We start from the raw sequence: 57671 nt of genomic DNA on the forward strand, positions 1-57671 counted from the left end.
CGCCGCTGCGTGGTGAGCGCCCTCGAGCGCCACTTCACAGCGTTCGTGCAGAGCCCGCGAAAGCTGGGCGAGGCAGCCCCGACGCTGCGCAGCGTCTACCGCTACAGCATCAAACCGACCCTGGGCAGCACGCTGAGCGACTGGCTGGCGCTGGACAGCGAAACGCTGCTGCAGGTGGACACCAAAGGCGATATCGAACTGCAACGCACCGAAACGCAGTACATCGACAATGTGAGTGACCCGTTTTTGTTCGGGCGTATCAAACGGGAGTCACAGACCCTCAACGGTCAAACGTCCCATACCGACTACAGCTACGAGAGCAGCACTCACAAGCGCGGCAACGAAAAAGTTCAGAAAACCACCAAAACGCTGTCGACCGCCTTCACCCACCAGGAAGCCAACGCGACCAAAACCGTCACGCTGGAACACTCACTGCTCAGCGGGCTGCCGTTGCTCGATCAGGACGAGAAAGATATCGAAATCAACTACCGTTACGATGCCCTGGGCAGAATCGTCGAAGAGATCGTGTCCCCCGGCACCGACTATACAGCCCGCCGTCTTTACACTTACAAACTGTGCAGCCAGCCAGGTGACAAGGCCTCGCAGTCGGCAGTGGACGTCAATGACGTCACCGTGTTCACGGAGCTGGACGGACTGGGTCGGGCGATTGCCGAGTACCATCAGAACATTTATCAAAAGACCCCCGACGCCTTGAAAGTTCAGGCGTGGAAGTACAACGCTTACGGCCAGCTCGAACGGGAGACATCTTGGGATCACTGGCAGCCTGAGGAAGGTCAGCCGCTGCAAGCACTGGAACTGACATCGGCTTACGCCTACAACGCCTGGGGGGCAGTGAACCGAACCACGCGTCCGGATGGCGTAGTGGACGTCAACGAGTTCGACCCTATCACCTTGAAACGAACCGCCTGGCAAGAAACACAGGCAACCGTTGTCAACTGGAGCGAAACCGTCAGCAACGGCTTCGACAAACCCTTGACCGTCAGGCAACGAGCGGGCGCACAGTATCTGGAGCAGACGTACGCCTACGACGGTCTTGGCCGATGTGTCGAAAGCACCGATGCCATGGACAACACCAGCGGTTTCGCATACGACGCGTGGGGACGGTTACTGCACACTCAACTGCCCGACATGACCGTGGTCAGCAAGACGTATGCCCCGCATACCCGCGAAGCCCTGCCGGTCCGCGTGCAAATCGTGCCGGACAACGAAGCATTGCCCAGCGTGCTGGTCGGGGAACAACTGTTTGATGGCCTCAACCGGCTAAAACAGCTCACGGTGGGTCCTCGCACGAGCCATTACCGCTATACGGCGGGGCAAATGACCGTCAGCGAATGCGAAACGCCCAGCCAACAGCGATTGCAATACACCTATGAGTTGGGCCTGACCGGGCTGCCAAAAACCTCCACCGCGCCCGATGAGACAACAAGTTTCAGCTACGATCCGAAAACGGCCCAGATCACCACGACCCACAGCACACAGGGTCAGCATGACTTCGAGTACGACCTGGCGGGGCACCTGCGCCGCGAAAGCTGGACGGATACCAACCGTCTGGCAGGGCGAAAAACGGACAGTGGCAAGGCCGAGCCGTTCTCGGTGACGTACAACAGCTCGTTGAGCGGACGCCAGATCAGTCGTGTCGATGTGACCGGTCTGAAGACCTTGTACGAACATGACCTGCTGGGCCGCTTGAACAGCATTCATCAGGGCGAACTGCGGGCTGACTTCAATTACTGGCCGACAGGATGGTTGAAGACAACCACCTGCACCGACCTGAACAGTCAGCAGCAGCTGGAAACGGCGCTGGACTACGACGACCTGGGCCGCGAAACCCTCAGAACGCTGAGCGTCGATGGCAAGGCGTTGCGCAGCGTTGAACAGACCTACCAACCTGACAACAAACTCGCCACTCGGCGCCTGTGCGAAGGTGACACCGAGTTGCACGCAGAAACCTTCACCTACGACGTCCGTGGCCGCCTCACGGTGTACACCCGCACCCCACCGGTAACGGGGACACTTGGCGACGCGATTATCCAACAACAGTTCACCTTCGACAGCCTGGACAACATCACGGCCCTGGCGACGACCTTTGCCGATGGCCGCATTGAAAAATCCACCTACCACTTCGACCCGGCAGATCCTTGCCAATTGAAGGAGATTCGCTACGACGATCCAGGCAAGTCCCCCATCAGGCTGGAATACGACGCTGACGGAAACCTGACCAAAGATCAGCACGGCCAAGTGCTGCGTTATGACAGCTAGGGTCGGCTGCTGAGCGTGACCGATGGCGCGGGGCAATCGTTGGCGCAGTACCGTTATGACGGACACAACCAATTGATCTCGGTTCTGCACAGGCAGCAGCCTGAGACCCTGCGTTTCTATCAGGACAGCCAGCTGAGCAACAGCCTGCAAGCGGGAGAAGCGATCAGCTACCTGCTTGAAAGCGGCCGGCCGCTGGGGCAGCAGACGCCAGGTGATAGCAGCCAGACACTGCTGTTGATGACCGATGCCACCCGCTCGGTGATTGGCGAGTGCCAACAAAAAACCACGCGACATGTGACCTACGATCCATACGGTGAACAAACCGGCGACGAGCCGCTGCAAAGCCTGATGGCCTTCAACGGCGAGGTGCGAGACGCAATCGGTGGCTGGTACCTGCTGGGCAAAGGGTACCGCGCCTACAACCCGACGCTGATGCGCTTCCACAGCCCTGACTCCCTGAGCCCCTTCGGGGCTGGCGGGGTCAATCCCTATGTGTATTGTCTGAGCGACCCGATCAATGCGGTCGACCCCAGCGGGCATTCGCTGAAAAGCTGGATCGGCGTGGGGCTGGGTGCCATCGGCATCGTGGCCACCCTGGTGACTGCGGGCGGGCTGACCCCCGTTACCGGAGGGGTCATCGCCTGGGGCATTTGGGCCGCAGGTGTCGGTACCGCCGTGGGCGGTGGGGTTACCGGGATAATGGGCGCGATGGAGGAAGACAGTCAACACGCCAGATCGCTGAATAACATCAGCCTCATCAGCTCATCGCTATCGATCGTCTTCAGCATCTTTGCGGCAGCGGCGAACTTCAGCAGGGCCGGGACACTGTACGGGGTTTCGAAAGCGGCGAAAGAAGGGGCGGATGATGCTGCCTTCAGCACTTCAAAAAGCGCGGGCAATGTTGAACTCGAGTGGGATTCTTTAGACTTCTCACCCAGAGCATCTGTCAGCTCCGTCAGCTCTGTCAGCTCTGTCAACTCTGTCAATTCGACCCGTTCCGCTGCAAGTGTATCGGCAGACGAACTCACACAACGTCTGACAGACCTAAGAGGCTATGACTCCATAAGCAAAGCCGACAAGGCCGTACAAACGAGTGCCTCCAGCACGCGAACCGGTTCATCAGCGTCGTTGTCATCGGTGAGAAGCGTTCAGCAGCCCACCAGCGCACCGGGCGCGCCCGTGTCACCGCCGACGCCCCCCACCAACCCGGTAGCCTCCGCGAAGACGGCTCCCTCCACAGCTGCTGGCCAAAACTACACGGCATTCAGGGGGGTTGTACCCCGGGTCGACAACCAAAAAGGACTGATAGACCAAGTCGGGAGTGCCCGCGCCCCAAACGCTCATAAATTCCTTCCACGCTAGTCGGTTCAAGCGCAACACAAGCCCGCCCTCCCTGCGCGCAGGAGGCGGGCTTTCCAAAACACTGTTATGCGGTGATGAGGCGCTGAACAGCCATCACGCTCCTGAACCCGCTTCAACTCAGTAACACCTTGCTACAACCACGCCCGTCGCTTTGAGAGTTCTCTCATATTCCCGCTGCATTCCTCTCCTTAAAGTGCGCCCCCACCAGCGACATGCACGACGGCATTGCTCGTCTGTTGTCAGGCATGAAGTCGCAAGGCTTCAACAGTGTCCTGGTTCATGTGTCGAGCCACACTTTCAAGGAATCATGGTCTCATGAAAAAGTCATTCGCAATCCTGCCCCTGGGGCTGCTCCTGGGTTTTGCAGCGTCCTCAGCCATGGCCAAGGACGGAACCATCAACTTCATTGGCAAAATCGTTACCAACACCTGCCCCATCGACGTCATCGATCCAGGCAGCGGCAATGTCAGCAGCAGTGTGTCGATGGGCGATGTCAACACCGGCTCCCTGGCGGCCGTTGGCGACGAGGCAGGCGGCGGCGCGTTCCAGCTGAAAGTATCCCCTGATGCCACCTGTGTGGTCGGTCCGGGCAAAACCGCCACCGTGACCTTCAACGCTGTTCAAGGCAGCGACCCGAGTGGCGAAAACTTCGCCATCAAGGCCGGTGCGGGCGCCGCAGACGGTGTGGCCATTGCAATCAAGGATGCCAAAGGGCTCCCGGTGAAGAACGGCCTGGAATCCTCGGCTTATCCCATCGATGACACCAATGAAAGCCTGCTGTACTTCACCGCCCTGTACAAACGCATCGGCACGCTGAACCCCGGTCAGGCTGACGCCGACGTCGACTTCACCGTTCACTTCCAGTAACGCCCGGCTTACCAGCTGGCCGCCCCGGTGCATATCCCGCGCCGGGCTGCGGTGACCCCGGTCCATTGATTCAGGCCGAGGGCTGGTATCGACCTCCGGCGCCTTGATGCCTCCTTTTTAAAGACAGCCTCCCATGCCGATGTTTCAAGGGCTCTGCCTGCCCGCCCACCCGTGGCGCAACCTCTGCGCCGCCCTGTGCCTGCTGGCCTACCTTCCTGCCAGCCACGGTGCCCTGACCCTCAGTGGCACACGCGTCATTTTTCAGGGTGACAAGCGCAGTGTGTCACTGACCGTCGCCAACCCCAGCAAGGCGACCTACGCCGTGCAGACATGGATCAACACCGCGGCAGACGATCACCACACGCCCGTGCCCTTCATTGCCTCTCCGCCGTTGTTCCGACTCGGCCCGGGCAAAGAACAGCATGTGCAGATCAGCGCGCTGCCCCATCAATTGCCCAAAGACCGTGAGTCGTTGTTCTTTTTCAACGCTCAGGAAATTCCGCAGACCGACACCAGCGACGGCAACAAGCTGACCATCGCTCTGCGCTCACGCATCAAGTTTCTCTACCGCCCCGTCGAGCTGAGCGAAAACCCGCTGGACGCACTGCAGCGACTCACCTGGTCGGTGGTGGCGACCGACAACGGGCCTCACTTGGTGGTCGATAACCCGACACCTTTCCATATGTCGTTCATCACCCTGCAACTGCAGGACAAAGGACGCACCCACAAGATCGACGACACCACCATGGCCGCGCCCTTCTCGCGCCAGTCTTATCCGCTGGACAGTTTTGCGGCGGGCCCGGACGCGAGCGTCACGTTTTCAGTCATTACCGACTACGGCGGTTTCAGCAAGCCCCTCACGCAATCGCTGAACGCGAACCGTTGACGGTCGCCCTGTTACTTCCGGAAAAGCCCTATGCCTCCCTTCTTCAGACGTCTGCGACAACCCGGCAAGCCGTCACGCCTGCACTGCGTGATGATCATGGGCAGCGGACTGAGCCTGCCGCTCGAGAGCTCTGCTGCCACCGAGCCTCTTGAATTCCAGTCCTCCTTCATGCGTCAGCTCGGTGATGGGCAAGATGGCGCCCTGGCGTTGCGCAGCCTGGCCAACGAAGATGCCCTGGCACCTGGTCGCTATCAGGTGAGCATCAGCGTCAATCAGCAGTTTTTCGATCACCGCGACCTCGACTTCGCTACCGATAACGCTGAGCGGCTCACCCCTTGCCTGTCTCGCCCTCTGCTTGAAGAAATGGGCGTAAAACTCGATGCCTTGGGCGCGGACGAGGCGCTGCAAGAAACCTGTATCGATCTACCGCAAGTGATTCCCGGTGCGACCATCGACTTCGAAGGCAGCCGGCTGAAGCTGAACATATCCATTCCACAGATCGCCATGCGGCGCGATGCTGCCGGTTATGTGGACCCCTCACGCTGGGATCAGGGCATCAACGCGGCGTTCATCAATTACCAGGCGTCCGCCCAGCAAAGTCGCAGCGACTTCAACGGCCGTGCACAAAGTGGCGATCTATACCTCACCAGCGGCGTCAACGTCGGCGGCTGGCGTCTGCGCAGCAACCACTCGCTGCGCCAGGACTCCCGAGGTGCCCGAGACTGGAACAGCGCCTACACCTATGCGCAGCACGACCTGCCGGGCAGGCTGGGACAATTTACCCTTGGCCAGACTTTCACCCCTGGCGATGTGTTTCGCAGCCTGCCGATCCAGGGCGTCAGCCTGCAATCGGACATGGGCATGCTGCCCGACTCCATGCAGGGTTATGCGCCGGTGATTCGGGGGGTCGCACAGACCCGGGCAAAAGTTGAAATCCTTCAAAACGGTTATCCCATCTATTCCACTTACGTGTCACCCGGCCCTTATGAAATCGACGACCTGAATGTGGCCGGAGGCAGTGGTGAACTTGAGATCGTGGTGACCGAAGCCGATGGCCGTATCCAGCGTTTCACGCAACCCTATGCCACGCTGGGTAACCTGCTACGTGAAGGCGTTTGGCGGTACAGTGCCAGCGTGGGCCGCTACAACGATCCCACCGGGCGGCACAATCCCGTGTTCTGGCAAGGCACGGCGGCCAAGGGCCTGGCGGGAGGTGCGACCCTGTACGGTGGACTGTTGGGCAACGCGTTTTACACCGCAAGCAACCTGGGTGTGGGGCAGAGCCTGGGCGCATTTGGCGCGCTCTCCTTCGACGTGACCCGCTCCAGCACCGACCTGGATACCCAAGGCACCGGCAAGGTCCAGGGCAGCAGCTACGCATTGAAGTACGGTAAGTCTTTCGAAACACGGACCAACCTGCGGTTCGCGGGCTATCGCTACTCCACCGAAGGTTACCGCGACTTTGACGAAGCGATTCGCCAGCGTAACCAGGACTCACGCTACCAAGGGCATCGGCGCAGTCGGCTGGAAGCGGCGATCTATCAGAACATTGGCTCGACCAGCGCGCTGAACCTGACCCTGTCCCAGGAAAACTATTGGGGCACGAGCCAGGAACGGCGTCAGTTCCAGTTCGGCTTCAACACGCAACACCATGGCATCAGCTACAACCTGTACGCCTCCAAGTCGCTGACTGATCGTGGCTATGACGATCGTCAGATCGGCCTGAGCATCAGCATGCCGCTGGGCTCGAACCGCCACGGCACTACCGCCACGTTTGACCTGCTGGAAAATGACAAGGCCCTCAGTCAACGTGCGAGCCTGTCGGGCCGGGCCATGGACAACCGTCTGAGCTACCGCGCCGGTATGGCCAACAGCGAAACACAAGACAAGACTGCCTCCCTGAGCGTCGGTTACCAGGCCCCCTTCGGCAGCGTGGGTGGTGGCGTGACCCACGCCAGTCATTACTCGCAGGCATCGGTCAACGCCAGTGGAGCGTTGCTGCTGCACGGGGACGGACTTGAAGCAGGCCCGTACATCGGCGAGACCGCCGCCTTGATCGAAGTGCCGGGCGTCGCCGACGTCGGTGTACTGAACGCAGGTCAGGTCAGAACCAACGAGCGTGGCTATGCCGTTGTTCCTTATATGCGGCCTTACCGAGTCAATCGGGTGGTGCTCAACACCGATGAACTGGGACCGGATGTCGAGATTGAAAACGGTGTCACTCACTTGGTGCCGCGACGCGGCGCCGTAGTCAAAACCACATTCGCTGCACAAGTCGTCAAACGTCTGGTGGCGACGTTCCACGACAGCACAGGTTCCCCCCTGCCCTTCGGCGCTCTGGTCGTCGATGCCGATGGCCAGACGCTGGGCGTCGTCGGGCAAGCCGGCCAGGCGGTTCTCAACGTGGGACAGGGCAACCAACGTCTGGTGGTCAAGTGGGGAGACGCATCAGCACAACAATGCGCGTTCGAAGTCGATGCCCAGAGCCTTCCAGAACAACAAGGCTACCGGCTGCAAACCCTGACCTGTGCACCGACCGATGCCGCTGAGCCGTACCCCTCTCTTTCGGGAGCGACCGAACACGTTCGGCCGTCTCTTTTGGAACTCGACTGAACATGAATACATTCAAACGATCATTGCCGGCCCTTGCCGCGCTGACCTGTTGCATGCCGTTTTCTCTGACTTGGGCCGGTGGTTTTGAAGACGGTTGCTACTGGGATAAAGATAAACCCGGGCCCATGGCGTTCATCGCAGACGTAGGGACGGTTTTCGTCCCCAGAGACGCCGCCGTCGGGGACGTGATCGGCACGCTGGACCGGTTCCTGTGGCTGAAGCAGGGTCCCGGTGGCGTCAACCTGATTTGCCATACCGTGCATGTGCCTGACATCACTGTGAACATTACGAATAACGTACCTGCGTTTTCCGGCAGCCTCCCACCCATTGGCGGCGAAAACAGCGATGGGAAAATCCTGACCACCTCCATTCCAGGGGTCGGCGTGAGGATCAAACTGGGTATCCCGTATCGCGGCCCCGTCGACAACTGGTACCTGGATGGCCCGTCGGTTGTCCCCTTCAGCGGTTACATGGAGAAGAACATGTTCTTCCCCTGGATGCAGGCCTCAATGGACAGTTATATAACGCTGGTGAAAATCGGGGACATCAACCCCGGTCCTCAGCTATTCGACGGACGCGAGCTGGCTCAGGCTGTCATCACCAAGGTGGGGAAAGCCTGGTCCGTGTCGCTCGCCGGCACGGTGATCCAGGCAGAGTGCTCGGTGTCGAACAATCCGGTCAGCGCAGACCCCGTCGATTTGGGCGAATGGCAACAATCTGACTTCACGGGCCCTGGCTACGCGACCCGCGCAACCCCCTTCACGCTCACCTTGAACAGCTGCATTTCCGATCCGGCCAATGGCGTCACCACGGCTCACATTCGTCTGGATGGCGTAAACGGCTCCGCCCCTGTCGGCGATCCACTTAACGGCGTATTCAGCCTGAGCACTGACTCAACCGCAAAGGGCGTCGGCATCCAGATGCTGATGGGCGATGCGAGCACGCCGGTAGGGTTAGGCGTGGAAGTGCCGCTTCAGGCCATCAGTCCTGCCGGGGACACCGTACTCCCGTTCAATGCACGGCTGTATCAGACCGATGCCCAGGTGCAGGCAGGTCAGGCCAAAGGTGCACTGGACTTCACGATCACTTACAAGTGAACGGTCAGCGCACTGAGGTAACGCCACAGGTGCTTGCACTCAAGGCAACGGCACCGTGACGGTGATGGGGCCGCAGTCGTAGGACTGCGGGTCGTCTTTGTAGGTCACCCTGAGGGTGAACTTATACGTCTTTCCGGCTTCCAGGCTCGTCATGTAGGGCACGGGTGGATACAGACCTGCGCAGAATAATGCACCGTCTCGCAGAACCGTGTAATAGGGTTTTGCCTGCGTCGTCGGACGTTGCCAGTAAAGGGTGATGCCCCCCGTTCCTACGGCCAAGACTCTGAACCGAGTCGCATACTTCGAAACCACCGGGAACGACTTCGCCAACGACGGAATGACAAGGTGGGACCGCAGCTCATACCCGTCGTCGTCCAGAATGGCCTGGACGACAGCGAAACCCGCCTCAGGGCGCTCGGGGTACGTATAAATACCGGAGGCGTCGACCGAGCCGTCTCCGGCGAAAAGCGTCCAGTCTGCACCGTCATAAGGCACCAGCTCCCAATCGTCATTGGTCGCCAGCAACATCAATTTGGCCTGAGTCGATGGCCCGGTCCATTCGGGATCGATGATGATTGTCGCCGTATCTGACCGCCACTGGGTCAACACATAAGCAGACGACACAGCACCTGCATGGTGTTTGCTGGTGAACTCCACCCGATCCAGACTCAACGAATGGACCTTGTCGCTCTTACCCGGTGCGAAAACATAGGCGCCCGGCTTGTCCGGTACAGGCGTCAGAGAAGGGGCGATCTCTGGCCAATGCGCAATCAGCCGCGCTTCGACATCGGGCGTATTGAGCGCCCCCGCGAGGATTTCACACCTGCCAGCGGGGCTCACCACCTGGAAAACCGGATCCACCATCAAAGGGGTTTTCAAAACCGTGATCAAGGCGTGCGCCTGGCCGCCGCCCACCGCGTGAGCGGTCACAATGATCTGTCGGCTCACTCCATCTGCGTTTGACATGTCAGGGGCCTGATAGCGCCCCGCAGTAATACTTCCGACGGTTTTCGGATCGTCATTACCGTCGCCATCTCGCAGTGTCCATTGGGCTACCGCGACATTGCAGGTGAGGTTCTCGACGCCATTGGCGCCGAGCACTGAATCCTCTGGGCAAAGGCACGGTGTCTCTGTGTTCGAGTCGATATCACCAAAACACACAAGATCCTGAGGAGCAGCCGCTTCTTTCAAGCGCACGCTATTCGAATCGGCAAAAAGCAATCCACTCAACGCTCCAATGGGGAGGGTCATATCGGGGATAGATTCGAATGTGTCCTTTACTTCACTCTGAATGCCTGCTTGAAAATGAGACTCGACTTGGGCATTGCTTATTGGCGAAGGGGCATGCATATCAGAGCAACTGACGGAGGATGCATATGAAGTTTGCTCAACGACAATAGCCTCGCCGGCGGGGTTCAACCTGACGACGAACTTGCAGGTGACCGCGAGATCAACCAAATAATTACCCGAGTTACTGGTCGTTTCCGAAAAAACCAATGCGGGCTGGGAACAAGGCCAGCTCATTCCAAAACAATACCATGGCCTCTGATGTGTCTCGTCCCATGCCAATACTAACTTTTCACCGTCGATTGACAGTGTGAGCGACGACACTGAAAAACTGTCAAGGCGGTCATACACATTGGTCGTGGAACAAGCGGGTCCGCTCTGCCATCCCGCGCTGTAAGGATCTACAGACACGTGGCTCCATTCACCGCTCGCTTTAGCCGATACCAAAGCATTTTGTGCGGCGGTAACCTGGAAGGTGACCCCCTCGCCGAGGTACGCTCCAATCGACTCACCTAGCCGGGTCAGTAAACTACTCGCCGACAGGATCAGCGTCGCTCCGAATCCATCCTCTGGAATCAAATATCTGAACGCGTCCGGCGTCGGCATCGTCCCCGGCTTGCCACCTCTAAACTTGATGAACATCAGTACGGCACCGTCCCCGAAATTTGCCGCACTTCTGACGTTCGCACCAGGCGCCATTTGCGTCCTGACTTCAAAACTCTCTACCTCGAACACCCCGTCAACCCGGGCAACGCTGCCCAGCGTAAAACGCCGGGCCTGGGGCAGTTCGGCAAAACGCTCCCTGAAAAACACACCGGCCTGGACCTGCCCTGCATCATCGTCAGCGTCGAACAAGCTGGTGGTGAAGTCATAAGCGTCGTTGAGGTCCAGATATAACTCACCCGCGCTCGTGCTCCCGCCATCGGTTTTGTTCAGGGCAATGTTCATGAACAATTCAGGGCTGAAGGCGGGCACGAGCTCCTGAATCTTCTGAACGACGCCACCCTCACCCTCCGTCACCACCTGGCCGGCAACAATGCGCAGGGTAAGCCGTGCTCTGGACTCATCGAGCGAGGACGCTTCAAAGGACAGCTGCGGTGGGCCCAACTGAACGTTGCGCAGGGTTTTGGTGAGCTGACCGGTCTCAATAACGCCCTGCATGGTCGGGAAAGTCGTCGCGTCGGCAAAGCCCGCAATGAATTGCTTCCTGAGTAAAGCATTGGCATCCTTACGGCCATAGGCAATCACCGCATCCCAGCCATACGTCCTTGTACCGCCAGCCAGCCACTGAAGCAGGTCTGCTTTGGTATTGTTCGCCATATCGAACACCCTCTGGTCAGCAATGTGTGCCGCGCAAATCGCGCTCAATCCACAAGCGTTTTGATCAGTTTCGGAAAGTCAGTCGGCGCAACCGCATCGTCAAACCGGACCGTCACATAGACGGTGAAGGACTCATCGACTTTCATGCGTTCCAGCTGGTCGCGGGGCAACGAAATGCCTCTGATGCCCGCCGACACTTCACTGGGGCTCACGGGACGCTCATTCACCATTTCAAAGGTGAAATCCTTATCCGACTGATCCACCGCCTCGACCCAGGCAGACACCTTTTGATCGGGGGCAATGAACACCCACTCATCCAGCGAAAAGTGGCAGCCATTCGGCACAGAAGACAAGGACAACACATTACCGCCAGGGGCTTCGTCGCAACTGATCTGCGAAAAGCGCTCAACCGGCAATACGGCTTTCACAGCCAGGTGAAGATTGGGCGATCGACTGATCGCGCCACTGGAGGGCGCCGTGAGCTGGTAGTAAACCTCCACGGTCTTCAGAAAGTTGGCCGGCACCGCGCTGGCGGGAACCGGAAAGTCGAGGGAGCCCGGCGGATCCGCCACGCTGGTCTCGTACTGCCCTGTGCTGCCAACACCACTCCATACGATTTTTATTTCTTCACTCGGACTGATAACGGCACTGGTCGGCACACGAACCAGAACCCCCTGCGTCGCCTTCAGCGGATCAAGGCTCACGCTCTGGCCTGTGCCAGTTGCCTCCTGGAGCGTGGGCCAAGGCAAGATCCTGGACTGCGCAATCACCAAAAGTTCCACGGGCGTCGCGGAGGGACTGACGTTACCCGCCCGATCAATCACCTCATACCCAGCAAAGCGGCGACCATCACCGTGACTGCGGATCGGAATGCCGCTGATATCGATCATTAACGGCGACCCGATATCCAGCGGTTCAACCGTCTTTTCCCCGGCAATGCCCCACGTCGTTGGGTCATCGCCCCAATAAAACCGTATGACGTCACCCGGCCTGATCGGCACATAGTCCGGAACCTGCGCCGTGAGCCAGTCGCCATGGTCTTTGAGCCACTGCGCAGTGACACCTGCATTGATCACCTCGGGGGGAAATATCAGGGGGTCGATCCGATTCAACAATGGCGGCGTGGTATCGATCGTGATACTCAGCGTAAGAGAATCCGTTGTGACGCCTTGCGCGGTCTTCACTGTGTAACGAAGCCTGGGCTCACCTTCGACCAGAAAACTCACCGGTACGAGGATGAACAGCTCATCCTCCGGCATGTCGGCATCCCAGAATTTGGACTCAACCAGGTCGTTACCCCAGAACAGCGTCAGCTCCCCTCCATCTACCGTGTTGTTCCACTTATCGAACGTGACCCTCAAGGGGCCAGACAAAGCGCTGAGGGGCAGGAGATTCGCTTCACCACCAGGCACGTCCGGCAGCGCAACGGGTACCTTCGGAGCAGCCAGCAGAGCCTGGGGAAGAGGGGTAGCGGTATCGAAGCTGCGTCTAGGCATGGTGCTGGATCCCTGGCGAACACGTCATCGACACGCGGATGAAGCGAACCGCAGGATCCGCAAGCGTCGGGGAAGATTGAACACCCGTCCACCGCCGCTGCCTACTAGCAGAAGTATCAGGTTGAGAGCGTTAGGGAGGTGAAACGCGGGCATAAAAAAAGCCGCACTAGGCGGCTTTTCGATCCCGTTGAAGGCTCATGGCACTTCTCAGGGTTTGTAGCTGGTGCGGACGGAGAGACTCGAACTCTCACACCTTGCGGCGCTGGAACCTAAATCCAGTGTGTCTACCAATTCCACCACATCCGCGTTTTGAAGCGCTTAAAGCAAAGGCGCCAGATTATGCATCTGGCGCCTTCTTCGAATATGGGGTGGACGAAGGGGATCGAACCCTCGACAACGGGAGTCACAATCCCGTGCTCTACCAACTGAGCTACGCCCACCATATTGCGTTGTAACCGACGCATTCAACTTGAATGCTACTTGTGCCAAAGCTGCCGTTAATGGCGCACCCGGCAGGACTCGAACCTGCGACCATCCGCTTAGAAGGCGGATGCTCTATCCAGCTGAGCTACGGGCGCTTATTTAATCTGCGTCTTACGACGGCAAATTAAGAGCTTTCAATCACGCTGAGCCGATCTGAACTCTACCTGACTTAATCAACCTTTCGACCTGATCAACCGCTTCCGGCTTATCCTGTGTGGGGTTGTGCCCGACAAGTGCGACGAATCTTATAGACGGTCCGAAAGGTCGTCAACACTTTTTTCTAAAAAATTCAGTTAATTAAAGGGGTTAGCTTATTAAGCAGACCAACCGCCTTTGCCCTTGCGTCAGGTCATGCGAGAATGCGCGCTCTTTTTCCCTCCCTTCCGATGGTTAATCACGCGTAATGACTGCAAAACTAATAGACGGCAAAGCGATCGCAGCCAACCTGCGCCAGCAGATCGCCCAACGAGTCGCCGAACGTCGCGAGCAAGGGCTGCGCACGCCGGGCCTCGCGGTGATTCTGGTCGGCAGCGACCCCGCCTCTCAGGTTTACGTCTCGCACAAACGCAAAGACTGCGAAGAAGTCGGCTTCATCTCCCGCGCTTACGACCTGCCCAGCGAAACCACCCAGACCGAACTGACCGATCTGATCGACAGCCTCAATGACGATCCGGCCATCGACGGCATCCTGTTGCAACTGCCGCTGCCCGAGCACCTGGAATCCTCCAGCCTGCTGGAGCGCATTCGTCCCGACAAGGACGTCGACGGTTTCCACCCTTATAACGTCGGCCGTCTGGCCCAGCGCATCCCGCTGCTGCGCCCGTGCACCCCCAAAGGCATCATGACCTTGCTGGAAAGCACCGGCGTCGACCTGTACGGCAAGGATGCGGTGGTGGTTGGCGCCTCCAACATTGTCGGGCGTCCGATGGCCATGGAGTTGCTGCTGGCGGGCTGCACCGTCACCGTGACCCATCGCTTCACTCAGGATCTGGCCGGGCATGTCGGCCGTGCCGACCTGGTGGTCGTGGCCGCTGGCAAACCGGGCCTGGTCAAGGGCGAATGGATCAAGGACGGCGCGATCGTCATCGACGTGGGCATTAACCGTCAGGACGATGGAAAACTGGTGGGTGACGTGGTTTACGAGACCGCCCTGCCCCGCGCCGGCTGGATCACGCCGGTTCCGGGCGGTGTAGGCCCGATGACTCGCGCTTGCCTGCTTGAGAACACGCTGTACGCTGCAGAAACCCTGCACGGCTGATTACAAACAGCGCAAACGAAAACGGCACCCGAGGGTGCCGTTTTTTGTTTGCAAGATTGGTCGACACAAAATGTCAGCTGTGGGAGCGAATTCATTCGCGAAAAATGTTCCAGGCGACTCAGGTGTGTCGGCTGTACTGGCCAATCGCGAATGAATTCGCTCCCACAAACTGGATCTTTGATCGTCCCGGGCATCCAAGACGACCACGGACCACCTGTCATTTACTTCTTCGCGGCTTCCCAGCTCTTCAGGAGATCGGAGTACGCGATGGTTTCGCCCTTCGGCTTCTCGTTAGCCAGCTTGCGTTGTGGCGCGAGGAATGCACCGTTGCTCTTCTCAGCCTTGGTGTACCACTCTTCAGCCGAGGTCTCCGGGTTCATCTTCGGCGCACAGCCGCTGGCGTCCTGGACCTTGGAGCGCTCGATGCGGGTCATGATTGCATCCTGATCCTTGGCCAGACCGTCGAGCGCTGCCTGCGCAGATTTCTCGCCGGTGACGGCTTCAGCCACGTGACTCCACCACAGCTGTGCCAGTTTCGGATAATCCGGAACGTTGGTGCCGGTCGGTGACCACTGCACGCGGGCCGGGCTGCGGTAGAACTCCACCAGACCGCCGAGTTTCGGCGCCAGTGCGGTCATCTCCTTGGAGTTGATGTCCGACTCACGAATTGGGGTCAGGCCGACGATGGTTTTCTTCAGCGACACCGATTTCGAGGTCACGAACTGCGCATAGAGCCAGGCCGCCAGACGCTTCTTCTCTTCGGTGGACTTGAGGAAGGTCCACGAACCCACGTCCTGATAGCCCAGCTTCATGCCTTCTTTCCAGTACGGGCCTTTAGGCGAAGGCGCCATCCGCCATTTCGGCGTGCCGTCGGCGTTCATCACCGGCAGGCCCGGCTTGGTCATGTCGGCCGTGAAGGCGGTGTACCAGAAAATCTGCTGAGCGACGTTGCCCTGAGACGGCACCGGACCCGATTCGGAGAACGTCATGCCCGCCGCTTCAGGCGGTGCGTAGGCCTTCAGCCAGTCGATGTATTTCTGTGTGGCGTACACAGCGGCCGGGCCGTTGGTGTCGCCACCGCGGGTGATGCTCGAACCGACCGGATGGCAGTCTTCTACGCGAATGCCCCACTCGTCCACCGGCAGGCCGTTCGGCAAGCCTTTATCACCGCTGCCCGCCATGGAGAACCAGGCATCGGTGAAGCGCCAGCCCAACGACGGGTCTTTCTTGCCGTAGTCCATGTGGCCATAGACTTTCTTGCCGTCGATTTCCTTGACGTCTTCGCTGAAGAACTTGGCGATGTCTTCGTACGCCGACCAGTTCACCGGAACGCCCAGCTCATAGCCGTATTTGGCTTTGAATTTTTCTTTCAGGTCAGGACGCTCGAACCAGTCGGCACGGAACCAGTAGAGGTTGGCAAACTGCTGGTCTGGCAGTTGATACAGTTTGGCCGGGGTGATGACCTTGCCCGAGGCATCTTTGACTTCAGGCGAGGTGGTGAACGAGGTGCCGATGAAGTCCTTGATGTCCAGCGTAGGCGAGGTGACTTTTGCACCTTCGGGGCTGGCCATCAGGTCGGTCAGGGACAGCGCCTTGCCATAACGGAAATGGGTACCGATCAAGTCGGAGTCGTTGACCCAACCGTCATAGATACTTTTGTCGGACTGCATGGCCGTCTGCAGCTTCTCGATGACGTCACCTTCCTGCAGCAGGTCGTGGGTCACTTTGATGCCGGTGATTTCGGTGAAGGCTTTGGCCAGGGTTTTCGATTCATATTCATGGGTGGTCAAGGTTTCGGAAACCACCTTGATGTCCATGCCGCGGAACGGTTCGGCAGCCTTGATGAACCACTCCAGTTCCTTGAGCTGGTCAGCGTCGGACAGGGTCGTCGGCTTGAATTCGCTGGCCGCCCACTTCTTGGCCGCGTCTTCATACTGATCGGCCCATGCCGAAACGCTCAATCCGCTGAGCATCACCATCGTTGCTACCGTCACACTATGTCGCAGCTTGTTTTTCTTATTGAACATAGACACCTCCAGTGTTGATTCTTATGTATTCCTGCTTTGCCTTTGCTTTGTAGGAGCGCGCTTGCCCGCGATGGGGAGTGCCCGTTGACGCATCGTTCGCAGACAGACCGCAATCGCGGGCAAGCGCGCTCCTACACCAGAACGCGTTTCAGACCTTCAACCCCAACGCATTACCACCAACAACCAAACCAGGGACAGCCCTGAGGCAACCCAAATGCTCCAGTCGGTTGCACCAATCACCAGCAGATGAAGGTAGGCGCTTGCGAGAAGACCGATGAACAACCGGTCGCCACGGGTGGTGGCAATCGGCAGAAAACCGCGACGTTCAATGCTCGCCGAGCGCAGCTCCCAGACGGTCATCGCAACCAGGATGGCAGCGATGGACGCAAAGAAAATGGCGGTCGGCAGTGTCCAGGACATCCACTCCATTTTTCGACTCCTCAGACACGACCAAGGGCAAAACCCTTGACCACGTGATTACGAACGAACCAGATCACCAGCATGCCCGGCAGGATGGTCAACACCCCCGCTGCCGCGAGCACACCCCAGTCGATCCCCGAGGCCGACACCGTACGCGTCATGACGGCGGCGATCGGCTTGGCGTTGACCGATGTCAGGGTGCGCGCCAGCAACAGCTCGACCCAGGAAAACATGAAGCAGAAGAACGCTGTCACCCCGATGCCCGAACCAATCAACGGGATGAAAATCTTGCCGAAGAACTTGGGAAAGCTGTAACCGTCGATGTAGGCCGTTTCGTCGATCTCCTTCGGTACACCGGACATGAACCCTTCAAGAATCCACACCGCCAGCGGCACGTTGAACAGGCAGTGCGCCAAGGCGACGGCGATGTGGGTGTCGAACAGGCCGATGGACGAATAGAGCTGAAAGAACGGCAGCAAAAACACCGCCGGTGGCGCCATACGGTTGGTCAGCAACCAGAAGAACAGGTGCTTGTCGCCGAGGAAACGATAGCGTGAAAACGCATAAGCCGCTGGCAAAGCCACACTCAGCGATATCACGGTATTCAGGCAAACGTAGTACAGCGAGTTGATGTAGCCGCTGTACCAGCTTTCATCGGTGAAGATGACTTTGTAGTTCGCCCAGGTGAAATCCTGCGGAAACAGGGTCAGACCGCCAAGGATTTCGGTGTTGGTCTTGAACGACATGTTCACCAGCCAGTAGATCGGCACCAGCAGAAACAGCAGGTAGATCCACAACGGCACAATTTTTTTCCACGGCAGCTTTTCGCGCTTGTTCATGAGCCGCTCCTCAGTTCTTTTCGCCGTGGGTCATCGCGGTGTAGAACACCCACGACACCAACAGAATGATCAGGAAATACACCAGCGAGAATGCCGCCGCCGGCCCCAGGTCGAACTGCCCCAGCGCCATGGTGGTCAGGGTCTGGCTGAGGAAGGTCGTCGAGTTGCCCGGACCGCCCCCGGTGAGCACGAACGGCTCGGTGTAAATCATGAAGCTGTCCATGAACCGCAACATCACCGCGATCAGCAGCACGCTTTTCATTTTCGGCAGCTGGATGTGCCGGAAAATTGCCCAGTTCGAGGCCCGGTCAATACGCGCCGCCTGGTAGTACACATCCGGAATCGCCCGCAGACCCGAGTAGCAGAGCAACGCCACCAGCGAGGTCCAGTGCCAGACGTCGATGATCAGCACCGTCACCCAGGCATCCGACGCATTGGCGGCGTAGTTGTAGCTGATGCCCAGCACGTTATTGAGAAACCAGCCCAACAGGCCGATGTCGCCACGGCCGAAGATCTGCCAGATGGTGCCGACCACGTTAAAAGGGATCAGCAGCGGAATGGTCATGACGATCAGGCACACCGAAGACCAGCGGCCCTTGGTCGGCATGGTCAGGGCGATGGCGATGCCCAGCGGGATTTCGATCAGCAGCACACACGCCGAATAGATGAATTGACGCAGCAGCGAGTCATGCAGGCGCGGGTCCTGCAGCACTTGTCTGAACCAGTCGGTGCCGACGAAGTAGCGGCTGGACTGGTCAAAAATGTCCTGCACCGAATAGTTGACCACGGTCATCATCGGAATGATGGCGCTGAACGCCACCAGCAGAAACACTGGCAGCACCAACCACCAGGCTTTGTTGTTCTGCACCTTACTCATGGGGCACCTCGCTGACCGACGCTTGATTCGCGTCGGCTTCCAGCAGAAATTCGTCGGCGTACAGCATCAGCCATTGGGACGGGAAACTGATCCAGGCCTGGCCTTGCGGCACGGGCTTGTCTTCCGGCAGGCGGACTTTCAGCGATTGTCCGGCCAGGTTCAGGGTGAGGATTTTGTAGGTGCCCAAGTCTTCGACGTAGGTCACGTCGGCGCACATGGCGTCTTCGAACGGACCGTCCCAGACGTGTACGAACTCCGGACGAATCCCGACCTTGAGCGTTTTCCACTGGGTGGCCGCCAGACGCTGTTGCAAGGCGTCCGACAACGGCAGATGAATGCCGCCAAACCCCACGCCTCCCGCTTGCGGCTTGACCTCGATCAGGTTCATGCCGGGGCTGCCGATGAAGTAACCGACAAACGTGTGATGCGGCTTTTCGAACAGCTCGCGCGGCGTGCCGAACTGCACGATCTGGCCGCCATACATCACCGCGATCTTGTCGGCGAAGGTCGACGCCTCCAGCTGATCGTGGGTGACGTAGACCATGGTGATGTTGAACTGCTCGTGGATCTGCTTGAGTTTGCGCCGAAGTTTCCACTTCAGGTGCGGGTCGATCACGGTCAATGGTTCATCGAACAGAATCGCCGAAACGTCGTCACGCACCAGACCGCGTCCCATCGACACTTTCTGCTTTTCGTCAGCGGTCAGGCCCTTGGCCTTTTTCTTCAGCAGCGGTTGCAGGTCCAGGACATCGGCGATTTCCTGCACCTTGGTCTGAATCTTCGCTTCCGCCATGCCTTGATTGCGCAGTGGGAACGCGAGGTTGTCGTACACCGTCATGGTGTCGTAGACCACCGGGAACTGGAACACCTGAGCGATGTTGCGCTGCTCGGGCGACATGTCATTCACCACCGTGGAGTCGAACATCACCTTGCCTTCCGAGGGGCTGAGCAGGCCGGAAATGATGTTGAGCAACGTCGATTTGCCGCAGCCGGAAGGGCCGAGCAAGGCGTAAGCGCCGCCCTGCTCCCAGATGTGGGTCATCTCGCGAATGGCATAGTCTTCAGGGCCGCTCGGCGTGGCGCTGTAACTGTGTGCGAGTTGTTGCAAGCGGATCTCGGCCATCAGGCAACCCTCGCCATGCGCAGGCCCGGCGCCTGGATAAGGCCGCCCTGCTGATCGAATACGAACAGTTTATGAGTCGGGATGTACACGCGGATCGGCGTATCGACGTCGTACTCGTGAACACCCGGCAGGTGCAGCACCAGCGAAAAATGCTCGTTGCGCACATGCAGGAAGGTTTCCGAACCGCTGATTTCAGCGAGTTCCACGGTCACCGCCAGTTCGAGGTCGTCGTCGTTGGACGGCACCAGGCTCAGGTGGCTGGGGCGCACGCCGAAGCCGTATTCGCCATCGCCGATCGCGCGCAGGTCGACGTTCAGCGGGAAGTGCACGAAGTTGGCGAAGCTCACTTCGTTGCCATCGATGCGGCCCGGCATGAGGTTGATCGGCGGCTCGGAGAACAGCTCCGCCGCGAGCACGGTTTTCGGCTGGTGGTAGACCTCAGGCGTCCTGCCGCTCTGGATCAAACGGCCTTCGTGCAGGATCGTCGTCGTCCCGCCCAGCGCCAAGGCCTCGTTGGGCTCGGTGGTCGCATACACCGCGATGGTGTTGCGGGTCTCGAACAACTGGCGCATTTCCTGACGCAGCTCTTCGCGCAGCTTGTAGTCGAGGTTGACCAGCGGCTCGTCGAACAGGATCAGCTCGGCGTCCTTGACCAGCGCGCGGGCCATGGCCGTGCGCTGTTGCTGGCCGCCAGAGAGCTCAAGTGGGTAACGGGTGAGGAATTTTTCGATCCGCAGCATCTTGGCGGTTTCCCGCACGCGGCTTTCGATTTCGTCCTTCGACATCTTCGCCTGACGCAGGGGCGAGGCAATGTTGTCGAAAACGGTCATGCTCGGGTAGTTGATGAACTGCTGGTAAACCATGGAGACGTTGCGATGACGCACCGCAACCTGGGTGACATCTTTGCCATTCATCAGTACTCGGCCGCTGTCTGGCTTGTCCAGACCGGCCATCAAGCGCATCAGGCTGGTCTTGCCTGATAAGGTGCGCCCCAGCAATACGTTGAATGAGCCGGGTTCGAAGCTCAGCGAAGCATCATCGATCCAGATCTGACCGTCGACTGCGCGGCTGACGTGCTCAAGCGTGAGAGACATGGCGTGCCCTTTTATCTGTTCTTATTAGGGTGTTGCTCAGGGTGGAGCGTGTTCAGGTCATGACATTCGTCGACCGGTTGTTGAATAGCGACAATCGTGCCAACCAACGTTCGTTATCGCGCGCATCGGCCAGAGGCCCGAGATAGAGCCACCAGCGCGTCTGGCGGAGCAAAACCATATTCGTTGCTGAACATAAGTGAACAGGAAAGACTGAACACCTGAACAAAATGAACATTGACTTTGAACAATCCTGAACAACAATGGGTAAACGTTTCGAGCACGGATGCTCTGCCAAAGCCGTATCCCAAAAACAATAAAAGAACTCGGACGGAGCCTTTTCATGGCCACACCAGGCGCATCCATCGCTCACGACACCATCATTCAGGACTCCTGGGCCCGTTGCCGCGAGTTCGGCCTTGACCATCAGTCACGCCCTGCTTTCGGCCGCTTGCCGGAACCACAGGTTTCGCAGCTGCTGGAACGGCATCACTCGCTGGTGCAGACCACGCATCAACAGGTCCTGCCGTTTTACGAAAACATCCTGAGCAACTCCAATTGCCTGATTCTTCTGGCCGACCAGCAAGGCCAGGTGCTCAACTCCTGGGGCACCAAGCGCTTTGTAGAACCGGCTCAGCAAATGGGCTTCGTCGCCGGTGCCAGTTGGCTCGAGCAGGGTGTAGGCACCAATGCCATTGGTACGGCGCTGGCCTGTGAACAGGCCGTTCACATTGAACACGATGAACACTTTCTAAAGGCCAACCGTTTTATGACCGGCTCGGCCGCGCCGATTTTCGATGCGTCGCGGCGCATGATCGCGGTGCTCGATGTGTCCAGCGACAGCTTCCTGCCGCCGTCCCACACGCTCGGGATGGTGAAGATGATGAGTCAGACCATCGAAAACCGACTGATCCTCGACCAGTTCCAGCACTCGCACTTTCAGCTGACCTTCAACACCGGCCTGAACAACCTCGACAGCCAGTGGGCGGGCCTGCTCGTGTTCGATGAAAGCGGCCGCATCCTCTGCTCCAACCGCCGCGCCGACAACCTGCTGGGGGTCAGCCTGGTGCGGGCCAATATCGAAGACCTGTTCAAGGCGCCGATTGCCCATCTGCTGGATCAGCAGGAAGGCCAACCCTTCCCCCTCCAGGCGTCGGGGCATAACCGCTTTCATTGCCTGATCAAGCGACCAAAGGCACCGGTGCTGAAATTCAGGACCGTGCAGACGCCGAAAAAAGCCGAACCCGGCGTTGGTTCCTCGGCGTTTAGCGGGTTGAGCCATGGGGATGAGAAGGTCGAAAAAGCAGCGCGTCAGGCGCAGCGTCTCTTGGAGAAAAATGTTCCGCTGCTGATCCTCGGAGAGACCGGCGCGGGCAAAGAGGTGTTCGTCAAAGCCCTGCACCACGCCAGTTCGCGGGCTGACCAACCGTTGATCGCGGTGAACTGCGCCGCCATTCCTTCCGAGTTGGTGGAGGCCGAGTTGTTCGGTTACGAAAAAGGGGCGTTTACCGGGGCCCACCATAAAGGCAGCATCGGGCTGATTCGCAAGGCCGACAAAGGCACATTGTTTCTGGATGAGATCGGCGACATGCCCCTCCCCGTTCAGGCGCGCCTTTTGAGGGTGTTGCAGGAGCGCTGCGTTCAGCCGCTGGGCAGCAGTGAGTTGTTTCCGGTGGATATCCGGGTCATCTCCGCCACGCACTGCTCATTGCGCGAACAGGTGCAGAGCGGCCGTTTCCGTCAGGACCTCTACTACCGCATCAGTGGGCTTAACCTTGAACTCCCGCCGCTGAGGGAACGGACCGACAAGGCCGCGCTGGTCCAGGCGATCTGGGAGCAGCACCGCGAACCGCAACAGACAGCGGGCTTCGAGCCATCGGTGCTGGCGTTGTTCGAGCGTCATCCCTGGCCGGGCAACTTGCGGCAGTTGAGCAACGTGATTCAGGTCGCGCTGGCACTGGCCGACGATCAACCGATCTCGACCGAGCATTTACCGGAGGATTTCTTCGCCGATCTGGACATGGACGCCGAGCACAACGAGCAGGAGACCCCGTTCAACCGCAGGGCCGCGCTGGATACGCCAGAGGAATTGAACGAGCTGTTGCAGGCGGCCGGAGGGAATATTTCGCAGCTGGCCAAGCGTTTGGGGGTTAGCCGCAATACGCTGTACAAGCGGTTGCGTGAGCAGGGGTTCTGATCGGGAGGGGCAGCGTTCGGCCCGACGTCATCGCGAATGAATTCGCTCCCACAGTTGAAATGCGATCAACCTGTGGGAGCGAATTCATTCGCGAATCGGTGTAACAGGCGCTGATGTGTCAGGCGGTGAGGATCAATCCGCCAACCGCCACGTCGTTGCGCCCTTCCCGTCTTCCAGCACTACGCCCATGGCGGTGAGCTGGTCGCGAATGCGGTCGGATTCGGCCCAGTTCTTGTCGGCGCGGGCTTGCAGACGCGCGGCAATCAGCGCCTCCACTTCCGCCGCGTCGACACGACCTTCGGCCCCTGCACGCAGGAAGTCGTCCGCCTCGAGCTGCAACACACCGAGCACACTGGCAAGTTGCTTCAGACGCGCCGCCAGACCGGCTGCGGCGTTGACATCGCTGTCGCGCAGGCGATTGATCTCGCGCACCATCTCGAACAGCACAGCGCAGGCTTCCGGCGTGCCGAAGTCGTCGTTCATGGCCGCCGAGAAACGCTCCACGAACGCTTCGCCGCCGGCAGGCTCGGCAACCGGCAAGCCTTTGAGCGCGTGGTAGAAACGCTCCAGAGCGCCCTTCGACTCTTTCAGGCTGTCCTCGGAGTAGTTGATCGCGCTGCGGTAGTGGCTCGACACGAGCAGATAACGCACCACTTCCGGAGAGTATTTATCCAGCACGTCGCGGATGGTGAAGAAGTTGTTCAAGGACTTGGACATCTTCTCGCCATTGATGCGGATCATGCCGCAGTGCATCCAGGCGTTGGCGTAAGTCTTGCCGGTGGCCGCTTCGCTCTGGGCGATTTCGTTTTCATGGTGCGGGAATTCCAGATCGCTGCCGCCGCCATGAATGTCGAACGTCTCACCCAGGCAGCAGGTGGACATCACGGAGCATTCGATGTGCCAGCCCGGACGGCCCGGACCCCATGGCGATTCCCAGCTGGGTTCGCCCGGTTTGACGCCTTTCCAGAGCACGAAGTCCAGCGGATCGTCTTTGGCTTCATCGACTTCGATCCGCGCGCCGATGCGCAGGTCTTCGATCTTCTTGCGCGACAGCTTGCCGTAGCCCAGAAACTTGCCGACGCGGTAGTACACGTCGCCATTGCCCGGCGCGTAGGCATAACCTTTATCGATCAGGCTCTGGATCATGTCGTGCATGCCGCCGATGTAGTCGGTGGCACGCGGCTCCATGTCCGGCTTGAGAATGTTCAGGCGCGCTTCGTCCTCGTGCATGGCATCGATCATGCGCGCCGTCAGGGCATCGAACGCTTCGCCGTTTTCACGGGCGCGATTGATGATCTTGTCGTCGATGTCGGTGATGTTGCGCACGTAGGTCAGGTCATACCCGCTGAAACGCAGCCAGCGCGTGACCAGATCGAACGCGACCATGCTGCGGCCGTGGCCCAGGTGGCAGTAGTCGTACACGGTCATGCCGCAGACGTACATGCGCACCTTGTTGCCATCCAGAGGCTTGAAGAGTTCTTTGCTCTTGGTGAGCGTGTTGTAGATAGAAAGCACGGCTATTCCTTATTGACCCCAGGAATCACGCAGGGTCACGGTACGGTTGAATACCGGATGACCAGGTTTGGAGTCCTTGATGTCAGCCACGAAGTAACCTTCGCGCTCGAACTGGAAACGGTCTTCCGGCTGTGCGTCGCCCAGCGAAGGCTCGGCACGACAACCGGTGAGTACCTGCAGAGAGTCGGGGTTGATGTTGTCCAGGAAGCTGGCGCCATCTTCGGCTTTCTCAGGGTTGGCGGAACGGAACAGACGGTCGTAAAGACGCACCTCACACTCAACGCTTTGCGCCGCAGGCACCCAGTGCACCACGCCTTTGACCTTGCGGCCCTCAGGGTTCTTGCCCAGGGTGTCCGGATCGTAGGAGCAACGCAGCTCGACGATGTTGCCGTCGGCGTCCTTGATGGCCTCGTCGGCACGGATCACGTAGCTGCCGCGCAGGCGCACTTCACCGTTAGGCTCCAGACGCTTGTAGCCTTTTGGCGGTTCTTCCATGAAGTCATCGCGGTCGATGTAAATTTCACGGCCGAACGGCAGCTTGCGCACGCCCAGCTCTTCTTTCTGCGGATGACGCGGCAGTTCGAGGTGATCGACCTTGTCTTCCGGGTAGTTGGTGATCACGACTTTCAAGGGACGCAGCACGCACATGGCGCGCGGCGCGTTGTGGTCCAGGTCCTGACGGATGCTGAATTCGAGCATGCCGAAGTCGACCACGCCGTCTGAACGGTTGGTGCCGATCATTTCGCAGAAGTTACGGATCGACGCCGGGGTGTAGCCGCGACGGCGGAAGCCCGACAGGGTCGACATGCGCGGGTCGTCCCAGCCATTGACGTGTTTCTCATCGACCAGTTGCTTGAGCTTGCGCTTGCTGGTGATGGTGTAGTTCAGGTTCAGGCGCGAGAATTCGTACTGGCGCGGCTTGCACGGCACCGGCAGGTTATCCAGGAACCAGTCGTACAGCGGACGATGGCTTTCGAACTCCAGGGTGCAGATCGAGTGCGTGATGCCTTCGATGGCATCCGACTGCCCGTGGGTGAAGTCATAGATCGGGTAGATGCACCACTTGTCGCCGGTCTGGTGGTGATGGGCGTGACGAATGCGGTACAGGATCGGGTCGCGCAGGTTCATGTTCGGCGACGCCATGTCGATCTTGGCGCGCAACACGCGGGCGCCGTCCTCGAACTCACCGGCTTTCATGCGGGCGAACAGGTCCAGGTTTTCCTCGACGCTGCGCTCGCGGAACGGGCTGTTCTTGCCAGGCTCGGTCAGGGTCCCACGGTATTCGCGCGCCTGCTCCGGGGTCAGGTCGTCGACATAAGCCTTGCCAGCCTTGATCAGCTCGACCGCCCAGTCGTGCAACTGGTCGAAATACTGCGAGGCATAACGCACTTCACCGGACCATTCGAAGCCCAGCCATTTGACGTCGCTTTCGATCGCGTCGATGTATTCCTGGTCTTCCTTGGCCGGGTTGGTGTCATCGAAACGCAAGTGCGTGACACCGCCGAACTCCTGAGCCAGACCAAAGTTGACGCAGATCGACTTGGCATGACCGATGTGCAGGTAGCCGTTGGGCTCCGGCGGGAAACGGGTCACGATCTTGGTGTGCTTGCCCGAATCCAGGTCTGCCTGCACGATCGGGCGCAGGAAGTTGGTGGGAATTGCAGGGCCTGCCTTGGTGTTGGCATTAGCGTCTTGAGTGGGCTTGCTCATAGGATCCTTGAAAACCTGACAGTCTTGGCCAGGGTAGGCCGAATAAATCAAAGCGCCTATCATAGCCGAACCTGTCAAGCCCCTGACAGCGCGCAGTGACAAAACTGCCGAGATACGCCATCGGTCATTTGAAGCGGCGACTTAACAGCGACTACCCGTTAAGCGACTAGCCTCTGTAAACTGCGCGTCTGGGTGAAATCGTCGGCATTTATTACGCTGCAGGCCGCGATCGACACGTCCAACCACGAATTCCAAAAGAGCGACTCGCACATGTCCAAAGTAAAACTGACCACCAACCACGGTGAAATCGTCCTGCAACTGAACGCCGAAAAAGCGCCGATCACGGTCGCCAACTTCGTTGAGTACGTTAATGCCGGTCATTACACCAATACTGTGTTCCATCGCGTTATCGGCAACTTCATGATCCAGGGCGGCGGTTTCGAGCCAGGCATGAAAGAGAAGAAAGACAAGCGCCCAAGCATCCAGAACGAAGCCGACAACGGCCTGCCGAACAAGAAGTACTCGGTGGCCATGGCCCGTACCATGGAGCCGCATTCGGCCTCCGCGCAGTTCTTCATCAACGTTGCTGACAACAGCTTCCTGAACCACAGCGCCAAGACCGTTCAGGGCTGGGGCTATGCGGTCTTCGGTGAAGTGATCGAAGGTCAGGACATCGTCGACAAGATCAAGGCCGTTGCCACCACGTCCAAGGCTGGCCACCAGGACGTTCCTGCTGATGACGTGATCATCGAGAAAGCAGAGATCGTTGAGTGATACTGCTGATCTCCGATCTGCATCTGGAAGAAGGACGCCCGGACATTACCCGGGCGTTTCTGGATCTACTGACTGACCGCGCCCGTGGCGCCGAGTCGCTGTATATCCTCGGGGATTTTTTCGAAGCCTGGATCGGCGATGACGCGATGTCGCCCTTCCAGCGCTCGATCTGCGAGGCCCTGCGCGCTTTGAGCGACAGCGGCACGCAGGTGTTCCTGATGCATGGCAATCGCGACTTTATGATCGGCAAAGCGTTTTGCAAAGCCGCTGGCTGCACGCTGCTGAGCGACCCGAGCGTGGTCGAGCTCAACGGTGAACCGGTGTTGTTGATGCACGGCGACAGCCTGTGCACCCGCGACGAAGCCTATATGCGCATGCGCCGCTACCTGCGCAATCCACTGACTTTATGGGTTCTGCGTCACCTGCCCTTGAGCACCCGCCATAAACTGGCGCGCAAGCTGCGCAGCGAAAGCCGCGCGCAGACCCGCATGAAAGCCAACGACATCGTTGATGTGACCCCCGAAGAAGTCCCGCGGATCATGACCGAGTTCGGCGTCAAAACGCTGATCCACGGCCACACCCACCGCCCCGCCCTGCACAAATTGCAGATCGGCGACCAGACCGCTCAGCGCATTGTGCTGGGCGACTGGGACCGCGAGGGCTGGGCGTTGCAGGTCGACGAACAGGGCTTTCAGCTGACCTCGTTCGGGTTTGTGCCCCAGGCGCCTTTGGCGATTGGGCACTCCCAAAACCAGGATTGAACGCAGTTGATCGTCTGGTGCAAACCTGTGGGAGCGAATTTATTCGCGAGACGGCGGTACAGCCGACAGATCTCCATGGCGGTTGGAACCTATCGCGAATGAATTCGCTCCCACAGGAGATTCCCGAACGTCATCACATCCGCTGCAGCCCCGGGAACCCTATCAATGCCCTGCCCCGGGCCCTGCCTTCGCGGCAAACGGCGGTTTGGCCATCCAGATCACTAGGATCAGCGCCATGAACAGCCAGCCCATCATGTAGAAATAGTCCACCGTGGACATCATGTAGGCCTGGCTGGTCACCATCCCGTCAAGCTGTGCATACGCCTGATTGCTCGCCCCGCCCAGTGTGTCCAGCGCGTGCCGCGTCGTCGACTCGTAGGTGTTCACGTTTTCACTGAGGTACGCATGGTGCATGTTGGCCCTGCGAATCCAGATCCAGGTCGTCAACGAGGCCGCGAAGCTGCCGCCCAGGTTACGCAGGAAGGTCGCAAGGCCCGAGCCGTCGGCGATCTGTGAAGGCGGCAGGTCCGACAACAGGATGCTCAGGGTCGGCATGAAGAACAACGCGATGCCTGCGCCCATGAACAACTGCACCAGCGCGATGTGCTCGAAATCCACCTGACTGGTGAACGCCGAGCGCATGAAACAGCTCATGCCGATGCCGAGAAACGCCAGACCCGCCAATATGCGCAGGTCGAACTTGTTGGCGTAACGCCCCACGAACGGCGACATCAACACCGGCAGAATCCCGATCGGCGCCACCGCAAGGCCTGCATAAGTCGGCGTATACCCCATCTGCGTCTGCAGCCACTGAGGCAGGATCAGGTTGATGCCGAAGAACCCCGCATACCCCAACACCAGACAGATCGTGCCGACCCTGAAGTTTCGGAAACCGAACAGGCGCAGGTTCACCACCGGGTGCTCGTCGGTCATTTCCCAGATCACGAACGCCGCCAGACCGATCACCGAAATCACCGTGCCGATGATGATGAAGTTCGATGAAAACCAGTCCAGGTCATTGCCTTTGTCGAGCACGATCTGCAGAGCACCCACACCAATGATCAAGGTAATGAGCCCCACGTAGTCCATCGGCTGACGGCTCGTGGTCACGGGGCGAGCCGCCATTTGCGTACGCACCACGAATGCGGCGAACAACCCGATCGGCACGTTGATGAAGAAGATCCAGGGCCAGGTGTAGCTGTCGGTGATCCAGCCGCCGAGAATCGGCCCGGCGATGGGCGCAACGACCGTCACCATCGCCAGCAGTGCCAGTGCCATCCCCCTTTTCGCCGGGGGATAAACCGCAATCAGCAGCGTCTGGGTCATCGGGTACAGCGGCCCTGCCACCACGCCCTGCAGGACACGGAAACCCACCAGCTCCGGCATCGAGGTGGAAATACCACACAGGAACGACGCCATCACGAACAGGATCGTGGCCCAGATAAACAGCTTCACCTCGCCAAAGCGCCGGCTCAGCCAGCCCGTCAGCGGCAAGGCGATGGCGTTACTCACGGCAAACGAGGTGATGACCCAGGTGCCTTGCTCGGAACTCACCCCAAGGTTGCCGGAAATCGTCGGCAGTGCGACGTTGGCGATGGTGGTGTCGAGCACTTGCATGAACGTCGCCAGCGACAGACCGATGGTCGTCAACAACAGGCTGGGCGGCGTAAAAGAAGCGGGAGCGTTGTTACTCATCGCGAATCCTTTGACACTCGAAAATGGCTCCGGCGATCACGCCGGAGCTGATGGATTGGCGAATCAGCGCTGGGCGGTCTTGCCGGAAGCGGAGGCGCTGTTTTCGTGAATCAGACGGTTGATCAAGGTGTCGGCCTCAGCCAGCTGCTTGACGTACACGTCGGTGGTGAAGGACGCCTGCTTCGGTGGCTGCTGCGCCAGTACCGGACCGCTCTGGTCGTGCAGGTTGACGTCGACCACGGTGGACAGGCCGATGCGCAGCGGATGTTGTGCCAGTTCGTCCGAATTGATGTGAATCCGCACCGGCACGCGCTGCACGATCTTGATCCAGTTACCGGTTGCGTTCTGCGCGGGCAACAACGCAAAGGCGCTGCCCGTGCCGGCGCCCACGCTGTCCACGGTGCCGCTGTACTTCACGTCACTGCCATACAGGTCCGCTTCGATGTCCACCGGCTGACCGATGCGCATCTTGCCCAGTTGGGTTTCCTTGAAGTTGGCGTCGATCCACAGCTGATCCAGGGGAATGACCGCCATCAGTGCAGTACCCGGCTGCACTCGCTGACCCAATTGCACAGTGCGCTTGGCCACATAACCGGTAACGGGCGCAATCAGCGTGCTGCGCGCATTACTCAAGTACGCCTGACGCAACTGCGCAGCCGCCGCCTTGACGTCCGGGTGCGAGGCAACACTGGTGTCGTCGACCAACGCGGTGCTGGTCTCCAATTGCTGCTGGATGTTGTTCAGGGCGTTCTTCGCACTGGTCAAGTCATCCTCGGCGTGGGACAGCTCTTCCTGGGAAATCGCCCCGCCCGCCGCCAGGTTGCGACGACGGGTGTAGTTGTCCTGCGCCTTCTTAACCTCGGCGCGCTGGGCCGCCAATTGCGCCTTGATGCCGTCTACGTTGCTGTACAGACCGCGCACCTGACGCACGACTTTGCCCAGATTTGCCTCGGCGCTCTGCAGCGCGACTTCCGAGTCATTGGGGTCGAACTGCACCAGCACCTGGCCTTCGCGAACCAGATCGCCGTCGTCCGCACCGATGCTGACGACCGTGCCCGTCACCTGCGGCGTGATTTCAACCACGTTGCCATTGACGTAGGCGTCGTCGGTGCTTTCGCTCCAGCGGCCATACACTTCGTACCAGCCCCAGACACCCAGGCCGCCGAGGATCACGATGACCGCCAGACCGATCAGCAGCAATTTGCGCTTACGCGGGTTTTTCTGCGGCTGGCCGGGTTGGCCCGACTGATGCTGGGACGCTTGGCCCTGGCCAGCCTGTTGCTGACCTTCGGGGGCTTTTTGTTCGTTTGCAGTGTTGTTTTCGGTAGTGGCAGTGGCCATGACGATTACCTTAATGGGTCAGCGATGCAGTTGACGGGACGGCCGGGGCGGCGTTTTCGCCGGGCGTGCTTTCTTCGAAGCCTCCCCCCAGGGCCTGCATCAACTGGATCGAAAGATCGATTCGTTCCGCGTTGAGATCAGCCAGTTGGCGTTGCGATTGCAGCAATTGCTGCTCGACGGACAGCACATCGAGGTAGTTGCCGATGCCCGATGAGTAACGCTGAACGACGGTGTTGTAGGACTTCTGAATGACGTCGGTCGCCTCTTGGCGCGCGTCGATCTGACTGCTGATCGAACGCAGCTGGCTGATGTTGTCGCTCACGTCTCCCAGCGCGCGCACCAGACTCTTGTTGTATTGCGCCACCGCGAGGTCGTAATCGGCGTCCCGCGCATCCAGATCGGCGCGACGACGGCCGCCATCGAAAATCGGCAGCGAAACGGTCGGCGCGACATTGAAGAAACGGCTGGCCGAGCCGAACATCGCATCGCCGAGCAGGGATTCAACGCCCGCCGATGCACTGAGGTTCAGGTTCGGATAGAAGTTGGTCTTGCTGACGTCGATGTTTTTGCTGGCCGCTTCAACACGCCAGCGTGCCGCCACCAGATCGGGACGACGACCGAGCAGTTCGGCTGGCACCGTTGACGGCAATTGCACCACAGCCGGTTTCAAGACGGTGGGCCGAGCGAGCTCTTCACCGCGATCCGGGCCTTTGCCCATCAACACGGCAAGGGAAATTTTCGCGGTGCGCAGGCGCTTGTCGGCGTCGGCCAGGGATTCCCGGGAGCTGGCTTCCAGACTTTCGGTCTGCTGATACTGGTATTCGCTGTCGATGCCGGACTTGAAGCGACGGGCGCCCAGTTCGAGCAATTGCCGGGTGCGCTTCAGGTCTTCAGCGGCCAGATCGCGAACCACGTACGCCTGGCCTAGGTTGCTGTAGGCGCGGGCGACGTCGGCCGCGAGGGTCAACTGCGCCGCCCGCTGGTCGATCTCGGTGGCACGAGCCTGGCCCAATGCTGCTTCCCAGGCCGCCCGCTGGCCGCCCCACAAATCGAAGTTGTAATTGAAGGTCGCGCCCAGACTGCGCAGGGTGCTGTAACGGCCACCCTGCCCGAGCGGGTCCTGATCCCGCGCCAGACGCGAGCGGCTGACGCTGCCACTGGCGTCGACGGTCGGCATACGTTCGGCATCGGCGCCATAGGCGGCGGCAGTTGCCTGATGGGTGCGCGCAGCCGCGATCTGCATGTCCGGGCTGTCGCGCAGCGCTTCGGTGATCAAACCGTTAAGTTGTGGATCGCCGAGGCTGGTCCACCAGTCGCGCTTGGGCCAGGCGGCCGGCGACAGGTTGACGCCTTGCAGGCTCTGTCCGGCCTGCAGGCTGTTGGCATCGATGCCGACGCCTTCTGTGTTCAGGCCTTTGGAGTTCGCACAACCGGCCATGACCAGCGCGGCAAACACCAGGCTCAATGAAGTGCGCAGGGCCGAGCCCTGTTTGGGTCGTATGTTCATTTTCCTGCCAACCGGGCGAGTGTGATGGAGTCAGCCGAGGCCACCAGAATCTTGGTGAGGATCTTTTCCAGAGTGGCCAGTTCACTGTCTTCCAGCACGCCGACCATCTCGTTCATCGCGGCCGCGCCGACGTGCGGCAACAGGTCGGAAAGCGCCTGGCCCGACTCGGTCAGCACCAGCCGCACCTGACGACGATCGGACTCGCAGCGTGTGCGGACCAACAGCCCTTTCTGCTCAAGACGATCAAGCATGCGGGTCATGGAACCGCTGTCCAGTGACAGCGAACGGCACAGCTCGGCCGGGGTGTCGGCGTTGAACCTGGAAATGATCACCAGCACCTTGAACTGCTGAGCGGTGACGTCGTGAGGTTCCAGGTGCTTGTCGAGGATTCGGTTTTTCAGCTGTTCGGCTCGGCCGAGGAGCATGCCGAGGAAGCTTTCATTAAAACGTTCAGGGGTGAAATGAACCATTGATAGTCACCAATTATCTGCCTAGGCAGTGAATGGCTCGAATATTACTGCCTAAGCAGCTAACACACAATGAAACAATTTTTAGGATGCAGAGTTCCTGACGAACGTGGTCGCCCGGATCGGTGGCGGGAGGTGGCGAATTCGGTTTCGCTGGAGGGGGTGGGTGTCAGGCATACCGACAAGGCGTTGCGAAAGACTGCGACCTGTAGGAGCCAGCTTGGTGCGGGCCGCGTTCGGACGAAGGCATCAGGCCAGCCGACATCACCATTGGCTGACCCATCGCGTTCGCTGCCCTCGTAACCTCGGACGTCTCCTACAGTTACCGCGGCGAAATCTGGATTTGCGGTCGGCAGAACCTCTGTGGGAGCGAGCTTGCTGGCGAATGCGGTGGGTCATCTGAAATGTTCATCACTGACCCATCGCGTTCGCTGCCCTCGTAACCTCGGACGTCCTACAGTTATCGCGGCGTAATCTGGATTCGCGGTCGGCAGAACCTCTGTGGGAGCGAGCTTGCTGGCGAATGCGGTGGGTCATCTGACATGTTCATCACTGACCCACCGCGTTCGCTGCCCTCGTAACCTCGGACGTCTCCTACAGTTATCGCGGCGTAATCTGGATTTGCGGCTGGCGCAGCGCCTATGGGAGCGGCGTTCGGCAGTGTTATGGGCGTCAGCGTGACGAAAACGGCGTTACAGCGCAGGCACACCGCTGTGAAAGCGAAAGTCCTCGTCAGGGCTTTCGATCAGCTCGCGCTCGGCGAGGCGGATTTCTTCGATCTTGGCGTCGACGTCCGCCTCATCGCCATACAGGTAGGCGAGCTTGAGGTAGTCCTGAAAGTGCCGGGCTTCGGACTTGAGCAGGCTGGCGTAGAACTTCGACAGGTCGGCGTCCAGGTGCGGCACCAGCGCGGCAAACCGTTCGCATGAACGCGCCTCGACGATAGCACCGACCACCAGCGCATCGGTCAGGCGATAGGGATTGTGGTTGCGCACCAATTTGCGCAGCGAACCGGCATACCGGGCCGAGCTGATGTTGGCCATCGGGATGCCACGTTTCTTGATGATGCCGATCACTTGCTCGAAATGACGCAACTCTTCACGGGCCAGGCGCGACATCTTGGCCAGCAGATCGAATTTGTCGTTGTACTGAAACATGAACTGAAACGCCGCGCCGGCGGCCTTCTTTTCATTGTTGGCGTGGTCGATCAGCAAAATATCCAGATTCTGCAACGCGGCCTGAACCCAGCTGTCAGGGGTGGGGCAAAGCAGGAAAGCGTCGACTTCTGGGTAAATCTGCATGGTTTCACAACTGGATGGATGGCAAGGCGCAGCATTATACGGGCGCTGTGGCACAGGACCAGTGTCTTTGGCCGGAAAAAGCATGACCGCGATCAACGCGACGAATGACGACGGGCAACTATAGTTAAGTCATCGAACAGTCCTGGCACCCAGGCGGTCGAACACTTCATGGAAATACTCCAGGGAGATCAGCTTATGCAATCGATTCGCCGAATTCTGGTCGTCATCGAACCCAGCGCGGAAACGGACAAGGTCGAGAGCCTGGCGATGCGACGGGCGTGTCTGATCGCTAACGCTGCGAAGTCCAAGTCGAACCCCGACATTAAGGAGCCCAGCCTGCATCTGCTGATCTGCGACAAAAAGCTCGACCATTCCGAGCTGCTCGCAACCCTGAAGCATGACTTGCAGGCGGAAGACTTCAACGTCACCGCGCAACAGGAATGGCATGAGAACGCTCATCAGACCATCATCAAGGTGCAGCAGGCCGAAGGCTCGGACTTGGTCATCAAACAGCACTTTCCCGACAGCACGCTCAAGCGTGCCCTGCTGACGCCCGCCGACTGGAAGTTGCTGCGCTACTGCCCCTGCCCGGTGCTGATGGTTAAAACCGATCGCCCCTGGAAAGGTTCGGCGGTGCTGGCGGCCGTGGATGTAGGGAATCCCGACGGCGAGCACAGCGCCCTGCATTACAGCATCATCCAGCATGGCCACCACCTCGCTCAGATCACAGGGATAGACCTGCACGTGATTGCCGCCCACCCGTCTCCCCTGCTGTCGGCTGCTGATCCTGTGTATCAGTTGTCGTCGAGTGTGGAAGGCCAATACCGCGAGCAGTGCAAGGTTTTTCAGACCGAATTCAACATCGACGACGCCCATTTGCACATTGCCGAGGGGCCGGCGGACGTGCTGATTCCTTTTACCGCGCACCACCTGAAAGCGGCCGTCACGGTCATTGGCACCGTGGGGCGCACGGGCATCTCCGGCGCGCTGATCGGCAATACCGCCGAAGTGGTGCTGGATTCTCTGGAAAGTGACGTGCTGGTGCTCAAGAGCGAAGAGGTGCTCGCGCATCTGGAAGAGGAGCTCGCTCGCGTCTGACCTGCCGCGAAAGGCTGCTGCCCGAAAGGCCGTGGGACTCAGCCGATCGCATCCTTCAGAAATCCCGGGGCGATGTAGCGCTCGTAGTGCGCCTCGGACAGCAGGAAGAATTCCCGATCAATGGCATCGCGCAGATCCGGCAGCGGCCAGTCACGAAATTCGGGCAACAGCACCATGCCATACGCCTCCAGCTGATTGATGACCCGCGCACCGCGGGCAATCAATTGGTACGCCCAGCAATACTCAGACTGCTGCGGCACGAAGCGGATCTTGCGCAGCTCCAGCTGTTGGCGCAGCTTGCCAGCATCGAACACTTCAACCTTGGCCGCCATCACCTGCACCAGCAACTGCTCCAGACGCAACCAGACCGCGCGCTTTTCGTCCTCGTTGTAGCCGTTCCAATGGATCACCTCATGGTGGAAGCGCTTGCAGCCCCGGCACACCAGGTCGCCGTAGACGGTGGAACACAAGCCCACGCAGGGCGTCTTGATCACGTGATTGGACATGGCGGAAAAACACGGCGGCGGACGAAACAAGCCCGCATGTTAGCCCTTTGTCTAACGGGGTACACCCCCGAAGATGTAGGGTCTAACTTACCTTTACTTTTTTTTTGCCGTAGAATCACCGGGCCTTTTAAGGCGCCAATGTCCGTTGGAAGCTGTTTTCAAAGCGTCACGAGCACAGTCAAGTCTACCCAGCAGTCGGTTCTACGACGCAGGCTCGCCCTGCGTCCCCTCCTCAGGAACCGTTCATGCAGGCGTAAAACTTTGAAAACAGCTTCTGTTGGAGATCGTCAGCTGCCTGCCATAAGACTCAAAAAGTTTTTGACGAGCACGGCTGCGGACTTTCTCTGGATGAGCGTCCCGGACACCCATTTGGGACCACTGATGAGGGTAATACTGTGCTTGAAGCCTACCGTAAACACATCGAAGAGCGTGCCGCCCAGGGTATCGTGCCCCAGCCGCTTAACGCCGAACAAACTGCAGGCCTGGTCGAGCTGCTGAAAAACCCACCGGCTGGCGAAGAAGCTGTCCTGCTTGACCTGATCACCAATCGCGTTCCGCCTGGCGTTGACGAAGCTGCCTACGTCAAAGCCGGTTTCCTTTCCGCTCTGGCCAAGGGCGAAGTCACCTCCCCTCTGCTGGACAAGAAACGCGCTGTAGAACTGCTTGGCACCATGCAAGGCGGCTACAACATCGTAACGATGGTCGACCTCCTGGACGACGCCGAGCTGGCACCGGTTGCCGCCGAACAACTGAAGCACACCCTGCTGATGTTCGACGCCTTCCACGACGTCGCTGAAAAAGCCAAGAACGGCAACGCTCACGCTCAAGGCGTGTTGCAGTCCTGGGCTGACGGCGAGTGGTTCCAGAAGCGCCCGACCCTGGCCGAGAAAATCAGCCTGCGCGTTTTCAAAGTGACCGGCGAAACCAACACCGACGACCTGTCCCCTGCGCCTGACGCCTGGTCCCGCCCGGACATCCCGCTGCACGCCCTGGCCATGCTGAAAATGGCGCGCGACGGTATCGTGCCTGACGTACAAGGCTCCATCGGCCCGATGAAGCAGATCGAAGAAATGCGCGGCCAGGGTTTCCCTATCGCCTACGTCGGTGACGTTGTCGGTACCGGCTCCTCGCGTAAATCGGCGACCAACTCGGTGCTGTGGTTCTTCGGTGACGACGTTCCGTACGTCCCGAACAAGCGCGCTGGCGGCTTCTGCTTCGGCAGCAAGATCGCTCCGATCTTCTACAACACCATGGAAGATGCGGGCGCACTGCCCATCGAATTCGATGTGACCAACATCAACATGGGCGACGTGATCGACGTTTACCCCTACGCGGGTAAGGTCTGCAAGCACGACAGCGACGAAGTGATCACCACTTTCGAACTGAAGACTCCAGTCCTGCTGGACGAAGTCCGTGCTGGCGGTCGTATCCCGCTGATCATCGGTCGCGGTCTGACCGGCAAGGCACGTACAGAGCTGGGCCTGCCGCCATCGACCCTGTTCAAGCTGCCTGAAGTTCCTGCTGCCAGCACCAAAGGATTCACCCTGGCACAGAAGATGGTCGGCAAGGCGTGTGCTCTCCCGGAAGGCAAAGGCGTTCGTCCTGGCACCTACTGCGAACCGAAAATGACCACCGTCGGCTCTCAGGACACCACCGGTCCAATGACCCGTGACGAACTGAAAGACCTGGCGTGCCTGGGCTTCTCGACCGACCTGGTGATGCAGTCCTTCTGTCACACCGCGGCGTATCCAAAGCCGATCGACGTCAAGACTCACCACACCCTGCCTGACTTCATCATGACCCGTGGCGGCGTTTCGCTGCGTCCGGGCGACGGCATCATCCACAGCTGGCTGAACCGCATGCTGCTGCCGGACACCGTCGGTACCGGTGGTGACTCCCACACCCGTTTCCCGATCGGTATCTCGTTCCCGGCCGGTTCCGGTCTGGTTGCGTTCGCCGCTGCCACCGGCGTCATGCCGCTGGACATGCCGGAGTCGATCCTGGTTCGTTTCAAAGGCAAGCTGCAACCGGGCGTCACCCTGCGTGACCTGGTTCATGCCATTCCTTACTACGCGATCCAGAAAGGCCTGTTGACCGTCGAGAAGAAAGGCAAGAAGAACGCCTTCTCCGGCCGCATCCTGGAGATCGAAGGTCTGGAAACCCTGACCGTCGAGCAAGCCTTCGAACTGTCTGACGCGTCGGCCGAGCGCTCTGCCGCCGGTTGCACCATCAAACTGTCGAAAGAGTCGATCACCGAGTACCTCAACTCGAACATCACCCTGCTGCGCTGGATGATCGGCGAAGGCTACGGCGACCCACGTACGCTGGAGCGTCGTGCTCAGGCGATGGAAGCCTGGGTGGCCAACCCTGAGCTGCTGGAAGCCGACGCTGACGCTGAATACGCCGAGATCATCGAGATCGACCTGGCCGACGTCAAAGAGCCCGTGCTCTGCGCGCCGAACGACCCGGACGACGCCCGTCTGCTGTCCAGCGTTGCTGGCGAGAAGATCGACGAAGTGTTCATCGGTTCGTGCATGACCAACATCGGTCACTTCCGCGCTGCCGGTAAGTTGCTGGATCAGGTCAAAGGTCAGCTTCCAACCCGTCTGTGGCTGTCGCCGCCGACCAAGATGGACGCTCACCAACTGACCGAGGAAGGCTACTACGGTATCTACGGCAAGGCTGGCGCGCGCATGGAAATGCCGGGCTGCTCGTTGTGCATGGGTAACCAGGCACGCGTAGAGCCGAACTCGACCGTGGTGTCGACGTCGACCCGTAACTTCCCGAACCGTCTGGGTGATGGTGCGAACGTTTACCTGGCTTCGGCCGAGTTGGCGTCCGTTGCGTCGATCCTGGGTCGTCTGCCGACCGTTGAGGAGTACATGGAGTACGCGGGCAAGATCGACAGCATGGCTGCCGATGTTTACCGTTACCTGAGCTTCGACCAGATCGCCGAGTTCCGTGAGATCGCAGCGAACGCCAAGATCCCGGTTGTTCAAGCGTAAGCGCGAAACAGAGCGTTGAAAGAACCCCGCTTCGGCGGGGTTTTTTTATGGGTGTTTGGGTTTGGGTTTGGAGTTTGGGTTTGGAGTTTGGGTGGCTCTGGGTGGTGGGTGTATATCCGTTATTTGGGGTGGCGCGGATATCGGTTCCGCTCTTACAGCGGGTCACTTTTGAAAAGGCACCAAAAGTAACCAAAAGTGCCCTGCTCCTGGCTGGGTCCGACTTCGTCGGATTCCCGCACTCCGACGACGCTCCGTGGGCCCGCCGCCATCCATGCCGCTCGGCCCACTGCGCGCCGTCTGCGTTTGGCCTGCACCCAAGTCGCGTTTTGTTGTGTCTGATCTATCGCGTATGAAGATCAAGATCAAAAGCGAACGTTGATCTTGGCTTCGCCCCGACCCCCTTGTAGGAGCAGTCGGAGGTTACGACGGCCGCGAAGGCGGTGTATCAGATAAAACATTTGCAGCTGACCCACCGCTTTCGCGGCCGTCGTAACCTCCGACTGCTCCTACAGGTTCGGCGGCGGGCACGGACCCCTATAGCCGGACTGCTACAGGGGATCGCACCAGCTCCAGCTTTTGTTTTGGCCTTGGCTTTGGCTTTTGATCTTCCTGCCTCGCCAGCCCAGACACCACCAAACGCGACTTGGGTGCAGGCCAAACGCAGGCGGCGCGGAGTGGGTCGAGCGGCATGGATGCCGCGAGAGCGCCGTCAGGACATGGATGTCCATTCGGCGCGGGCCCACGGAGCGTTGTCGGAGTGCGGGTACCCGACGCAGGAGGGCCAAGCCGGGAGCAAAGCGTTTTTGGTTACTTTTGTCGCTTTTTACAAAAGTGACCCGCTGTAAGAGCGGAACCGTAAGCCGCCGTTACCGCAGAAACGGATATACCCCCAATCCCAATCCCAACACAAAACAAAAAAGCCCCGCATCTCTCGACACGGGGCTCCGGTTACCACTCAGCTAAACCATCAAACCACAGCAGTCTGCCCGCTCATGGCCAGGTCCAGCAGTTCGCGGTTGGCAACGGCGTACATCGCGTAGTCATTACCACTCGCTGCACGCAGTTCGACCAACATCGCGCGCCAGCGCTCGACCATCGGCATGTGCTGCTCCAGCCACAGGTTCAGGCGCTCTTCCACATCCGCAGGGCCGTTCGGCATCTGCAGGACGGACACGGTGATCGCCCGTTGCTGCCAGTCGATATCGTCGCGGAACGCCTCGCGGGCCAGGGCCTGCCAGTTGTTCTCGACCGGCAGCGCACTGATCTGCTGCAGGTACCAGGTCACGTCCAGCGAGCTGCCCACGGCGAAGTACACTTTCGCCACATCGGCCGCGTTCTGGCCCGTCACGTCAGAGGCTTCGATGATCGGCAGCAGCGTGTACAGGTGCGTCGTCCCGGCAACCATCCGCGCCAGCAACTCCGGCACGCCCGCTTCGACGTATTCCTGATAACGCGCCTGCCAGACTTCACGGGTCGGGCCTTCCAGCAGCTCGTCCAGTTTCAGCCCCAGCGCAGCGATGTGCGGACCGAAGTGCGCGACGTCGCGGGCGGCGTCCAGTTCGTTGCGACGGCTGCGCAGGAACCAGCGCGTGGCACGACGGCCCAGGCGCATGAGTTCATCCATCAGCGCCAACTGGATTTCAGCCGGGACCTTGTAGTCCAGCGCCTCGATCTGACGGAACCAGTGCGGGAGGTGGAAGATGTCCCGCACGATCACGTAAGCACCGGCCACGTTCGCGGCACTCATGCCTGTGGACTCTTTGAGCCGCTGCACGAAGGTGATGCCCATGTGGTTCACCAGATCGTTGGCGATCTGGGTGCTGACGATTTCGCGCTTCAGGCGGTGGCGGCGCATGGATTCCGAGAATTTCGCGCCCAGTGAAGGCGGAAATGCGGTTTCCATGTCGCGGGCCAAGTAATCGTCGTCCGGTACGCGAGACTCCAGCAGCGCTTCCTTGAGGTCGATCTTGCTGTACGAGATCAGCACCGACAGCTCGGCGCGGGTCAGGCCTTGCTTCTCGGCGATGCGCTCGGCCAACTGATCCTCGGCCGGCAGGAACTCGATGGCACGGTCCAGCTTGCCGCGAGATTCCAGGTCGCTCATCAGACGCTTGTATTCGGCGATGCGTTCGTAAGCACGACGCGCGGCCAACGACAGTGCCTGGGTCTGCTTGTAGTTGTTGCCGAGCACCAGATTGCCCACTTCATCGGTCATGCTTTCGAGCAGCAGGTTGCGCTGCTTCTCGGTCATGTCACCGGCCTGCACCACTTCGTTGAGCAGGATCTTGATGTTCACTTCATGGTCAGAGCAGTCCACACCACCGGCGTTGTCGATGAAGTCGGTGTTGGTGGCGCCGCCCAGCAGGCCGAACTCGACGCGACCCAACTGGGTCATGCCCAGGTTGCCACCCTCGCCCACCACCTTGCAGCGCAACTGGTTGCCGTTGACACGCAGGGCGTCGTTGGCCTTGTCGCCGACGTCGGCATGGCTCTCGGAGCTGGCCTTGACGTAAGTGCCGATACCGCCGTTCCACAGCAGGTCCACCGGCGCCTTGAGCAACGCGTGCATCAGTTCGGTAGGGGTCAGTTTGTCGGCGCTGATGTCGAAGCGCGCCTTCATCTGCGGCGTGATGGTGATGCTCTTGAGGCTGCGCGGGAAAATACCGCCGCCCTCGGACATGATGCTGGTGTCGTAATCGGTCCAGGCCGAACGCGGCAGGTCAAACAAACGCTGGCGCTCGGCGAAGCTGCTGGCCGGATCGGGATTGGGGTCGATAAAGATGTGCAGGTGGTTGAACGCCGCCACCAGTTGCAGCTTGTCGGACATCAACAGGCCGTTACCGAACACGTCACCGGCCATGTCGCCGACGCCGATCACGCTGATGCTGTCCTGTTGAACGTTGATGCCGCGCTCGCGGAAGTGGCGCTGAACGCCGACCCACGCGCCTTTGGCGGTGATGCCCATCTTCTTGTGGTCGTAACCGGCCGAACCGCCCGAGGCGAATGCGTCGCCCAGCCAGAAGCCGTAGTCGATGGCGATCCCGTTGGCGATGTCGGAGAAGGTCGCGGTGCCTTTGTCCGCCGCCACCACCAGGTACGGGTCATCGTCGTCATGACGCACGACGTTGGCCGGCGGAACCAGCGCGCCTTCTTTCAGGTTGTCGGTGATGTCCAGCAGACCGGAAATGAAGACGCGGTAGCAGGCAATCGCTTCAGCCTGGATCTCGTCACGGGTGCCGGTGGTCGGCAGACGGCGCGGCAGGAAGCCGCCCTTCGCGCCCACGGGCACGATGACCGAGTTCTTCACTTGCTGGGCTTTTACCAGGCCCAGAACTTCGGTACGGAAGTCTTCTTCACGGTCGGACCAGCGCAGGCCACCGCGCGCAACGTTGCCGAAACGCAGATGAACGCCTTCGACTCGCGGCGAATACACGAAGATTTCAAACTTCGGCACTGGCTTGGGCAGCTCAGGAATCAGACGCGGGTTGAACTTGAAGCTGAAGTAGCTCTTGTTCTGACCATTGGCGTCGGTCTGGTAGAAGTTGGTGCGCATGGTCGCCTTGATCAGATCAAGGTAGCGACGCAGGATGCGGTCTTCGTTGAGGACCTGAACGTCGTCCAGCGCCGAAAGAATGGCCTGCTCCAGACGCGACTGCATGTCGTCCAGATCGCCACTGCTCAGCTTGCGCGCGAGGTAGAAGCGGGTCTTGAACAGTCGGGTCAGCTCACGCGCGATGTCGGCGTGGTTGTTCAGGGTGCTGGCGATGTAACCCAGGTCGAAGCCCAGACGGATCTGCTTCAGGTACCGGGCATAGGCGCGCAACAGCGCCACGTCACGCCATGGCAAACCGGCGGTCAGGACCAGGCGGTTGAACGCATCGTTTTCAGCTTCGCCACGGACGATGTGGACAAAGGCGTCCTGCAGGGTGTCGTTGAGCTGTTGCAGGTCGAGGTTCAGACCCTCGCCATAGGTGAAGGCGAAGTCGTGAATCCAGAACTCGCGGCCATTGGTGTGGCGCAGGCGATACGGGAACTCGCCCAGAACGCGCAGGCCGAGGTTTTCCAGAATCGGCAAGACGTCGGACAGCGCCAGCGGGGTGTCGGCGTGGTACAGCTTGCAGTGCAGCTGCGCCTTGTCGCCCGACAGCGGCTGATAGAAGCTCATGACCAGCGGGTTGGCTTCGGACAGGTTCAGCAGGTGCTGCATGTCGACCACGGCGGAATGCGCGGCGAAGCGCTCGCGGTAGCCGGCCGGAAAGCCTTTCGGGAAGTCGGCCAGCACATTGGTGCCTTGTGCTTCGCCAAAGCTTTCGATAACCAGGCTCGCGTAATCGTCCTTCCACGAACGGCAGGCCTGGATGACTTCGTTTTCCAGTTGTATCGGGTCGATGTCCAGGGCAACTTTCGGGTCCACTCGCAGAATCAACTGCACGCGGGCCAGTACCGATTCGGAGAAGAAGGTCCAGAACTCGCAATCGCTGGCCTTCAGGCGCTCCATCAGCACTTGCTGGATCTTCTGACGGACTTCGGTGGAATAGACGTCGCGCGGCACGTAGGCCAGGCAGTAGCAGAACCGGCCGTACGGGTCTTTGCGCAGGAATACGCGAATCTTGTTGCGTTCCTGGATCTGCACGATCGACATGACCGTGGTGAACAGTTCGTCCACCGGAGTCTGGAACAGGTCGTCGCGTGGCAGCACTTCAACGACTTGCGCCAGCTCTTTGCCAAGGTGCGCCTTGGCATCGAAACCGGAACGGCGCTCGACTTCTGCGACCTTGCGGCGAATGTAAGGGATATTGCGCACACTCTCGCCGTACACCGAAGAGGTGTACAGGCCCATGAAGCGGCATTCCTTGATCACGTTGCCGTCGGCGTCTATCTGGCGGATCGACACGTAGTCCGGGTACGCCGGGCGATGCACACGACTCGGGTGCGCGGCTTTGGCAAACGACAGCAGCGTGGGCTCCTGCAGGTAATTCACTGCATAGCCTTCGATGTGCAGGTCTTCGGCCGTGAGCCCGGCACGCAGCAATTTGGTCAGGCCCAGGAAGGAGGACGGATCGTAAGTCAGTTGACCGCCTTCGCCGCCACCGCTGACCGTGAATTCCTCGTAGCCCAGGAAAGTGAAGTGGTTGTTCACCAGCCATTCGAGGAACACCTTGACCTCGGTTTTCTCGTCCGGGTCAACGGTGTATCCGATGGCGTCGATGCCTGCCAGCAGCTCGTGCAGCTTGGCCTTCATCGGTTCGAAGTCTTCAACGGCCACACGGACTTCACCGAGCACTTGCTCAAGCTCGCGGGCCAGCACGTTCAATTCTGCGGCGTTGGCGCAGCGATCGATTTCCAGGTACATCAGCGATTCTTGCAACACGCCATCGCCGGTGGTGCCTTTTGGCAGCAGCTCGACCAACTGACCTTTTGCGTCGCGACGCACGCTCAGCACGGTGGTCTGCAACGTGTGAATGCTGTAACCGCGACGGTTCAGCTCGGTACGGACAGAGTCGACGAGGAACGGCAGGTCGTGGTGCAACACTTCGACTGCGGTGTGCGTCGACTGCCAGCCGTGACGTTCGTAATCAGGGTTGTAGACGCGAACCTCAGGCTTGCTGTGTTCGAAACGCTCGAGCAGACGCCAGGCCGACAGGGTGCAACCGGCAAGGTCGGAAAGCCTGCGCTGAGTCAGTTCATCGAGGGAAATGATGCCGAAGAATTGATCGGCGAACAGCGCCACTTGTGGCAGTGCCTGTTCACTGATGTGCTGGGCCAGTGCCGCTCTCAGTTGGTGCTGGAAGTCGGACTTGCTGGCTGCGGTGAAGAACGCCATCTGTGGTACTCCGCTTGGCTTGGGCTTTTTATGTAGGAGAGATGCGTGTTTCGGGGTCGTGCATGCGTGTGCCCGTTTTGCGTCTGTTCGATGATAGTCAGCAAAACGTGACAAGGCGCGGTGCGTGATCACACTTGCCTGAGTACTAACGCTCGTCGTGTGTGCGTCGTCACATTGATCCGACCCGAATGACGATCGGTGTGACGTCTGCCCAGGCAGGCTCGACCACACTTCCGTTCATCTGCTACGCAGCTTAACGATAGCGGCCACGCGGCTGCTTGCGGTCCTGCGACATATTCGGACATCGGCTTGCAACGGAATGTTTCCCAGGTACGCAGGAGGGGCTTGAACACTTCGATAACCGGGAGGTTGCGGACACCTGTGGGAGCGAATTCATTCGCGAGACCCCAGTACAATCCCTACATCTCCGTCGCCTGAAACATTTTCGCGAATGAATTCGCTCCCACAGGTGTTGGCGCAAGCCATGGGAACCGGGCCAGTCGACAAGCAGGCAAAAATTGTTCAGGACTGGCAAAATCTCCCCCTGCCCCGAACCGAGCCACAGGACCTACGCCCATGAAGATGATCACCGACAGCTTCATCCACAACCCTTGCGACGAGGAAGAAGATGACATGGCGCTGGCCTGCTGCCACGCCACCAACGGCGACCTGTTCCTGCTGGCGCGCTTTCCGGATGAGGACGAGGTCGACATCACCTTCCGCGACGACACCATTCACGTCGATTCACATCTGAAAGTGACGCTCTCAGCGACCCGTCTGGTCGTGGAAATCGATGCCGCCGACGCCAAACCTTTCGGCGGCGACAACCTTTACGAGATCAGCCACAGCACGCCGCCCAACGAGCTGCGGGATCTGGATGAAACGCTGAGAATCATCCTCAAGGAAGTGGGGACTTACGTCAGCGAGATCCCAGCGTAAACGCCGCGTAACAGTGGGAATACCCGGAATCTGTCAGACAATTCTCACTTTTGCCCCACGAACGCCGCCAAACACTGAAAAAACCCCTTGGCCGGTTAGTCGCCACCCCCTCGGATGGATTAAAGTAACGCCCCCAGCTTCAGCGCCCTTTTGGCGCTGCTGCGAACCTGCCAGGAACCGTCATCGATGGAACATCGTGAAGCGTTGATCGCGCTGCGAACCTTTCTCTCCACTCAGATTCTGGGGCAGGAGAAACTGGTCGAGCGCTTGCTGATCGCGCTGCTTGCCGACGGCCACATGCTGGTCGAAGGCGCGCCGGGCCTGGCCAAGACCAAAGCGATCAAGGAACTGGCCGAAGGCATCGAGGCCGAGTTCCATCGCATCCAGTTCACGCCCGACCTGTTGCCTGCCGATATCACCGGCACCGAGATCTATCGTCCGGAAACCGGCAGCTTTGTCTTTCAACAGGGTCCGATCTTCCACAATCTGGTCTTGGCAGACGAAATCAACCGGGCGCCCGCCAAGGTCCAGTCGGCGCTGCTTGAGGCCATGGCCGAGCGTCAGGTCAGCGTGGGACGAAGCACCTATGATCTGTCGCCGCTGTTTCTGGTCATGGCCACGCAGAACCCGATCGAGCAGGAAGGCACGTACCCGCTGCCCGAAGCTCAGCTCGACCGCTTTTTGATGCACGTCAAAATCGGTTTCCCCGATGCCAACGTCGAACGCAAGATTCTGCAGCAGGCCCGTGGCGAAGCCTTGAACGGTGAGACCAAGCCCGAGCGGCGTGTGACCCAGCAGGCAATCTTCGCCGCGCGCAAGGAAATCCTGGGCCTGTACATGGCCGACGCGGTGGAGGAATACCTGGTGCAACTGGTGATGGCGACCCGCACGCCCGCCAAGTTCGACGCGGAACTGGCCGAATGGATCGGTTATGGCGCCAGCCCCCGTGGCTCGATTTCCCTGGACCGTTGCGCACGGGCCCATGCCTGGCTCGCAGGCCGCGACTTCGTCAGCCCCGAGGACATTCAGGCGATGGTTTTCGACGTGCTGCGCCATCGCATCATCCTGTCGTTCGAAGCCGAAGCCGCAGGCATTGATCAGGACCGCGTGATCCAGCGCATTCTCGACGTCGTTGCCGTCGCCTGATCCCATGCAACCCTATCTGATTTCCCAACCGGGCATCCGCATCAGTCTTGCCGAGCTGATCGAAATGCGTCATCGCGTGCGGGAAGTGCAGCTGTTTTCGTCGCCCAGCCGGCGCAGCCCGCTGATCGGTCTGCACCACTCCAAATTGCGCGGGCGCGGTGTCGACTTCGATCAGGTGCGCGTGTATCAGGCAGGCGACGACGTGCGCACCATCGACTGGCGCGTCACCGCCCGGACGCAGGAGCCGCACACCAAGCTGTTCCACGAGGAGCGTGAGCGGCCGATTTTCCTGATGGTCGAACAAAGCCGCCGCCTGTTTTTCGGCTCGGGCCTGATGTTCAAATCGGTGCTCGCGGCACAGGCCGCCGCTTTGATCGGCTGGGCGGCGCTGGGCCACAACGACCGGGTCGGCGGGCTGGTGTTCGGCGACAACGAGCACTACGAAATCAAGCCGCGCCGCAGCAAGCAAAGCCTGTTGCAACTGCTCAACCGGTTGGTGCGGGTCAATCAGTCGCTGCACACCGAGGCGGTGGCAGACCGGGACACCTTCGGTGTCGCGTTGCGTCGCGCGCGGGAAGTCCTGCGACCGGGAAGCCTGGTGTTCATTCTGTGCGATGAGCGCGCCCTGTCCGATTCCGCCGAACAACAACTGACCCTGCTTTCGCGGCACTGCGATCTGTTGCTGCTGCCGCTGTCCGATCCATTGGACCATGCGCTGCCCGCCGCCGGACTGCTGAGGTTCGCCGAGAAAGGCGCGCAACTGGAACTCGACACCCTCAACCCCGACCTGCGTCAGACCTACCGCGCGCAAGGCGAAGCGAGGCAGGCGCGCTGGGAATTGCTGGCCAAGAAGCTGCGCGTGTTGATGATTCCGCTGAGCACGCAACGCGAGATGGTGGAGCAGCTGCGCGATTACCTGAATGCCCAGCAACCGGTTAAACCAAAATGAGCCTGCTGGACCAGTTGCAGCCGATGATTCTCCCCGAGCCGGTGAGTGTCTGGCCACCCGCGCCCGGCTGGTGGCTGCTGCTGGCCCTGATCCCGCTATTGGGTTATGGCCTGTGGCGCGCGCGGGTTTTCCTGCCGAAAAAGGCTGCTGGCGAGGCGGTCGAGCAGCCGCTCGATCCGCTGCGCCAGGCGGCGTTGATCGAACTCGCCCAGTTGCCCAAACCCTATGACGGTGCCCCGGCCGGCGCATGGCTGCAGCAGATCAATGGCCTGCTCAAACGCCTGTGCCGCAACGACTACCCCTATAGCCAGAGCCACACCCTCAATGGCCGCAAATGGCTGGCATTTCTCGACAATCGCTGCCCGGCGGCGGGCCTGACCCGCTGGATGATCCTGGTCGAAGGCGCTTACAAACCTGAGTGCAAACTCGACGACAAGGCCATCAATGGCCTGACCCAGTCGGTCGACACCTGGATTCGCAAACATGTTTGAGTTCGCCTGGCCCTGGGTTTTCGCCCTGCTGCCGCTGCCTTGGCTGCTGAGGTTCCTGTTGCCGGTGGCCGACAGCGGCGAGGCCGCGCTCAAGGTGAGCTTCCTCAATGAACTCGAGGGCCTGGCCGGTCGTCGCGCCCGTGCTCATCTGCCGGGATGGCGTCGGCAACTGCCCTTCGTGACCCTCTGGCTGTTGCTGCTGGTGGCGGCAGCGCGCCCGCAGTGGCTTGGCGACCCGTTGCCCGTGGCGGCCAGTGGGCGCGATCTGTTGGTGGCGGTCGACGTCTCCGGCTCGATGGATTATCCGGACATGGTCTGGCAGAACGAAGAGGTCAGCCGCCTGACGCTGGTCAAGCAGTTGCTCGGCGACTTTCTCGAGCATCGTCAGGGCGATCGCGTCGGCCTGATCCTGTTCGGCAGCCAGGCTTATTTGCAGGCACCGTTGACCTTCGACCGCAAGACCGTGCGCGTCTGGCTGGACGAAGCACGCATCGGCATCGCCGGTAAAAACACGGCCATCGGTGATGCCATTGGCCTGGCGCTGAAACGCCTGCGGTCACGTCCCGCGCAGAGCCGTGTGTTGATTCTGGTGACTGACGGCGCCAACAACGCCGGTCAGATCGACCCCGCGACTGCCGCGCGCCTCGCTGCGGGCGAAGGCGTCAAGATTTATCCGATCGGTATCGGCGCCGACCCCGACAAGGGCGCGACCTCCATTCTCGGTCTGAACCCGAGCCTGGATCTGGATGAGCCCGCCCTGCGCGAAATCGCCGAGATCTCAGGCGGGCAATATTTCCGCGCCCGCGACGGCGTGCAGCTGGAAAAAATCGGCAAGGCCCTCGACACCCTCGAACCCGTCACACAACAACCCACTCAGGCCCGTCCCGCGCTCGCCCTCTATCACTGGCCACTGGCAATGGCGTTGCTGTTGAGCATTGTGCTGGTGATTCACGAACGCTGGCCGCAAAACCCGGTGTACCGCTTCCTCGCCCGCCAGCCGGTCTTGCACCAGGGTCCGCAGTGGCGGCAGCGCTTCAAGCGCTTGCGGAGGCGCCAATGATCGCCTCGCTGTTCGCGCTGTGGCCGCACTGGCTGCGACTCTGGTGGCTGTTGCTGCTGCCGTTGCTCGGCTGGCTGCTGTGGCGGCTGTGGAACCGGCAGAAGCGCGTGGGTCGCTGGCAGATGATTCTGCCCAGCGCGTTTCACTCGACGTTGCTCAGCGGGGGCAACGGTCGCGAGAGCAAATTGCCGTGGATCGCCCTGGGCTTTGGCTGGCTGCTGGCATTGCTGGCCTTGCTGGGGCCGAGTTGGCAACGGGTCGAGCAGACCAGCCAGAAGCCTGTGGACCCGTTGGTGGTGCTGCTGGAGTTGACCCCGGAAATGCTCGCTGCCGACAGCCCGCCCACCCGTCTGGAGCAGGCACGGCGCAAACTGCTGGACCTGTTGCAGGCGCGCAGCGATTCGCAGACCGCGATCATCGTCTACGCGGGCAGCGCACACACCCTCGTGCCGCTGTCCGATGACCTGTCGACCAGCAAAAACCTGTTGGACGCCATCAAGCCCTCGATCATGCCCGAAGCCGGCCAGCGCGCGGACCTGGGCGTAATCAAGGCCCTCGCCCTGCTCAAGCAGGGGGATCTGGGCGTAGGGCGGCTGCTGTGGATCGGCTCGTCGCTGAACGACGCCGAGCGTCAGGGCATCCGCTCCGTCATGACCGGTCATGCGCCAGAACTGCTGATGCTCGGCGTCGGCACCGCCGAAGGCGCACCCGTTGCGCAGGAGAAAGGCGGCTTCTTGAAGGACGCGCAAGGCGGCATCCTGGTGCCGCGCCTTGATGGCAACAGCCTCAAGGACTTCGCTGAAGAACTCGGCGGTCGTTACACCCCATTGCGGCTGGACGATGACGACTTGCGCGAACTCGGCTTGCTCGATGGGCCCAAAGACCTGCGCAGTCAGGGTCAGACCGTGCACCTCGACAGTTGGGCCGACCAGGGTTACTGGCTGTTACTGCCCCTGCTCTTGCTGGCCGCCTGTGCCGGTCGACGCGGTTGGGTACTGTGCCTGCCGATGCTGATGCTGGTTCCCCAACACAGCTATGCCTTCGAGTTCAAGGACCTGTTTCTGCGTCCCGATCAACAGGGCCAGCACTTGCTGCAACGCCATCGCCCCGGCGAAGCGGCGCGGCACTTCCAAGACGTGCAATGGCAGGGCATCGCACTCTACGAAGCGGGCGACTATGCCGGTGCCGCTCAGCGTTTCGCCCAAGGCAACAGCGCCGCAGACCATTACAATCGCGGCAATGCCCTGGCCAAAAGCGGTGAACTGGACGCGGCCATCGATGCCTATGAACAGGCGCTCGAACGTCAGCCGGACTTTCCGGCCGCCGCTGCGAACAAGGCGCTGGTGGAACAGATGCAGGAACAGAACAAACAGGCCGCAGCCGAAGACGCCAGTGAAGGTAAAACCGAAGGCGATGACGCCGCGAACAGTTCACGATCGGACAGCGCAGAGCAACAGCAAACGAATCCGCAGGCGCCGATTCAGAACGGGGACGATGACGCCAACGGGCGTAGCACGGCGGACCTGTCCGGTGGCGCCGGCACCTCCGACGCACTGCCCAATGACGACGAACCGACCCGGGCGCCCAGTCGTCCGGCCGACACTCACCTCAACGGCGAACAGCGCCAGGCGCTCGAACAATGGCTGCGACAGATCCCCGACGAACCCGGCGAACTGCTGCGACGCAAATTCTGGTACGAGCAACAGCAACATCAGGAAAAAACCCGATGAGTCGTGTGCACACAGTGGTAATCGCCTGGTTGTTGTGCCTGGTCGCGCTCGCGGCACAGGCCGACACCCCTGCTGCAACGTTGCAGGCGAGCGTCGACCGCACACGCGTCAACACCGGCGAAACCGTCGAACTGACCCTCGAGTCTGACGATGCGACGCTGTTCGGCAAGCCGGACATGAGCCCACTGGACGCCGATTTCGAGGTGCGCGACACCCGCCAGCTCAACAGCCTGACCACCCTCGAAGGCAACGTTCATGCGACCACCCGTTGGCTGATCACGTTGATGCCCAAGCACAGCGGCTCGATCGATATTCCCTCGCTGAAACTGGGTGAACTGATCAGCCAGCCTATCGCCTTGCAGGTCGTGGAGGTCGAACCGTCCGCGCAGTCTCAGGAACAGAAGCTGGCGCCGGTGTTCATGGAAGCGAGCCTGGACCAGGACACCGTTTACGTGCAGGCGCAGGCGGTGCTCACGGTGCGCGTCTATCACTCGGTGTCGCTGTTCGATGACAGCAACCTGACCCCGTTGCAGGTCCCGGACGCGCGCATTGAAAAACTCGGCGACACACGCACGTACGAGAAGCAGATCAATGGCATTCGTCATGGCGTCATCGAAATGCGTTATGCGCTGTATCCACAGCACAGCGGCGAGCTGACGATTCCGGCCCAGGAATTCAGTGCAACGATGGTGCAGGACATTCCCGACACCCAGGCGGCAGCCACCAGTCAGCCGACGATGGCCACCAGCCCGAAGCCGGGCAAGCTGATGCGCGTGACGTCCGAGCCGCTGGGGCTGAAGGTCAAGCCGCAACCCGAGCATTACCCCGCCAACACGCCGTGGTTGCCCGCGCGCAGTATCAGCCTGAGCGAGAACTGGAGTCCGGATCCGGCCCACAGTCAGATCGGCGATTCGTTGACCCGCACCCTGGTCATCAAGGCCGAAGGCTTGTCGAGCGCACAACTGCCCCCCTTGCCCGCCACCGACGTGAGCGCCCTGCGTCGCTACCCGGATCAGCCGCAACTGAGCAATCAGGCGAGCGAACGGGGTCTGGTCGGCGTGCGTGAAGAACGTGAAGCGCTGGTGCCCAACCGACCCGGCGCCATCGACATCCCGGCGGTGGATCTGGTTTGGTGGAACACTCAGGAAGACCATCTAGAGCACAGCGCCCTGCCCGCTCGCACGCTGCAAGTCAGCACCAACCCGGCCCTGGCGGTGGACACGCCGGTCAGTGAAAACACCGGCGTCACGGTGATCGGGCCGCCGGTGTGGCCGTGGCAGTTGAGCACGGTGCTGTTGAGTTTTACCACGCTGCTGGGCTTCGGCCTGTGGTGGCGGGCACGCTGGCAGCCTGCGCTGACCCGCGTTGCACAAGCCGGTCCCAGCCCACGCACCGTGCTGGACGACCTGAAACGCGCCAGTCTGGCCAATGACCCGCACGCGACCCGGCAGGCGCTGGATGCCTGGGCCCGTCAGCAACCGGAAACCCTCGCTGACATGGCCGCGCGATTCGTGCCATTGTCCGATGCGCTCGACGGCCTGAACGGCGCGCTGTACAGCGAAACCGGCAAGCTGTGGCTGGGTGAGGATTTGTGGCGCGCCGTCAAGGCATTGCCAGCGGTCGAACGACCGCAAGACCCGAACGGCGGAGACAGCCTGCCGCCGCTGTATCCGAAATAACTTCTCTGGATCGATGCGTAATCATCGTGCATCGATCGTTCCCCTGCTCCGCGTGGGAACGCAACCCGTGACGCTGCGCGTCACATTGGCCGCAGAGCAGCCGACCCGGCATTCCCACGCGGAGCGTGAGGAACGATCAACGGGGTTGGCTTGCGGCCATCTGAAAACCATTCAACACAAGGTACCCCCATGCGTTTGTTCCACACCTCCGACTGGCACCTGGGCCAAAACCTCCATGGCCAGGAACGGGACTTCGAACACGCCAGCTTCCTGACCTGGCTGCTGGCCCGACTGGCCGAGCGCAAGCCCGATGTGCTGTTGATCGCCGGCGATATCTTCGACACCGTCAACCCGCCGGTCAAATCCCAGGAGCGGCTGTACGACTTCATCGTCAGCGCCCACGAACAAAACCCGCAACTGACCATCGTGATGATCGCCGGCAACCACGACTCCGGTTCGCGCATCGAACTTCCCGCACCGCTGATGCGACGCCTGCGCACCCACGCGCTGGGCCGTGTGCTGTGGCTCGATGACGGCGTGCTCGACGTCGATCGCCTGTTGCTGCCGCTGACCAACGCCAAAGGCAAAGTGCTGGGCTGGTGCCTGGCGCTGCCGTTCCTGCGTCCCGCCGAAGTCACCGGCCCGACGTTGGGCGACAGCTACCTGCGCGGCATCGGACAGGTTCACGAGATGCTGATTGCCGCCGCCAACCTGAAACGCAAAAAAGGCCAGGCGCTGATCGCTATCAGTCACGCCCACATGGCGGGCGGCTCGGTCTCGGAAGACTCCGAGCGCAGCCTGATCATCGGCAACGCCGAAGCCCTGCCCGCCAGCTTGTTTGGCGAGAGCATCACCTACGTTGCCCTCGGCCACCTGCACAAGCCACAACGGGTCAATGGCGAAGACCGCATTCGCTACAGCGGCTCGCCGATCCCGTTGTCGTTCTCGGAGATCGGCTATCAGCATCAGATCCTCGAAATCGAATGCGAGGGCGACACGCTCGCCAGCGTCAAACCGCTGCTGATCCCCCGCGCGGTCAACCTGCAACGGATCGGGCCGGCACCGCTGGCCGACCTGTTGATGCAACTCAAGGACCTGCCGGACATCGACCTGCTGGCCGACATCGACCGCCAACCCTGGCTCGAAGTCCGCGTGCGCCTGGACGAACCGCAGCCTGACCTGCGCAACCAGATTGAGGCCGCGCTGGAAAACAAGGCCGTGCGACTGGTGCGCATCGCCGCCGAATACGCGGGCAAAGGCGCCCGCGACGAAGACGGCAATCAGGACCTGATCGAACTGGATCAACTCAGCCCGCAGGAATTGTTCAGCCGCGCCTGGCTCGACAATTACGGCAACGAGGTCGACGAACAGACGTTGCAGGACTTCGCCTTACTGCTGCAGGACGTGCAACTGGAGAGCGAACAGCCATGAAGATTCTCGCCATTCGCTTGAAAAACCTCGCCTCACTTGCAGGCCCGTTCGAACTGGATTTCACCGCCGAGCCTCTGGCCAGCGCAGGCCTGTTCGCCATCACCGGTCCGACCGGCGCGGGCAAAAGCACACTACTCGATGCCCTGTGCCTGGCGCTGTTCGGCGCGATCCCGCGGCTGAACGATGTCGGCCAGTCCAGGGTCCCGGAAATCGACGGCGACATCAGCACCAGCGATCCGCGTAACCTGCTGCGGCGCGGCACCGGCAGCGGTTACGCCGAGGTGGATTTCGTCGGCATCGACAAGCGTCGTTATCGTGCGCGCTGGGAAACCAACCGCGCCCGTGACAACGCCACGAAAAAGCTTCAGGCCAGCCGTCAGACCCTGACCGATCTGGACAGCGAGCAGATTCTCAGCAGCCAGAACAAGACCGAATACAAGACCCTGCTCGAAGCCCGGCTGGGGCTTAATTTCGAGCAGTTCACACGCGCCGTGATGCTGGCGCAAAGCGAGTTCAGCGCGTTCCTCAAGGCCGACGATAAAGAGCGCAGCGAGCTGCTGGAAAAGCTCACGGACACCGCCATCTACAGCCAGCTCGGCCGTCGCGCGTTCAGCAAGAGCAAGGAAGCCGAGGAAACACTCAAAGCCCTGAATGCGCAGGCCGGCAACCTGACCCCGCTGGAGCCCGACCAGCGCGCCGAGCTCGAGCAACGCTTCGCTGACGCCCAGCAGCAACTGAAACAGGGGCAGGCTCAACTGCGCCAGCTGGAACTCAAACAGCAATGGCTGACGGAGCTGAACCGCCTGCGCGACAGCCACCAGGCGGCCAATGAAAAACTCATCGATGCGCAGCAGACCTGGGATAACCAGGCCGGCGACCGCCAGCAACTGGGCCAGCTCGAACGCCTTGCCCCACAGCGTCATCTGTTCGGTCAGCGCAAGAAGCTGGACGCTCAACTCAGTCCGCTGACAGCGGTTATTCAGGCCCATGCTCAGCAACAGACAGAGGCTCAGGCCCGCCTGGACGCTCTGGAGACCCAGCTCGCCAGCGCGCTCACCGCGCTTCAACACGCACAGGAACACCAGCAAGCCAGCGCGCCGACACTGCGCGAGGCGTTCGAGCAGCAGGTTCAGCTCAACCATCTGAATCAGGAACTGCAACAGGTCAGTGAGCAGGCTCGTGTGGCCGAGCAATCCAGCCACGACGGCCAGGTCCTGCTCAATGAAATGGGCGAGCAGCAACGGCAGGTCGAAGCCCGTCTGCAATCCATCGCCGAACACCTGCAGAACAGCGCAGCCCTCAGCTCACTCAGCCAGTCGTGGGACGCCTATCGACCCCGCCTGCAACAGATCGTGCTGGTCAGTTCGCGCCTGAACAAAGGCCGTGAAGAACTGCCCGCACTGGAGCAAGGGGCCACGCGGGCCGAACAGGCCCTGAGCGAACGCCGAAGCGCCTTGCAGGCACTGTATGACGATGCCCAGGTCAAGGCCGACGCCGTCAGTCAGGAGATCGAACGCCTCGGCACGCTGTTGCAGGAAAACCGTCAGCAGCACGCCGCCAGCGACTCGCTCGAGCGCCTGTGGCAGCGTCATCAGGACATCGCGACGCGCCTGCAGGACGTGCAGAACGGTCAGCAACAGGCCACCGAGCGCCGCGCGCAAGGCATCGCTCAGGGCCTGAAGCTCAAGGGTGAACACGAGGCCGCCGAGCAAGCGCTGAAGGTCACCGTCGAACTGCTGCAACGCCAGCGGCTGGCGCGCAGTGCAAGCGTGGAGCAATTGCGCGGGCAACTGGTGGATCAACAGCCGTGCCCGGTGTGCGGCAGCGAAGAGCATCCGTATCACCAGTCCGAAGCGTTGCTCGAGGCGCTGTCCGGGCATGACGACAGCGAAGAAACCCAGGCACGGCTGAAGGTCAGCCAGCTCAGCGAAAAGCTCGCTGAATTGCGCGCAGAAGTCGGTGAGCTGAACAACCAGTTGAAGGTCTCCAAACCGCAACTGGATCAGCTCAGCGAGCAGTTGCACAAGCTCACACCGGAACTGGAAGGCCATGCCCTGTATGCGCGATTGCTGGAGCAACCCGAGCACCTGCGTACTGACTGGCTGAGCGAGCGGCTGCACCAGCTGGCGCAGGAAATTCTCACCGCCGAGCAACGCCAGACCCGGCTGCTCAAGGTGCAGCGCGACGCCGAATCCTTGCAGCAGCAGGTTCAGGACGCGCGCGAGGCCAGTCAGCAGGCGATGAAACTGCTGGACGATCAACAGCGCAACATCTCCCTGGACAATCAGACGTTCGAAACCGCGCTGCAGGAATTCGAGCCGCTGTTGCCCGCCGAGAGCCTGTCGTCGTGGCGCGATTCGGCCACAGAAAGCTTTCTGCAGCTGGACAACGACATTGCCCGCCGCATCGAACAGTTGGGGCAACAGAAGGACGAACAACAGGAACACAGCGCGCGGGCACTGAAAATCGAGCGCGAGCAGATCACTCAAGAAGCTCGCCTGCACGAGCATCAGAAGCTGCAAAAACAGCTCGACGCCAGCCAGCAGCAACAGCGGGTCGTTCAGCAACGCTTGCAGGAAATCCTCGGCGAACATGCCAGCGCCGAGCAGTGGCAACAGCACCTCGAACGCACTGTGGAGCAAGCGCGGCAAGCCCAGGCCACCACGACCGAGGCCTTGCAACTGGCCCGCAGCGAACTGATCAAGCTGAGCGCAGAGCTGGACAACGAAACTCAGCGCTTGCAAGGCCTGGAGCTGGAACTGGCCGAGCTCGGCGGGCAGATCAACGCGTGGCGCGGTCAGCACAGCGAACTGGACGACGCCGCACTGGACACCTTGCTGGGCATGAGCGATGACAGCGTCGGGCAATTGCGCCAGCGCTTGCAGCTGAGCGAAAAAGCCCTGGAGCAAGCCAGAGTGCTGGTGCAAGAGCGCGACGCTCAGCTGCAACAGCATCAGGCGCAACACAGCGACATCGCGGATGGCGAGCAATTGGCGTCGGCGTTGACGGATGCGCAGAGCCTGTCCGCCACTCACGATCAGTTGTGTGCCGATTTGCGCGCGCAAATCAGTGAAGACGACCGTCGTCGCACTGCCAGCAGCGAATTGCAGGCGCGAATCGCCGCCGCCTATTCGGAGTTCCAGCGTTGGGGCCGGATCAATGCCTTGATAGGGTCGGCCACGGGCGACACCTTCCGCAAGATCGCCCAGACGTACAACC

General features: G+C 60.4%; 38 protein-coding genes and 3 tRNA genes (1 of these 41 running past the window's edge). 21 read left to right on the plus strand and 20 right to left on the minus strand.

What is annotated here, in order from left to right; all coding sequences use genetic code 11:
* The 6 genes from BLS87_RS25970 to BLS87_RS25995 all read left to right on the plus strand — a co-directional run.
* Positions 1-2280 (plus strand): RHS repeat domain-containing protein (locus BLS87_RS25970; RefSeq protein ID WP_143024488.1); only part of this gene is annotated, 2280 nt, incomplete at its 5' end.
* Between the two features lie 15 nt (positions 2281-2295).
* Positions 2296-3642, plus strand: a complete 1347-nt coding sequence (locus tag BLS87_RS25975; RefSeq protein ID WP_074757122.1) for an RHS repeat-associated core domain-containing protein — start codon at positions 2296-2298, stop codon at positions 3640-3642.
* Between the two features lie 315 nt (positions 3643-3957).
* Positions 3958-4509: a fimbrial protein gene (locus tag BLS87_RS25980; protein WP_074757124.1), complete on the plus strand. Its 552-nt coding sequence runs from the start codon at positions 3958-3960 to the stop codon at positions 4507-4509.
* A gap of 139 nt (positions 4510-4648) precedes the next feature.
* Positions 4649-5395, plus strand: a complete 747-nt coding sequence (locus BLS87_RS25985; protein ID WP_074757365.1) for a fimbrial biogenesis chaperone — start codon at positions 4649-4651, stop codon at positions 5393-5395.
* 30 nt (positions 5396-5425) lie between these two features.
* The gene (locus tag BLS87_RS25990; protein WP_074757126.1) at positions 5426-8008 is read left to right on the plus strand and encodes a fimbria/pilus outer membrane usher protein; all 2583 of its coding nucleotides are present in this window, start codon (positions 5426-5428) and stop codon (positions 8006-8008) included.
* 2 nt (positions 8009-8010) lie between these two features.
* Entirely contained in the window at positions 8011-9105 is a 1095-nt protein-coding gene (locus BLS87_RS25995; protein WP_074757128.1) for a fimbrial protein, read from the plus strand.
* A gap of 39 nt (positions 9106-9144) precedes the next feature.
* Here the strand turns inward: BLS87_RS25995 and BLS87_RS26000 are convergent, their stop codons facing one another.
* The 5 genes from BLS87_RS26000 to BLS87_RS26020 all read right to left on the minus strand — a co-directional run bounded on the left by BLS87_RS26000 (position 9145) and on the right by BLS87_RS26020 (position 13786).
* On the minus strand, positions 9145-11712 hold the full coding sequence (locus BLS87_RS26000; RefSeq protein WP_074757130.1) for a hypothetical protein: 2568 nt from the start codon (positions 11710-11712) through the stop codon (positions 9145-9147).
* A 44-nt stretch (positions 11713-11756) separates the two neighbouring features.
* Complete coding sequence (locus tag BLS87_RS26005; protein ID WP_074757132.1) at positions 11757-13208, minus strand: hypothetical protein; 1452 nt, start codon at positions 13206-13208, stop codon at positions 11757-11759.
* A gap of 221 nt (positions 13209-13429) precedes the next feature.
* A tRNA-Leu gene (locus tag BLS87_RS26010) sits at positions 13430-13514 on the minus strand.
* Between the two features lie 58 nt (positions 13515-13572).
* Positions 13573-13648: transfer RNA gene (locus BLS87_RS26015), tRNA-His, on the minus strand.
* A 61-nt stretch (positions 13649-13709) separates the two neighbouring features.
* Positions 13710-13786 (minus strand) — tRNA-Arg (locus tag BLS87_RS26020).
* Between the two features lie 308 nt (positions 13787-14094).
* Here BLS87_RS26020 and folD point away from each other — a divergent pair.
* Entirely contained in the window at positions 14095-14949 is an 855-nt protein-coding gene (gene folD / locus BLS87_RS26025; RefSeq protein ID WP_074757134.1) for a bifunctional methylenetetrahydrofolate dehydrogenase/methenyltetrahydrofolate cyclohydrolase FolD, read from the plus strand.
* Positions 14950-15170: 221 nt separating this feature from the next.
* On the opposite strand, the gene BLS87_RS26030 is transcribed toward folD, so the two are convergent.
* The 6 genes from BLS87_RS26030 to BLS87_RS26055 form a co-directional block, all read right to left on the minus strand.
* Positions 15171-16976, minus strand: a complete 1806-nt coding sequence (locus tag BLS87_RS26030) for an ABC transporter substrate-binding protein (RefSeq protein ID WP_074757136.1) — start codon at positions 16974-16976, stop codon at positions 15171-15173.
* Positions 16977-17132: 156 nt separating this feature from the next.
* Positions 17133-17405 (minus strand): DUF2160 domain-containing protein, encoded by a 273-nt coding sequence (locus BLS87_RS26035; RefSeq protein ID WP_074757138.1) that lies wholly within the window; start codon positions 17403-17405, stop codon positions 17133-17135.
* Between the two features lie 11 nt (positions 17406-17416).
* The gene (locus BLS87_RS26040) at positions 17417-18235 is read right to left on the minus strand and encodes a carbohydrate ABC transporter permease (RefSeq protein WP_074757140.1); all 819 of its coding nucleotides are present in this window, start codon (positions 18233-18235) and stop codon (positions 17417-17419) included.
* A gap of 10 nt (positions 18236-18245) precedes the next feature.
* Entirely contained in the window at positions 18246-19112 is an 867-nt protein-coding gene (locus tag BLS87_RS26045; protein ID WP_074757142.1) for a carbohydrate ABC transporter permease, read from the minus strand.
* Positions 19105-20235 carry an ABC transporter ATP-binding protein gene (locus tag BLS87_RS26050; protein WP_074757144.1) on the minus strand — a complete coding sequence of 377 codons (1131 nt, stop codon included), beginning with the start codon at positions 20233-20235 and terminating at the stop codon, positions 19105-19107. Before BLS87_RS26050 ends, BLS87_RS26045 begins: the two co-directional genes overlap by 8 nt.
* Complete coding sequence (locus BLS87_RS26055; protein ID WP_074757146.1) at positions 20235-21329, minus strand: ABC transporter ATP-binding protein; 1095 nt, start codon at positions 21327-21329, stop codon at positions 20235-20237. The genes BLS87_RS26050 and BLS87_RS26055 overlap by 1 nt, the downstream gene beginning before the upstream one ends.
* A gap of 340 nt (positions 21330-21669) precedes the next feature.
* Between BLS87_RS26055 and BLS87_RS26060 the strand changes: the two genes are divergently transcribed.
* Positions 21670-23523 (plus strand): sigma-54-dependent Fis family transcriptional regulator, encoded by a 1854-nt coding sequence (locus BLS87_RS26060; RefSeq protein WP_074757148.1) that lies wholly within the window; start codon positions 21670-21672, stop codon positions 23521-23523.
* Between the two features lie 132 nt (positions 23524-23655).
* On the opposite strand, the gene cysS is transcribed toward BLS87_RS26060, so the two are convergent.
* Both cysS and BLS87_RS26070 read right to left on the minus strand, forming a co-directional pair.
* Entirely contained in the window at positions 23656-25038 is a 1383-nt protein-coding gene (gene cysS / locus BLS87_RS26065) for a cysteine--tRNA ligase (RefSeq protein WP_074757150.1), read from the minus strand.
* Positions 25039-25047: 9 nt separating this feature from the next.
* Entirely contained in the window at positions 25048-26748 is a 1701-nt protein-coding gene (locus BLS87_RS26070; RefSeq protein ID WP_074757152.1) for a glutamine--tRNA ligase/YqeY domain fusion protein, read from the minus strand.
* A gap of 270 nt (positions 26749-27018) precedes the next feature.
* Between BLS87_RS26070 and BLS87_RS26075 the strand changes: the two genes are divergently transcribed.
* Entirely contained in the window at positions 27019-27522 is a 504-nt protein-coding gene (locus tag BLS87_RS26075; protein WP_074757367.1) for a peptidylprolyl isomerase, read from the plus strand.
* Positions 27519-28283: a UDP-2,3-diacylglucosamine diphosphatase gene (gene lpxH, locus BLS87_RS26080; protein WP_074757154.1), complete on the plus strand. Its 765-nt coding sequence runs from the start codon at positions 27519-27521 to the stop codon at positions 28281-28283. The genes BLS87_RS26075 and lpxH overlap by 4 nt, the downstream gene beginning before the upstream one ends.
* A gap of 162 nt (positions 28284-28445) precedes the next feature.
* On the opposite strand, the gene BLS87_RS26085 is transcribed toward lpxH, so the two are convergent.
* The 5 genes from BLS87_RS26085 to BLS87_RS26105 all read right to left on the minus strand — a co-directional run bounded on the left by BLS87_RS26085 (position 28446) and on the right by BLS87_RS26105 (position 34594).
* The gene (locus BLS87_RS26085; RefSeq protein ID WP_074757156.1) at positions 28446-29978 is read right to left on the minus strand and encodes a DHA2 family efflux MFS transporter permease subunit; all 1533 of its coding nucleotides are present in this window, start codon (positions 29976-29978) and stop codon (positions 28446-28448) included.
* A 63-nt stretch (positions 29979-30041) separates the two neighbouring features.
* The gene (locus BLS87_RS26090) at positions 30042-31319 is read right to left on the minus strand and encodes an HlyD/EmrA/EmrK family protein (protein ID WP_074757158.1); all 1278 of its coding nucleotides are present in this window, start codon (positions 31317-31319) and stop codon (positions 30042-30044) included.
* A 10-nt stretch (positions 31320-31329) separates the two neighbouring features.
* Entirely contained in the window at positions 31330-32826 is a 1497-nt protein-coding gene (locus tag BLS87_RS26095; protein ID WP_074757160.1) for an efflux transporter outer membrane subunit, read from the minus strand.
* Positions 32823-33296 (minus strand): MarR family winged helix-turn-helix transcriptional regulator, encoded by a 474-nt coding sequence (locus tag BLS87_RS26100; protein ID WP_074757162.1) that lies wholly within the window; start codon positions 33294-33296, stop codon positions 32823-32825. Before BLS87_RS26100 ends, BLS87_RS26095 begins: the two co-directional genes overlap by 4 nt.
* A 689-nt stretch (positions 33297-33985) precedes the next feature.
* Positions 33986-34594 (minus strand): MiaE family protein, encoded by a 609-nt coding sequence (locus tag BLS87_RS26105; RefSeq protein WP_074757164.1) that lies wholly within the window; start codon positions 34592-34594, stop codon positions 33986-33988.
* 195 nt (positions 34595-34789) lie between these two features.
* On the opposite strand from BLS87_RS26105, the gene BLS87_RS26110 reads away from it, so the two are divergent.
* Complete coding sequence (locus tag BLS87_RS26110; RefSeq protein WP_074757166.1) at positions 34790-35692, plus strand: universal stress protein; 903 nt, start codon at positions 34790-34792, stop codon at positions 35690-35692.
* A gap of 38 nt (positions 35693-35730) precedes the next feature.
* Here BLS87_RS26110 and BLS87_RS26115 read toward each other — a convergent pair whose 3' ends face one another.
* Positions 35731-36198: a DUF1289 domain-containing protein gene (locus tag BLS87_RS26115; RefSeq protein ID WP_074757168.1), complete on the minus strand. Its 468-nt coding sequence runs from the start codon at positions 36196-36198 to the stop codon at positions 35731-35733.
* 395 nt (positions 36199-36593) lie between these two features.
* Here BLS87_RS26115 and acnB point away from each other — a divergent pair, with 395 nt between their 5' ends.
* Positions 36594-39203, plus strand: a complete 2610-nt coding sequence (acnB, locus tag BLS87_RS26120) for a bifunctional aconitate hydratase 2/2-methylisocitrate dehydratase (protein ID WP_074757170.1) — start codon at positions 36594-36596, stop codon at positions 39201-39203.
* A 967-nt stretch (positions 39204-40170) separates the two neighbouring features.
* On the opposite strand, the gene BLS87_RS26125 is transcribed toward acnB, so the two are convergent.
* Positions 40171-45027 carry an NAD-glutamate dehydrogenase gene (locus BLS87_RS26125; protein WP_074757172.1) on the minus strand — a complete coding sequence of 1619 codons (4857 nt, stop codon included), beginning with the start codon at positions 45025-45027 and terminating at the stop codon, positions 40171-40173.
* Positions 45028-45603: 576 nt separating this feature from the next.
* On the opposite strand from BLS87_RS26125, the gene BLS87_RS26130 reads away from it, so the two are divergent.
* The 9 genes from BLS87_RS26130 to BLS87_RS26170 form a co-directional block, all read left to right on the plus strand.
* Positions 45604-45966 carry a hypothetical protein gene (locus tag BLS87_RS26130; protein ID WP_074757174.1) on the plus strand — a complete coding sequence of 121 codons (363 nt, stop codon included), beginning with the start codon at positions 45604-45606 and terminating at the stop codon, positions 45964-45966.
* Between the two features lie 186 nt (positions 45967-46152).
* Positions 46153-47112, plus strand: a complete 960-nt coding sequence (locus BLS87_RS26135) for an AAA family ATPase (protein ID WP_074757176.1) — start codon at positions 46153-46155, stop codon at positions 47110-47112.
* 4 nt (positions 47113-47116) lie between these two features.
* Positions 47117-48061, plus strand: coding sequence for a DUF58 domain-containing protein (locus tag BLS87_RS26140; RefSeq protein WP_074757178.1), 945 nt, complete (start codon positions 47117-47119; stop codon positions 48059-48061).
* Positions 48058-48552 (plus strand): DUF4381 domain-containing protein, encoded by a 495-nt coding sequence (locus BLS87_RS26145; protein WP_074757180.1) that lies wholly within the window; start codon positions 48058-48060, stop codon positions 48550-48552. The genes BLS87_RS26140 and BLS87_RS26145 overlap by 4 nt, the downstream gene beginning before the upstream one ends.
* Positions 48545-49612: a vWA domain-containing protein gene (locus BLS87_RS26150; protein ID WP_074757182.1), complete on the plus strand. Its 1068-nt coding sequence runs from the start codon at positions 48545-48547 to the stop codon at positions 49610-49612. The genes BLS87_RS26145 and BLS87_RS26150 overlap by 8 nt, the downstream gene beginning before the upstream one ends.
* 8 nt (positions 49613-49620) lie before the next feature.
* Positions 49621-51342 (plus strand): VWA domain-containing protein, encoded by a 1722-nt coding sequence (locus tag BLS87_RS26155; RefSeq protein WP_208605204.1) that lies wholly within the window; start codon positions 49621-49623, stop codon positions 51340-51342.
* Positions 51339-53021, plus strand: a complete 1683-nt coding sequence (locus BLS87_RS26160; RefSeq protein WP_074757186.1) for a BatD family protein — start codon at positions 51339-51341, stop codon at positions 53019-53021. The genes BLS87_RS26155 and BLS87_RS26160 overlap by 4 nt, the downstream gene beginning before the upstream one ends.
* A gap of 189 nt (positions 53022-53210) precedes the next feature.
* A complete protein-coding gene (locus BLS87_RS26165; protein WP_074757188.1) occupies positions 53211-54452 on the plus strand; it encodes an exonuclease SbcCD subunit D C-terminal domain-containing protein in 1242 nt (413 codons plus the stop codon).
* On the plus strand, positions 54449-57671 hold the 5' portion of the coding sequence (locus BLS87_RS26170; protein ID WP_074757190.1) for an AAA family ATPase. 422 nt of this gene lie beyond the right edge of the window; 3223 of the gene's 3645 nt are visible here — the first part of the coding sequence; the start codon lies at positions 54449-54451; the stop codon falls past the right edge of the window. The genes BLS87_RS26165 and BLS87_RS26170 overlap by 4 nt, the downstream gene beginning before the upstream one ends.

Source organism: Pseudomonas abietaniphila, from assembly GCF_900100795.1.
Taxonomy (GTDB): domain Bacteria; phylum Pseudomonadota; class Gammaproteobacteria; order Pseudomonadales; family Pseudomonadaceae; genus Aquipseudomonas; species Aquipseudomonas abietaniphila.

Excerpts from the sequence above, each read along its gene's own strand:
- BLS87_RS25980 (WP_074757124.1), top strand. The coding sequence starts at position 3,958 with ATGAAAAAGTCATTCGCAATCCTGCCCCTGGGGCTGCTCCTGGGTTTT.
- BLS87_RS25985 (WP_074757365.1), top strand. The coding sequence starts at position 4,649 with ATGTTTCAAGGGCTCTGCCTGCCCGCCCACCCGTGGCGCAACCTCTGC.
- BLS87_RS25990 (WP_074757126.1), top strand. The coding sequence starts at position 5,426 with ATGCCTCCCTTCTTCAGACGTCTGCGACAACCCGGCAAGCCGTCACGC.
- BLS87_RS25995 (WP_074757128.1), top strand. The coding sequence starts at position 8,011 with ATGAATACATTCAAACGATCATTGCCGGCCCTTGCCGCGCTGACCTGT.
- BLS87_RS26000 (WP_074757130.1), bottom strand. The coding sequence starts at position 11,712 with ATGGCGAACAATACCAAAGCAGACCTGCTTCAGTGGCTGGCTGGCGGT.
- BLS87_RS26005 (WP_074757132.1), bottom strand. The coding sequence starts at position 13,208 with ATGCCTAGACGCAGCTTCGATACCGCTACCCCTCTTCCCCAGGCTCTG.
- folD (WP_074757134.1), top strand. The coding sequence starts at position 14,095 with ATGACTGCAAAACTAATAGACGGCAAAGCGATCGCAGCCAACCTGCGC.
- BLS87_RS26030 (WP_074757136.1), bottom strand. The coding sequence starts at position 16,976 with ATGTTCAATAAGAAAAACAAGCTGCGACATAGTGTGACGGTAGCAACG.
- BLS87_RS26035 (WP_074757138.1), bottom strand. The coding sequence starts at position 17,405 with ATGGAGTGGATGTCCTGGACACTGCCGACCGCCATTTTCTTTGCGTCC.
- BLS87_RS26040 (WP_074757140.1), bottom strand. The coding sequence starts at position 18,235 with ATGAACAAGCGCGAAAAGCTGCCGTGGAAAAAAATTGTGCCGTTGTGG.
- BLS87_RS26045 (WP_074757142.1), bottom strand. The coding sequence starts at position 19,112 with ATGAGTAAGGTGCAGAACAACAAAGCCTGGTGGTTGGTGCTGCCAGTG.
- BLS87_RS26050 (WP_074757144.1), bottom strand. The coding sequence starts at position 20,235 with ATGGCCGAGATCCGCTTGCAACAACTCGCACACAGTTACAGCGCCACG.
- BLS87_RS26055 (WP_074757146.1), bottom strand. The coding sequence starts at position 21,329 with ATGTCTCTCACGCTTGAGCACGTCAGCCGCGCAGTCGACGGTCAGATC.
- BLS87_RS26060 (WP_074757148.1), top strand. The coding sequence starts at position 21,670 with ATGGCCACACCAGGCGCATCCATCGCTCACGACACCATCATTCAGGAC.
- BLS87_RS26070 (WP_074757152.1), bottom strand. The coding sequence starts at position 26,748 with ATGAGCAAGCCCACTCAAGACGCTAATGCCAACACCAAGGCAGGCCCT.
- BLS87_RS26075 (WP_074757367.1), top strand. The coding sequence starts at position 27,019 with ATGTCCAAAGTAAAACTGACCACCAACCACGGTGAAATCGTCCTGCAA.
- BLS87_RS26085 (WP_074757156.1), bottom strand. The coding sequence starts at position 29,978 with ATGAGTAACAACGCTCCCGCTTCTTTTACGCCGCCCAGCCTGTTGTTG.
- BLS87_RS26090 (WP_074757158.1), bottom strand. The coding sequence starts at position 31,319 with ATGGCCACTGCCACTACCGAAAACAACACTGCAAACGAACAAAAAGCC.
- BLS87_RS26095 (WP_074757160.1), bottom strand. The coding sequence starts at position 32,826 with ATGAACATACGACCCAAACAGGGCTCGGCCCTGCGCACTTCATTGAGC.
- BLS87_RS26100 (WP_074757162.1), bottom strand. The coding sequence starts at position 33,296 with ATGGTTCATTTCACCCCTGAACGTTTTAATGAAAGCTTCCTCGGCATG.
- BLS87_RS26105 (WP_074757164.1), bottom strand. The coding sequence starts at position 34,594 with ATGCAGATTTACCCAGAAGTCGACGCTTTCCTGCTTTGCCCCACCCCT.
- BLS87_RS26110 (WP_074757166.1), top strand. The coding sequence starts at position 34,790 with ATGCAATCGATTCGCCGAATTCTGGTCGTCATCGAACCCAGCGCGGAA.
- BLS87_RS26115 (WP_074757168.1), bottom strand. The coding sequence starts at position 36,198 with ATGTCCAATCACGTGATCAAGACGCCCTGCGTGGGCTTGTGTTCCACC.
- BLS87_RS26125 (WP_074757172.1), bottom strand. The coding sequence starts at position 45,027 with ATGGCGTTCTTCACCGCAGCCAGCAAGTCCGACTTCCAGCACCAACTG.
- BLS87_RS26130 (WP_074757174.1), top strand. The coding sequence starts at position 45,604 with ATGAAGATGATCACCGACAGCTTCATCCACAACCCTTGCGACGAGGAA.
- BLS87_RS26135 (WP_074757176.1), top strand. The coding sequence starts at position 46,153 with ATGGAACATCGTGAAGCGTTGATCGCGCTGCGAACCTTTCTCTCCACT.
- BLS87_RS26140 (WP_074757178.1), top strand. The coding sequence starts at position 47,117 with ATGCAACCCTATCTGATTTCCCAACCGGGCATCCGCATCAGTCTTGCC.
- BLS87_RS26145 (WP_074757180.1), top strand. The coding sequence starts at position 48,058 with ATGAGCCTGCTGGACCAGTTGCAGCCGATGATTCTCCCCGAGCCGGTG.
- BLS87_RS26150 (WP_074757182.1), top strand. The coding sequence starts at position 48,545 with ATGTTTGAGTTCGCCTGGCCCTGGGTTTTCGCCCTGCTGCCGCTGCCT.
- BLS87_RS26160 (WP_074757186.1), top strand. The coding sequence starts at position 51,339 with ATGAGTCGTGTGCACACAGTGGTAATCGCCTGGTTGTTGTGCCTGGTC.
- BLS87_RS26165 (WP_074757188.1), top strand. The coding sequence starts at position 53,211 with ATGCGTTTGTTCCACACCTCCGACTGGCACCTGGGCCAAAACCTCCAT.